Source organism: Micromonospora sp. AMSO31t (assembly GCF_008868175.1).
In the GTDB taxonomy this organism is placed as follows: Bacteria; Actinomycetota; Actinomycetes; order Mycobacteriales; family Micromonosporaceae; genus Micromonospora.
Map to the genome: position 1 here is coordinate 1 of NZ_WBKT01000009.1, position 56,693 is coordinate 56,693.

The 56,693-nt window shown below is 73.9% G+C and carries 55 protein-coding genes (1 of these 55 running past the window's edge); 19 read left to right on the forward strand and 36 right to left on the reverse strand.

The genetic code is table 11. The features are described from left to right. The first annotated feature begins 20 nt into the window (after positions 1-20). From F8274_RS03680 to F8274_RS03690, 3 genes are all read left to right on the forward strand, one after another. A complete protein-coding gene (locus F8274_RS03680) occupies positions 21-1,067 on the forward strand; it encodes a murein transglycosylase (protein ID WP_225853596.1) in 1,047 nt (348 codons plus the stop codon). Between the two features lie 72 nt (positions 1,068-1,139). Continuing rightward, positions 1,140-2,156: a GNAT family N-acetyltransferase gene (locus F8274_RS03685; protein ID WP_151460916.1), complete on the forward strand. Its 1,017-nt coding sequence runs from the start codon at positions 1,140-1,142 to the stop codon at positions 2,154-2,156. 94 nt (positions 2,157-2,250) lie between these two features. Then, the gene (locus F8274_RS03690; protein WP_151460845.1) at positions 2,251-5,523 is read left to right on the forward strand and encodes a lamin tail domain-containing protein; all 3,273 of its coding nucleotides are present in this window, start codon (positions 2,251-2,253) and stop codon (positions 5,521-5,523) included. A 32-nt stretch (positions 5,524-5,555) separates the two neighbouring features. Here the strand turns inward: F8274_RS03690 and F8274_RS03695 are convergent, their stop codons facing one another. Beyond that, positions 5,556-6,128 carry a helix-turn-helix transcriptional regulator gene (locus tag F8274_RS03695; protein ID WP_151460846.1) on the reverse strand — a complete coding sequence of 191 codons (573 nt, stop codon included), beginning with the start codon at positions 6,126-6,128 and terminating at the stop codon, positions 5,556-5,558. A gap of 507 nt (positions 6,129-6,635) precedes the next feature. On the opposite strand from F8274_RS03695, the gene F8274_RS03700 reads away from it, so the two are divergent. Continuing rightward, positions 6,636-7,169: an RNA polymerase sigma factor gene (locus F8274_RS03700; protein ID WP_151460847.1), complete on the forward strand. Its 534-nt coding sequence runs from the start codon at positions 6,636-6,638 to the stop codon at positions 7,167-7,169. 2 nt (positions 7,170-7,171) lie between these two features. After that, entirely contained in the window at positions 7,172-8,332 is a 1,161-nt protein-coding gene (locus tag F8274_RS03705) for a hypothetical protein (RefSeq protein WP_151460848.1), read from the forward strand. On the opposite strand, the gene hemB is transcribed toward F8274_RS03705, so the two are convergent. Genes hemB through F8274_RS03730 form a run of 5 tightly spaced genes read right to left on the reverse strand, consistent with a single transcriptional unit; the run spans position 8,326 to position 13,960 of the window. Further along, positions 8,326-9,309 (reverse strand): porphobilinogen synthase, encoded by a 984-nt coding sequence (hemB, locus tag F8274_RS03710; RefSeq protein ID WP_151460849.1) that lies wholly within the window; start codon positions 9,307-9,309, stop codon positions 8,326-8,328. The two genes, F8274_RS03705 and hemB, sit on opposite strands and share 7 nt — an antisense overlap. A 13-nt stretch (positions 9,310-9,322) precedes the next feature. Then, entirely contained in the window at positions 9,323-10,903 is a 1,581-nt protein-coding gene (locus F8274_RS03715; RefSeq protein ID WP_151460850.1) for a uroporphyrinogen-III synthase, read from the reverse strand. Next, complete coding sequence (hemC, locus tag F8274_RS03720; protein WP_151460851.1) at positions 10,900-11,868, reverse strand: hydroxymethylbilane synthase; 969 nt, start codon at positions 11,866-11,868, stop codon at positions 10,900-10,902. Before hemC ends, F8274_RS03715 begins: the two co-directional genes overlap by 4 nt. Beyond that, a complete protein-coding gene (locus F8274_RS03725) occupies positions 11,865-13,226 on the reverse strand; it encodes a glutamyl-tRNA reductase (protein WP_151460852.1) in 1,362 nt (453 codons plus the stop codon). Before F8274_RS03725 ends, hemC begins: the two co-directional genes overlap by 4 nt. Beyond that, positions 13,223-13,960 (reverse strand): redox-sensing transcriptional repressor Rex, encoded by a 738-nt coding sequence (locus F8274_RS03730; RefSeq protein WP_151460853.1) that lies wholly within the window; start codon positions 13,958-13,960, stop codon positions 13,223-13,225. Before F8274_RS03730 ends, F8274_RS03725 begins: the two co-directional genes overlap by 4 nt. 391 nt (positions 13,961-14,351) lie before the next feature. On the opposite strand from F8274_RS03730, the gene F8274_RS03735 reads away from it, so the two are divergent. Further along, positions 14,352-15,656: a sensor histidine kinase gene (locus F8274_RS03735; protein WP_151460854.1), complete on the forward strand. Its 1,305-nt coding sequence runs from the start codon at positions 14,352-14,354 to the stop codon at positions 15,654-15,656. A gap of 89 nt (positions 15,657-15,745) precedes the next feature. Continuing rightward, positions 15,746-16,408 carry a response regulator transcription factor gene (locus F8274_RS03740; RefSeq protein WP_151460855.1) on the forward strand — a complete coding sequence of 221 codons (663 nt, stop codon included), beginning with the start codon at positions 15,746-15,748 and terminating at the stop codon, positions 16,406-16,408. Positions 16,409-16,423: 15 nt separating this feature from the next. Here F8274_RS03740 and F8274_RS03745 read toward each other — a convergent pair whose 3' ends face one another. From F8274_RS03745 to F8274_RS03755, 3 genes are read right to left on the reverse strand one after another with little or no spacing between them, the layout of a single operon-like run. Beyond that, positions 16,424-17,071 carry an HAD family hydrolase gene (locus F8274_RS03745; protein WP_151460856.1) on the reverse strand — a complete coding sequence of 216 codons (648 nt, stop codon included), beginning with the start codon at positions 17,069-17,071 and terminating at the stop codon, positions 16,424-16,426. 21 nt (positions 17,072-17,092) lie between these two features. Further along, positions 17,093-17,347 carry a glutaredoxin family protein gene (locus F8274_RS03750; RefSeq protein WP_151460857.1) on the reverse strand — a complete coding sequence of 85 codons (255 nt, stop codon included), beginning with the start codon at positions 17,345-17,347 and terminating at the stop codon, positions 17,093-17,095. Further along, the gene (locus F8274_RS03755; RefSeq protein WP_192579693.1) at positions 17,337-18,968 is read right to left on the reverse strand and encodes an AMP-binding protein; all 1,632 of its coding nucleotides are present in this window, start codon (positions 18,966-18,968) and stop codon (positions 17,337-17,339) included. The genes F8274_RS03750 and F8274_RS03755 overlap by 11 nt, the downstream gene beginning before the upstream one ends. Before the next feature lie 614 nt (positions 18,969-19,582). On the opposite strand from F8274_RS03755, the gene F8274_RS03760 reads away from it, so the two are divergent. The 3 genes from F8274_RS03760 (at position 19,583) to F8274_RS03770 (ending at position 22,704) form a co-directional block, all read left to right on the forward strand. Then, positions 19,583-20,563 (forward strand): ECF subfamily RNA polymerase sigma factor, BldN family, encoded by a 981-nt coding sequence (locus F8274_RS03760; protein ID WP_151460859.1) that lies wholly within the window; start codon positions 19,583-19,585, stop codon positions 20,561-20,563. Positions 20,564-20,853: 290 nt separating this feature from the next. Beyond that, complete coding sequence (locus tag F8274_RS03765) at positions 20,854-21,714, forward strand: DUF5667 domain-containing protein (RefSeq protein WP_151460860.1); 861 nt, start codon at positions 20,854-20,856, stop codon at positions 21,712-21,714. A 57-nt stretch (positions 21,715-21,771) separates the two neighbouring features. Then, positions 21,772-22,704, forward strand: coding sequence for an HAD-IB family hydrolase (locus F8274_RS03770; RefSeq protein WP_192579695.1), 933 nt, complete (start codon positions 21,772-21,774; stop codon positions 22,702-22,704). A gap of 21 nt (positions 22,705-22,725) precedes the next feature. Here F8274_RS03770 and F8274_RS03775 read toward each other — a convergent pair whose 3' ends face one another. The 12 genes from F8274_RS03775 to F8274_RS03830 all read right to left on the reverse strand — a co-directional run bounded on the left by F8274_RS03775 (position 22,726) and on the right by F8274_RS03830 (position 33,859). Further along, a complete protein-coding gene (locus tag F8274_RS03775; protein WP_370518191.1) occupies positions 22,726-23,808 on the reverse strand; it encodes a lysophospholipid acyltransferase family protein in 1,083 nt (360 codons plus the stop codon). A 122-nt stretch (positions 23,809-23,930) separates the two neighbouring features. After that, on the reverse strand, positions 23,931-25,004 hold the full coding sequence (locus F8274_RS03780) for an NAD-dependent epimerase/dehydratase family protein (protein ID WP_151460862.1): 1,074 nt from the start codon (positions 25,002-25,004) through the stop codon (positions 23,931-23,933). Between the two features lie 120 nt (positions 25,005-25,124). Further along, positions 25,125-25,226 (reverse strand): 30S ribosomal protein bS22, encoded by a 102-nt coding sequence (locus F8274_RS03785; RefSeq protein WP_007465623.1) that lies wholly within the window; start codon positions 25,224-25,226, stop codon positions 25,125-25,127. A gap of 219 nt (positions 25,227-25,445) precedes the next feature. Beyond that, on the reverse strand, positions 25,446-25,655 hold the full coding sequence (locus F8274_RS03790) for a helix-turn-helix domain-containing protein (RefSeq protein ID WP_046564428.1): 210 nt from the start codon (positions 25,653-25,655) through the stop codon (positions 25,446-25,448). A 198-nt stretch (positions 25,656-25,853) separates the two neighbouring features. Beyond that, positions 25,854-27,038, reverse strand: a complete 1,185-nt coding sequence (locus F8274_RS03795) for an ABC transporter permease (RefSeq protein WP_151460863.1) — start codon at positions 27,036-27,038, stop codon at positions 25,854-25,856. Further along, complete coding sequence (locus tag F8274_RS03800; RefSeq protein WP_151460864.1) at positions 27,035-27,913, reverse strand: ABC transporter ATP-binding protein; 879 nt, start codon at positions 27,911-27,913, stop codon at positions 27,035-27,037. Before F8274_RS03800 ends, F8274_RS03795 begins: the two co-directional genes overlap by 4 nt. After that, the gene (locus F8274_RS03805; protein ID WP_151460865.1) at positions 27,910-29,304 is read right to left on the reverse strand and encodes an efflux RND transporter periplasmic adaptor subunit; all 1,395 of its coding nucleotides are present in this window, start codon (positions 29,302-29,304) and stop codon (positions 27,910-27,912) included. The genes F8274_RS03800 and F8274_RS03805 overlap by 4 nt, the downstream gene beginning before the upstream one ends. A 29-nt stretch (positions 29,305-29,333) precedes the next feature. Then, complete coding sequence (locus tag F8274_RS03810) at positions 29,334-30,797, reverse strand: hypothetical protein (RefSeq protein ID WP_151460866.1); 1,464 nt, start codon at positions 30,795-30,797, stop codon at positions 29,334-29,336. Positions 30,798-31,154: 357 nt separating this feature from the next. After that, positions 31,155-31,490 (reverse strand): YrdB family protein, encoded by a 336-nt coding sequence (locus F8274_RS03815; protein ID WP_151460867.1) that lies wholly within the window; start codon positions 31,488-31,490, stop codon positions 31,155-31,157. Continuing rightward, positions 31,487-32,056: a TetR-like C-terminal domain-containing protein gene (locus tag F8274_RS03820; protein WP_151460868.1), complete on the reverse strand. Its 570-nt coding sequence runs from the start codon at positions 32,054-32,056 to the stop codon at positions 31,487-31,489. The genes F8274_RS03815 and F8274_RS03820 overlap by 4 nt, the downstream gene beginning before the upstream one ends. Beyond that, positions 32,049-32,843, reverse strand: a complete 795-nt coding sequence (locus tag F8274_RS03825; RefSeq protein WP_151460869.1) for an alpha/beta fold hydrolase — start codon at positions 32,841-32,843, stop codon at positions 32,049-32,051. Before F8274_RS03825 ends, F8274_RS03820 begins: the two co-directional genes overlap by 8 nt. Before the next feature lie 95 nt (positions 32,844-32,938). After that, the gene (locus F8274_RS03830) at positions 32,939-33,859 is read right to left on the reverse strand and encodes a proline dehydrogenase family protein (protein ID WP_151460870.1); all 921 of its coding nucleotides are present in this window, start codon (positions 33,857-33,859) and stop codon (positions 32,939-32,941) included. A gap of 118 nt (positions 33,860-33,977) precedes the next feature. On the opposite strand from F8274_RS03830, the gene F8274_RS03835 reads away from it, so the two are divergent. The 3 genes from F8274_RS03835 to F8274_RS03845 are packed head-to-tail and all read left to right on the forward strand — an operon-like array spanning position 33,978 to position 36,016. Beyond that, positions 33,978-34,253, forward strand: coding sequence for a hypothetical protein (locus tag F8274_RS03835; protein WP_225853590.1), 276 nt, complete (start codon positions 33,978-33,980; stop codon positions 34,251-34,253). Between the two features lies 1 nt (position 34,254). Continuing rightward, the gene (locus F8274_RS03840) at positions 34,255-35,421 is read left to right on the forward strand and encodes a glutathionylspermidine synthase family protein (RefSeq protein ID WP_151460871.1); all 1,167 of its coding nucleotides are present in this window, start codon (positions 34,255-34,257) and stop codon (positions 35,419-35,421) included. A 19-nt stretch (positions 35,422-35,440) separates the two neighbouring features. After that, complete coding sequence (locus F8274_RS03845; RefSeq protein WP_151460872.1) at positions 35,441-36,016, forward strand: CGNR zinc finger domain-containing protein; 576 nt, start codon at positions 35,441-35,443, stop codon at positions 36,014-36,016. 17 nt (positions 36,017-36,033) lie between these two features. On the opposite strand, the gene F8274_RS03850 is transcribed toward F8274_RS03845, so the two are convergent. Both F8274_RS03850 and F8274_RS03855 read right to left on the reverse strand, forming a co-directional pair. Further along, positions 36,034-36,840 (reverse strand): sugar phosphate isomerase/epimerase, encoded by an 807-nt coding sequence (locus F8274_RS03850; RefSeq protein WP_192579694.1) that lies wholly within the window; start codon positions 36,838-36,840, stop codon positions 36,034-36,036. A gap of 76 nt (positions 36,841-36,916) precedes the next feature. Next, on the reverse strand, positions 36,917-37,861 hold the full coding sequence (locus F8274_RS03855; RefSeq protein ID WP_151460873.1) for a Ppx/GppA phosphatase family protein: 945 nt from the start codon (positions 37,859-37,861) through the stop codon (positions 36,917-36,919). Between the two features lie 74 nt (positions 37,862-37,935). Between F8274_RS03855 and F8274_RS03860 the strand changes: the two genes are divergently transcribed. Next, a complete protein-coding gene (locus tag F8274_RS03860; RefSeq protein WP_151460874.1) occupies positions 37,936-38,745 on the forward strand; it encodes a hypothetical protein in 810 nt (269 codons plus the stop codon). Here the strand turns inward: F8274_RS03860 and rraA are convergent. From rraA to F8274_RS03890, 6 genes are all read right to left on the reverse strand, one after another. Next, complete coding sequence (rraA, locus tag F8274_RS03865; protein WP_151460875.1) at positions 38,742-39,227, reverse strand: ribonuclease E activity regulator RraA; 486 nt, start codon at positions 39,225-39,227, stop codon at positions 38,742-38,744. The two genes, F8274_RS03860 and rraA, sit on opposite strands and share 4 nt — an antisense overlap. 20 nt (positions 39,228-39,247) lie before the next feature. Beyond that, positions 39,248-40,378 (reverse strand): MFS transporter, encoded by a 1,131-nt coding sequence (locus F8274_RS03870; protein WP_225853591.1) that lies wholly within the window; start codon positions 40,376-40,378, stop codon positions 39,248-39,250. Positions 40,379-40,447: 69 nt separating this feature from the next. Next, complete coding sequence (locus F8274_RS03875; RefSeq protein WP_151460876.1) at positions 40,448-40,840, reverse strand: universal stress protein; 393 nt, start codon at positions 40,838-40,840, stop codon at positions 40,448-40,450. Next, a complete protein-coding gene (locus F8274_RS03880) occupies positions 40,837-42,339 on the reverse strand; it encodes a tripartite tricarboxylate transporter permease (RefSeq protein WP_151460877.1) in 1,503 nt (500 codons plus the stop codon). The genes F8274_RS03875 and F8274_RS03880 overlap by 4 nt, the downstream gene beginning before the upstream one ends. After that, a complete protein-coding gene (locus F8274_RS03885; RefSeq protein WP_151460878.1) occupies positions 42,340-42,948 on the reverse strand; it encodes a tripartite tricarboxylate transporter TctB family protein in 609 nt (202 codons plus the stop codon). Next, positions 42,945-43,952: a tripartite tricarboxylate transporter substrate binding protein gene (locus tag F8274_RS03890; RefSeq protein ID WP_225853592.1), complete on the reverse strand. Its 1,008-nt coding sequence runs from the start codon at positions 43,950-43,952 to the stop codon at positions 42,945-42,947. Before F8274_RS03890 ends, F8274_RS03885 begins: the two co-directional genes overlap by 4 nt. A 99-nt stretch (positions 43,953-44,051) precedes the next feature. Between F8274_RS03890 and F8274_RS03895 the strand changes: the two genes are divergently transcribed. Further along, on the forward strand, positions 44,052-45,671 hold the full coding sequence (locus F8274_RS03895; RefSeq protein ID WP_151460880.1) for an ATP-binding protein: 1,620 nt from the start codon (positions 44,052-44,054) through the stop codon (positions 45,669-45,671). Positions 45,672-45,693: 22 nt separating this feature from the next. After that, on the forward strand, positions 45,694-46,368 hold the full coding sequence (locus F8274_RS03900) for a response regulator (RefSeq protein ID WP_151460881.1): 675 nt from the start codon (positions 45,694-45,696) through the stop codon (positions 46,366-46,368). Positions 46,369-46,571: 203 nt separating this feature from the next. Here the strand turns inward: F8274_RS03900 and F8274_RS03905 are convergent, their stop codons facing one another. The 3 genes from F8274_RS03905 to F8274_RS03915 all read right to left on the reverse strand — a co-directional run bounded on the left by F8274_RS03905 (position 46,572) and on the right by F8274_RS03915 (position 49,785). Continuing rightward, entirely contained in the window at positions 46,572-47,114 is a 543-nt protein-coding gene (locus F8274_RS03905) for a hypothetical protein (RefSeq protein ID WP_151460882.1), read from the reverse strand. Between the two features lie 684 nt (positions 47,115-47,798). Further along, the gene (locus F8274_RS03910) at positions 47,799-48,482 is read right to left on the reverse strand and encodes a response regulator transcription factor (RefSeq protein WP_151460883.1); all 684 of its coding nucleotides are present in this window, start codon (positions 48,480-48,482) and stop codon (positions 47,799-47,801) included. 22 nt (positions 48,483-48,504) lie between these two features. Beyond that, positions 48,505-49,785 carry a cell wall metabolism sensor histidine kinase WalK gene (locus F8274_RS03915; RefSeq protein ID WP_151460921.1) on the reverse strand — a complete coding sequence of 427 codons (1,281 nt, stop codon included), beginning with the start codon at positions 49,783-49,785 and terminating at the stop codon, positions 48,505-48,507. A 222-nt stretch (positions 49,786-50,007) separates the two neighbouring features. On the opposite strand from F8274_RS03915, the gene phoU reads away from it, so the two are divergent. Then, positions 50,008-50,661 (forward strand): phosphate signaling complex protein PhoU, encoded by a 654-nt coding sequence (phoU, locus tag F8274_RS03920; protein WP_151460884.1) that lies wholly within the window; start codon positions 50,008-50,010, stop codon positions 50,659-50,661. Positions 50,662-50,710: 49 nt separating this feature from the next. Here phoU and F8274_RS03925 read toward each other — a convergent pair whose 3' ends face one another. Beyond that, positions 50,711-51,478 carry a phosphoglyceromutase gene (locus F8274_RS03925; protein ID WP_151460885.1) on the reverse strand — a complete coding sequence of 256 codons (768 nt, stop codon included), beginning with the start codon at positions 51,476-51,478 and terminating at the stop codon, positions 50,711-50,713. A 150-nt stretch (positions 51,479-51,628) separates the two neighbouring features. Between F8274_RS03925 and F8274_RS03930 the strand changes: the two genes are divergently transcribed. After that, complete coding sequence (locus F8274_RS03930; RefSeq protein ID WP_151460886.1) at positions 51,629-52,954, forward strand: MFS transporter; 1,326 nt, start codon at positions 51,629-51,631, stop codon at positions 52,952-52,954. Positions 52,955-53,058: 104 nt separating this feature from the next. Further along, on the forward strand, positions 53,059-54,315 hold the full coding sequence (locus F8274_RS03935) for an MFS transporter (protein WP_151460887.1): 1,257 nt from the start codon (positions 53,059-53,061) through the stop codon (positions 54,313-54,315). 378 nt (positions 54,316-54,693) lie between these two features. Here F8274_RS03935 and F8274_RS32535 read toward each other — a convergent pair whose 3' ends face one another. The 3 genes from F8274_RS32535 to mshA all read right to left on the reverse strand — a co-directional run. Then, entirely contained in the window at positions 54,694-55,773 is a 1,080-nt protein-coding gene (locus tag F8274_RS32535; protein ID WP_151460888.1) for a hypothetical protein, read from the reverse strand. Between the two features lie 76 nt (positions 55,774-55,849). After that, positions 55,850-56,383 carry a YbjN domain-containing protein gene (locus F8274_RS03945; protein WP_151460889.1) on the reverse strand — a complete coding sequence of 178 codons (534 nt, stop codon included), beginning with the start codon at positions 56,381-56,383 and terminating at the stop codon, positions 55,850-55,852. 47 nt (positions 56,384-56,430) lie between these two features. Then, positions 56,431-56,693: the 3' portion of a D-inositol-3-phosphate glycosyltransferase gene (gene mshA, locus F8274_RS03950; protein ID WP_151460890.1), read on the reverse strand. 1,099 nt of this gene lie beyond the right edge of the window; only the last 263 of its 1,362 coding nucleotides appear in the window; its start codon lies beyond the right edge, outside the window; its stop codon occupies positions 56,431-56,433.

The window sequence follows — 56,693 nt, forward strand, 5'->3', positions numbered from 1 at the left end:
CGGGCCCGGTCGACTCGACGGTGGACGACAAGGCAGAGCCTGGCGACCCGGAGGCGAAGCCGGTCGGCGCGGAGGCCGGTCCGGCGGGTGAGCCGGCGGCTGGTCGGCGGCGGCGGGTGCCGTTCGCGCACGCCGTCCGGATGCCGCCGCCCCGGCAGCTCGCCGCCGGCGCGGCCCGGGCCACCCGCGCCTGGTCGCGCCGTCCCAGCGGGCGCACGACCCTGCCCGGCCTCTTCCTGCTCGCCCTGGTCGCGGCGACCGCCACGGCCGGCGCGGTGCTGGTGCCCACGGCGGTCCGCAAGCCGCAGCCGGTGGCCGTCGACGCCACCACGAACGCGCCGGTCCAGGGCGTGCCCCAGGCCGGCGTGGTGCCCGGGGCGACCGGCGTGCCGGTGGGCCCCGGCGCGACCGGGCTGCCGGGCACGGTCGGCCCGACCGGCACGGCCGTCCCCGGCGGCACACCGACCGGTCCGGTGGGCCCGCCGCTCCCCGGCCGCCCGGCCGACGCGCTGGCCGGCTGGGCGCAGCAGGTCAGCGCGACCACCCGCATCCCACCGGTCGCCGTGCAGGCGTACGGCTACGCCGAGCTGGTGCTCGCCCAGACCAACCGCAGCTGCCAGTTGAGCTGGACCACGCTGGCCGCGATCGGCTACGTCGAGTCCCGCCACGGGGCGGCCAACAAGGCCACCCTCCGGCCCGACGGGGTCGCCGCACCGGAGATCGTCGGCGCCCCGCTCGACGGGCAGGGCGGCCGCTCCCGGATCCTCGACACCGACCGGGGGCAGCTCGACCACGACCCGGTCTACGACAAGGCGCTCGGCCCCATGCAGTTCATCCCCGGCACCTGGCAGGAGATCGGCGCGGACGCCGACAACGACGGCGTCAAGAACCCGCACGACATCGACGACGCGGCCCTGGCCGCCGGCCGTTACCTGTGCACGGGCGGCCGGAACATGACCATCCCGGGCGACTGGTGGGGCGCCATCCTGTCCTACAACGATGTGCGCCGCTACGCCCAGGATGTCTTCAACAAGGCCGACGAGTACGGACGGCTGAGCGGTACGTGACGTGACCGGTTGCATACATTCGCGGACTGAACCCTTCCCCCGGGCTGCCGTTGACGGCAAGCTAGACGGGTGATGGTGCGCGAGTGGGACCCTCGGACCGCGTCGTCCGCCGAGATCGCGTCGCTCCTGGACACGCTGAACGCGGTGCTGGCGACCGACCTGCCGCAGGATCCGCCCTGGCGGGAGAGTTCCATGCGGGAATACCTCTCCGAGGTGATGCCGGGTGAACGGCGGATCTCCTGGGTCCACCAGGCCGATCCGGCCCCCGACGGCACGCCGGGCGCGATCCTGGGCCACGTGCACGTGCTGCTGCTCGGCGGCATCGGCGTGCTGGAGGTGCTGGTGCACCCGGCGCTGCGGCGCAGCGGGCTCGGCCGTGAGCTGGTGCGGGTGGCCGCCCGCCGGGTCTGGGACGAGGGCTTCCAGTCGATCGGCGTGGAGGTCGTCGGCGACACCCCGGCCGTGGCGTTCTACGAGGCGCTCGGCTTCACCAGGGAATACGTCGAGACCCGCAGCGTGCTCGACCTGGGCGCGGTGGAGTGGCCGGTGCTGGCCGAGATGGCCACCGAGGTGGGCGCCGGCTACCACGTCGAGTTCTGCCCGGGCGGGCCGCCGGACGACCTCATCGAGGCGTACGCGCGGGCCAAGGCCGAGGTGCGCGACGTGGACGACGGCGAGCTGCGGCCCAGCTCCTACGACCCCCAGCGGCTGCGGGACAGCCTCGACACGCTGCACCGGCGGGGCATGAAGCCCTACATCGTGCTGGCCCTGCACGAGCAGACCGGCGAGGTGGCCGGGCTCACCGAGGTGGTGGTGCCGGCGCAGCACCCCACCCGGGCCGACCAGTACGACACGATCGTGGTCCGCGACCACCGGGGCTACGGCATCGACCGCGCGATCAAGGCCCGGATGCTGCTGGAGCTGCGTTCCGCGGAGCCCGAGCTGGCCGAGGTGCAGACCTGGAACGCGCAAGCCAACGAGGCGATGTTGAAGGTCAACGCAGAGCTGGGCTACCGCCCCGACCGGGACTGGTGCGAATACAGCGTGGACGTGGCCGAGCTGGTGCATCGGCTCGACAGCCAGCGCTGACGGATATTCATCAAACGGCTGCCCGGGGGATGGACGGCGGACCGGAACGGCCCTTAACGTGCGTTAGTTCCTGTCCACCCATCGTGGAGGCTCCATGCGCCCGCGCCGCACCTTAGCCGCGCTCGCGACCACCGCCGCCGTCTCCGTCACGGCCATCGGGATCGCACCCCCCGCGGCCAGCGCCGCGCCCACCGACCTGTTCATCTCCGAGTACGTCGAGGGCTCGTCCAACAACAAGGCCGTCGAGCTCTACAACGGCACCGGCGCGCCGATCGACCTGGCCGCCGCCGGCTACCAGCTCCAGCTCTTCTTCAACGGCGCCACCACCTCGACCAACGTGCCGCTGACCGGCACGGTCGCCGCCGGCGACGTCTTCGTCTTCGCCGCCTCGGCGGCCGCGCCGGCGATCCTCGCCCAGGCCGACCAGACCTACGGCGGCTCGCTCTACAACGGCGACGACGCGATCGTGCTGCGCAAGGGCACCACGGTGGTCGACTCGATCGGCCAGGTCGGCGTCGACCCGGGCAGCGAGTGGGGCACCGGGCTCACCAGCACCGCCGACAACACGCTGCGCCGGCTCCCCACGGTGAGCACCGGCGACACCGACCCGTCCAACGCGTTCGACCCGGCCGTGCAGTGGGAGGGCTTCGCCACCGACACCGTCGACGGGCTGGGCAGCCACCGCATCGACGACGGCGGCCCGGTCGACCAGGCACCCACGCTGACCTGCGGCGGCACGCTGATCGTGGAGGCGGGCGCCACGGCGACCCGCCAGGTCACCGCCACCGACGCCGACGACACCGTCACCGACCTCGCGGTCACCACGGTCGACCCGGCGCCGTCGGCCGGCTCGATCAGCCGTACCGCGTTCACGCCGGCCGCCGCGGCCGGCGGCACGGCCACGGCCACGCTGACCGCCACCGGCCTCCCGGCCGGCGCCTACTCGGTCACCGTGACCTCGACGGACGCCGAGGGCGGCACCGCGACCTGCACGCTGACCGTGCAGGCCACCGCCGTGCTGTCGGTGGGCGAGGTGCAGGGCCGCACCGGTGACGACGAGGACGGCCGCGCCGACCGGTCGCCGCTCGCCCCGGCCAGCGGCAACGGCACCAGCTCCCTGCTCTACGACGTCCGCGGCGTCATCACCCAGAAGTCGCTGACCCGCACCTCCGCCGGGGCCGACCAGTGGGGCTTCTACCTGCAGAGCCGCACCGGCACCGAGGACGGCGACGCGCTCACCTCGGACGGCATCTTCGTCTTCATGGGCTCGTTCACCACGCTGATCGGCGGCTACGCCCCGACCGTCGGCGACGAGGTGGTGCTGCGCGGGCGGGTCTCCGAGTACTTCAACCAGACCCAGCTCTCCAGCGCCTCGCTGGTGCGCAAGCTCGACTCGGGGCTGGACGTGGACACCGCCGTACGGGTGACGGACGCCCGGCCGCCGGCCGACGCGGCCGCCGCCGGCCTGTTCTGGGAGCGGCACGAGGGCGAGCGGATGCGGGTCCGTTCCGGCAGCGGGGTCTCCGCCCCGCGGCACATCTTCGCGTCCACCCTGGACTCGGAGATCTACGTGCTCGACCGCGAGGACCCGATCATGAAGCGGTCCGACCCGTACGCCCGCCGGGTGTTCCGGGACGCGCACCCGCTGGACGACATCCCGGGCACGCTCTTCGACAACGGCAACAACCAGCGGATCCTGCTGGGCGCCGGCGGCGTGAAGGCGACCGCCGGGGAGTCGACCGCGCTGCTGCCCGAGGCGCGCACCTACGACACGCTGACCGAGGACGCCTACGGCGCCGTCTCGTACGCGTTCAGCAAGTACAGCGTGCAGCCCGAGCAGCTCACGCTGACCGGCGGCGCGGACCCGGCGGAGAACAACCCGCCGCGGCCGGCCGACCGGGGCAGCGAGGTCGCGGTCGCCACCTACAACGTGGAGAACCTGTACGACTACCGGGACGACCCGTTCGACGGCTGCGACTTCGCCGGCAACCCGGGCTGCACCGGGGTCAACCCGCCGTTCGACTACGTGCCGGCCAGCGAGGCGGCCTACACCGAGAAGCTGGGCGTGCAGGCGCGGCAGATCACCGGCGCCCTGCACAGCCCGGACCTGGTGCTCGTGCAGGAGGCCGAGGACCAGGACATCTGCACGGTGGCCGACGGCAAGCTGGTCTGCGGCGGCACGAACAACGCCGACGGCGCGCCGGACACCGTCCAGGAGTTGGCGCTGGCCATCGCGGCCAACGGCGGCCCCGCCTACGCGGCGGCGTACGACCGCACGGGCGCGGACGCCCGGGGCATCGCCTCGGCGTTCCTCTACCGCACCGACCGGCTGACGCTCGCCCAGGCGAGCGCCACCGACCCGCTGCTGGGCTCGGCGCCGACCGTCCAGTACCGCTCGGCGGCCCTGCCGTCGAACGCCGACGTGCAGAACCCGAAGGGGTTCAACGCCGTGCTGCCGGCCGACGTCGACCGCACGACCGGCGTGGACGGCAGCAACGTCTACACCCGGGCCGTCCAGCTGGCCAGGTTCACCGTGGCGGCGGCGCCCGGCTCGGCGGAGCACTTCACGCTCTGGGCGGCCACCAACCACTTCTCGTCCGGCCCGGACAGCCGGGTCGGGCAGCGGCGGGAGCAGGCCGCGTACGGTGCGGCGCTGGTGCAGGCCGTCGAGGCGGCCGACCCGAACGCACGGGTGATCTACGGCGGTGACCTCAACGTCTTCCCCCGCCCCGACGACCCGATCGCCACGGGGGCGAATCCGACCCCGTCGGACCAGCTCGCCCCGCTGTACCAGGCCGGCCTGCACAACCTCTGGGACGACCTGGTGGCGGACGTGCCGGCGTCGGCGTACTCGTACACCTTCGACGGGCAGGCCCAGACGCTGGACAACCTCTTCGTCAACGGCCCGCTGCACGAGGACCTCGTCCAGGTCCGCACGGCCCACATCAACGCCGACTACCCCACCGACGCCGAGGGCCTGGGTGACCGGGGGGCCAGCGACCACGACCCGCAGGTGGCCCGGTTCCGCTCCCGCGCGTCGCTGCGCGTCTCTGACGCGGCGGTGGTGGAGGGCGACAAGGGAGCCAGCACCATGACGTTCACGGTGACCGTCTCCCGCCCGCTCTCGGCGGCGGCCCTGATCTGCGCCACCACCTACGGCACCACGGCGCAGGCCGGGTCGGACTACGACCCGTACGTGGGCTGTAAGACCCTGGCCGCCGGCCAGACGTCGCTGACCTTCCCGGTGACCGTCCGCGGTGACCGGAAGCGCGAGGCGGACGAGCAGCTCAAGCTGTACGTGGCGGGCGTGCCGGGCCTCCGGCTCGCCGACGTGAGCGGCATCGGCACCATTCGCAACGACGACTGACAGCGGTACCGCGAAGCGGCCCGTCGCCCGGCTCACCAGCTGGGCGGCGGGCCGTTGCGGTAGCCGCACCGCTGCGGGTCGCGCGGCGGCGGCACGCCCCGGTACTTGGCCACCCGTACCTCCCACTGGCTGCGCCGGCGGAGGGCGTCGCGGTGTGCCCGGTCCCGGTAGAAGGTCTCCGGCGGGCGGGCCAGCCCGTAAAGGTCGGCCCACCACTCCCCCGGCTCCGGGTCGGCGATCACGTCCAGGTGGGACGGGTATCGGCGCTCGGCGCCGTCGCGCAGGTCGTCGCGGTCCCGCATCGGACTGAGCACACGGCCGAACTCGTCGACCACGGCGAGACGGAACCCGGCCACGCCGATGATCCGACGCAGCATGGCGATGCTCGGGGTGAGGGTGCCAGCCTCGATCCGGCCGATCGTCGTCGCATGGACCCGGGCAACTCGGGCGAGTTCCCGCTGGCTGACGTCGGCTCGGCGGCGGACCGCCCGAACGATGCCCGGGGCGGGCCACGGGATGTCGAAGGGGTCGGTGAGCATCGTGGGCGGCTCGCCGGCTTCATCGGTCGTGGCCGCCGGCTCGTCGGGGGTGGGTCGGTCGCTCATCCGGCCACACTCTTCGCCCGCCGACGACGCGGCGACCCCGACCGGTCCGCCTGTGGACAACCACGGCGCCTGTGGACAGGCCGCGGCCCCGCCGGCGGTGTGCGTCGTCGCCTGTCGCCGGCTTCGAGACGGTGACCGAGCGTCAAGAAGGCGGGTGTCACTCAACGCGACCATACCTGGCGGCCGGTGAGAGCCCTTCGGGCTGAGGAAAGGCCCAATATGGACAAAGGAGCCCCGTTCCTCGTGGGTAGCCGTACCCCTCCACCCCGCTTTGCCCTGCAGCCACATACGCACCGGACACGCAGGGTTGCCGCTGCGCCGGTGGCTGCAGAGCAAAGCGGGCGTGGGTAGGGGTCTGGGTCGCGGATGTTCGGTACGCAGGGTGACGGTGTGCGTCCGCGTGTCCCGCACCGGTGCATCGAGCCAGCCGGCACGAATGCCGCTACCGCCCGTTCGAAACCCACGACGGCCCGGGAACGAAACAGGTACCCGGCGCGTGTACCGGACATGGGAAGCCAGGCCTCGGCACCGCCCGGTCCGCCGGACGTGCTGCCGCGCGACCGCGACACGTCCCCGCCCCTGCCGTTCGAGCAGTTCTACCGGGACCACGTGGACCGGATCCACCGCGCGCTCGCGCTGGCCGTCGGGGACACCGCGGTCGCCCGGGAGGCGACCGACGAGGCGATGGCCCGGGCGTACGCCCGGTGGGACCGGGTGCGCCGGCTGGACAACCCGGGGGGCTGGGTCTTCCGGGTCGGGCTGAACTGGGCCACCTCCTGGTGGCGGAAGGTGCGCCGGGAACGGCCGCCGGCCGAGGACCGGCATCCCGCGACGGCCGCCCCGGATCCCGCGGGGCTGGCCGCCCGGTCGGCCCTGGAGCGGCTGCCCGCGGGCCAGCGCACCGTGATCGTCTGCCGGGTGCTCCTGGACCTCTCCACCGCCGAGACCGCCGCCGTGCTGGACCTGACCGAGGGCACCGTCCGCAGCCGCCTCTCCCGGGGGCTGGCCGAGCTGCGAACCGTGCTGGCCGAGGAGGAGTGACCATGGACGTCGTACCCGAGGACCTGGCCGAGCTGGTCCACCGCGCCGCCCGCGCGACCGGGCCGCACCCGGCGGACCTGGCGACCATCCGGCGGCGAGCCCGCGCCCGGCGTCGGAGCCGAAGCGTGACCGGCGTGGCCGGCCTGGCGGCGCTGATCGCCCTCACCGGCGGCGCCGTGCCGCTGCTCGTTCGCGAGCACCGGCCCGCCGCACCGGTGGCCGCGCCGTCGACGTCTCCGACCGCTCCCGACTCGCCGCCGCCGACCCCCGCGCCGGCCCAGCGCCTGATGCTGAGTGGTGAGGGCGGCACGGTGCGACCGCACCGGGCCGGCCCGGAGATCGGTCTGGTCGGCGGCATCGCGGACGAGCTGCGCAGCGACGGCTCGATGGTCCGGCACCGGGTGCCCGCCGGTTGGCAGGAGAGCGCCGCGCTGTCCGACGGACGGCTGGTCGGCCTCAAGCTCACCGACCTCATGCCCGGTACGCGGCGGAGCGACGGCCCGGACGTGTCGGGCCTCTCGATCCGGCTCCTGGTGCTGGGCGCGGACGATCGGGTCGACATCAGCCGGGAGGTCCGGGTCAAGGGGCAGGGCCTGAAGCTGGCCGGCGCCGACGTGCGGTACGCCTACCTGGTCCGAGGCGGTGTGGGCCTGGTGGCCCACGAGCTGACCACCGGCCGGGAGAGGACACTGATCCCCGTTGCGGGCAGCGCCGGCGACGAGCTGCCGTTCCGTGACGCGGCGCTGGCGGCGGGCCTGGTGGTGTCGGTCACCGGCCCGGCCGACATGACCCGCTGCCAGCTCGACGTGCGCCGGCTGACCGGTGGAAACCGGCTGTCCCGCCTCACCGTGGACGGCGAGTGCGCGCCGTCGATCCGGCTCTCTCCGGACGGCACGATGGTCGCGGTCCCCTACCGCCGACCGGTCGGGCGGAACCTGGAATACCGGCTGGCGATTCTGGACACCGCCACCGGGCACCGCCGCGCCGACCAGCCGCTCGCGACGGCCGGCGCGACCTACGGCCTGATGGACGGCGGGACATGGGGTGCCGCCTGGGTCGACGGCACCACCGTCCGCGTGGTGTGGGCGCAGCTACCGGACCCGCCCCGGAAGGTCTATTCCGTCGCGGAGCTGGCCCGGGTGCTGACCGTCAGGGTTCAGTAGCGCTGGCGGAGCAGCTGGGCGGCCTCGACGGCCCAGTAGGTGAGGATGATCTGCGCGCCCGCCCGGCGGATCGAGGTGAGCGTCTCCAGGATGGTCCGCTCGCGGTCGATCCACCCGTTCGCGGCGGCCGCCTCGACCATCGCGTACTCGCCGGAGACCTGGTAGGCGGCGACCGGGACGTCGACCGCGGCCCGGACGGCCGCCACCACGTCGAGGTAGGGCAGGGCCGGCTTGACCATCACCATGTCGGCGCCCTCGGCGACGTCCAGCTCGACCTCGCGCAGCGACTCCCGCAGGTTCGCCGGGTCCTGCTGGTAGGTGCGCCGGTCCCCGTCGAGCGCCGACTCGACGGCGTCGCGGAACGGGCCGTAGAAGGCGGAGGCATACTTGACGGCGTACGCGAGCACCGACACGTCCTGGTGCCCGGCGGCGTCCAGGGCCCGGCGGACCACGCCGACCTGGCCGTCCATCATCCCGGACGGCCCGACCACGTGGACCCCGGCGTCGGCCTGGGCGACCGCCATCCGGGCGTACTCGGTGAGTGTGGCGTCGTTGTCCACGGCGCCGTCGGGGGTGAGCAGGCCGCAGTGCCCGTGCGAGGTGAACTCGTCCAGGCAGAGGTCGCTCATCACCACGGTGGCGTCACCGACCTCGGCGATCACGTCCCGGATGGCCACGTTGAGGATGCCGTCCGGATCGATGCCGCCCGAGCCGGTCTCGTCCCGTGTCGCCGGCACCCCGAAGAGCATGATTCCGCCGACCCCGGCCTGGACCGCCTCGACGGCGGCCTTGCGCAGCGAGTCCCGGGAGTGCTGGAGCACCCCCGGGAGCGACGCCACGGCACGCGGCTCGGTCAGCCCCTCCTTGACGAACATCGGCACGACCAGCTCGGCCGGGTCGACGCGGGTCTCGGAGACCAGCCGCCGCACGGCCGCGTTGCGGCGCAGCCGGCGGGGCCGGATCTCGGGGTATGACATGAGGGACCTCCTGTCAGCGGAACCTCAGGGCGGTCGGGCCCTGCACCTTCGAGCCGCGGCGCTGCTTGGCCGGCATGGCGGCGAGCTTCTCGCGCAGCTCGACGGCGTAGGCGGCGAGCGCCTCCACCAGGTCGGGCACCGAGGCGTGCGGCGGCTGCACGTCGACCCGCAGGCCGAACTCCGTCGCGGTCTCCGCCGTCTTGGGCCCGATAACGGCAACAACCGTACGCGCGTGCGGCTTCCCGGCGATGCCGACCAGGTTCCGGACGGTCGAGGACGAGGTGAAGAGCACCGCGTCGAACCCGCCCGACTTGATCGCGTCGCGGATCTCGGCGGGCGGCGGCGCGGCCCGCACGGTCCGGTACGCGGTCACGTCGTCGACCTCCCAGCCCCGCTCGGTGAGCCCGGCGGCCAGGGTCTCGGTGGCGATGTCGGCGCGCGGCAGCAGCACCCGGCCGACCGGGTCGAGGATCTCGTCGTGCGGCGAGAACTCGGCCAGCAGGCCCTCGGAGGACTGCTCCCCGGAGGGGATCAGCTCCGGCTGGATGCCGAAGGCGCGGACCGCCTCGGCGGTGGCCTCGCCGATGCAGGCGATCTTGACGCCGCCGAAGTGGCGGGCGTCCAGGCCGTGCTCGGCGAACTTCTCCCAGACCGCGCGGACCGCGTTCACCGAGGTGAAGATCACCCAGGCGTACCGGCCGTCGACCAGGCCCTTGACGGCCCGCTCCATCTGGGCCGGGGTGCGCGGCGGCTCGACCGCGATGGTCGGCACCTCGCACGGGATCGCCCCGTACGCGCGCAGCCGCGCGCTCATGGCGCCGGCCTGCTCCTTGGTGCGGGGGACGAGCACCTTCCAGCCGTACAGCGGCCGGTTCTCCCACCAGCTCAGCTTGTCCCGCTCGGTGACGCCCGCGCCGACGGTGAGCACGACCCGGCCGGTGAAGCCGAGCGCCGCCGCGACGAAGGAGTCGACGGTCGACGTGGTGGTGTACTGCGTCTCTCCGGTGCCGTCACCGGTCACCGCGACGGCGGTGGTGCCCTCCACCCCGGCGGCCAGCAGGCCGTCCCGGATGGCGGCCAGGTCACCGGCGTCCACGGCGACGGCCAGGGAGCCCCGGGCCACGGCGGCGGCCAGCGCGTCGAAGTCCAGCGTGGTGACGTCCTCGACGTCGGCGGCGGTGCGCACGCCGGCCAGCGGCACACCGGCGTAGGTGGCCACACCCTCGGCCTGGCCGACGCCCGGCACCACCTCGAAGTGCGCGGCGGTGCGCGCCACCGCCTGCACCTCCTTGACCACCGAGTCGTGGCCGAACGGGTCACCGGCGACCAGGTGCACGGCGTTCTGGCCGGACCGGGCCGCGGAGATCAGCACCTTCGCCACGTCCCCCGGCACACCCTCGGCGGGGCTGAACTCGGCATCGGGCCTGGCCTGGGCGCGGACGTGCTCCAGCAGCGACTCGGGGACTCCCCGGTCGTACACCACCTGGTCGGCGTCGACCAGGGCGTCCAGCGCCCGGCGGGTCAGCAGGCCCGGGTCGCCGGGACCGGCCCCGACGAACGCGATCCGGCCTACGGGCTTACGGGTGCGGGTCATTCTGTGCTCCCAAATTGCTGGGTCCCCGGGCCGGTGTGTCCTTCTTGGCCGAGGATCGAGTCGGCGCCGAGTTCGAGGAGTTCGGCGGCGAGTGCCTTGCCGATCTCCGCCGCGTCGGCGGGCGTTCCGGTGCGGGACAGCCGGAGATCACGGGTGCCGTCCGGGCTGATCACCGCCCCGCGCAGGTAGATCTCCTCACCGGCGTCACCCTCGGCGAGTTCGCCGTAGGCGGCGACGGGTGCGCTGCACCCGGCCTCCAGGGTGGCCAGCAGTGCCCGCTCCGCGACGACCGCGGCACGGGACGGTGCGTGGTCGAGCATGCCGAGCAGCTCGACCAGGTCCTGATCGTCGATCCGGCACTCCACGGCCAGCGCGCCCTGGGCGGGCGCGGGCAGCATGAGCATCGGGTCGAGCGTCTCGGTGATCACGTCGGCGCGGCCGAGCCGGGTGAGCCCGGCCCGGGCCAGCACGACGGCGTCGAGGTCGGCGTCCGGGCCGAGCACCCGGCCGAGCCGGGTGTCGACGTTGCCCCGGATCGGGGTGACCTCCAGTTGCAGGCCGAGGGCGTGCAACTGGGCCATGCGGCGCAGCGCGCCGGTGCCGACCCGCGCGCCGGGCGGCAGCTCGGCGAGGGTGCGGCCGTCCCGGGCGATCAACGCGTCCCGCGGGTCCTGCCGGGGCGGCACGGCGGCGATGTGCAGGCCGGGCGCCGCCGCGGTGGGCAGGTCCTTGTACGAGTGGACGGCGAAGTCGATCTCCCGGGCGGTCAGCGCGTCCCGCAGCGCGGAGACGAAGACGCCGACGCCGAGCCGGTGCACCGGGGCCGTGGAGCGGTCACCGGCGGTCACCACCTGGACCAGTTCGACCGGGCGGCCGGTGGCCGCGGTGAGCGCCTCGGCGACGTGGCCGGACTGGGCCATCGCCAGGGCGCTGCCCCGGGTGCCGAGGCGCAGGGGGGCGGTCATCGCGCACCTCCGGTGGGCGGGGTGGTGTCGGCCGGCATGACGATCTCCGCCTCCACCACGTCGGGGACGGTGTCGACCGGGGAGGTCTGGGGCACCTGAAGGTCGAACAGCTCGCGCAGCAGGGCGGCGTACTGGTCGCCGCCCGGCTCGGCCGCGAGCTGGCGGACCCGGACGGTGGGCTGGTGCAGCAGCCGCTGCACCACCCGGTGCACGGTGCGGGCGACCTCGGCGCGCTGGTCGTCGGTGAGGTCCGGGCGGCGCTGGGCCAGCCGGCGCAGCTCGGCGGTGACCACGTCGTCGGCGCGCCCGCGCAGGGCCGCCACGGTGGGGGCCACGTCGGCGCCGCGCAGCCAGCTCAGGAACGCCTCGACCTCGCCGGCCACGATCCGGGCCACCTCGGCGGCGTCGGCGGTGGCCGGGCCGTCGGCGAGGATCCCCGCCATCCGGTCGATGTCGATCACCTCGACGCCGGGCAGCGCGGCGACGCCCTCCTCGACGTCGCGCGGGACGGCCAGGTCGAGCAGGACCAGCGGGCCGCGGGCGGCGTCCCGGCGGGCCAGCGCCCGGGTCACCACGTCGCGGGTGAGGACCGGCTCGGTGGCCGCGGTGGCGGCCACCACGATGTCCACTGTGCTGAGGGCCTCGACCAGCCCGGTCATCGGCACGGCGGTCGCCCCGTAGGACTCGGCCAGCCGGACGGCCCGCTCGGCGCCCCGGTTGGTGACGGTGAGCGGGCCGGCGCCCAGCCGGGAGAGCGTGGCCACGCCCAGCGAGCCCATCGCCCCGGCGCCGACCACCATGGCGGGCCGGCCGGTCAGGTCGCCGTCGAGCAGGCCGGCGGCCAGGTCGAGGGCGGCGGTGACCACGCTCTGCCCGGCCCGGTCGATGTTGGTCTCGGCGTGCGCGCGCTTGCCCACGCGCAGCGCCTGCTGCATGAGCTCGTGCAGGAGCCGGCCGGCGGAGTCGGCGCCGCTGGCCGAGTGGTAGGCGTCGCGGAGCTGGCCGAGGATCTGCGCCTCGCCGACCACCATCGAGTCCAGCCCGGTGGCCACCCGGAAGACGTGGTCGACGGCGGCGGCGTCGTAGTGCACGTAGAGGTGGGCGGCGAGCGCCGCCGGCGGGGCGCCGGCCTGCTCGGCCAGGACCGCGCAGATGTCACCGAGGCCGCCGTGGAAGCCGGTGACGGCCGCGTACACCTCGACGCGGTTGCAGGTGGAGACCAGGACGGCCTCGGCGACGTACGGCTGGGCGACCAGGCGGTCCAGGGTGCGGGTGAGGTCCGCGGGCGGGACCGCCAGCTGCTCCAGCGTGGCGACCGGGGCGGTGCGGTAGGACGCGCCGACGACGAGCAGTTTCACGTGCCGATCGCCTCCTGGGTGTCGGTGGCCGCGAGCCCGCCGGGGAGCGCGGTCAGCGACGCCTTGCGGTGTTCGTGGAAGGACAGGATCTGCAGCTCGATCGCGAGGTCGACCTTGCGCACGTCGACTCCCTCCGGAACCGAGAGTACGCAGGGTGCGAAGTTGAGGATGCTCGTCACGCCGACCGCGACGAGCTGATCGGCGACCGCCTGCGCGGCCGGCGCCGGGGTGGCGATCACGCCGATCGAGATCGACTCCTCGACGGCGACCCGCGCCAGCTCGTCGACGTGCCGGACGACCAGCCCGTTGATCTCCTCACCGACCCGGGAGGGGTCGGCGTCGAAGAGCGCGGCGATCCGGAAGCCGCGGCTGGCGAAGCCGTCGTAGCCGGCCAGGGCGTGACCGAGGTTACCCACGCCGACCAGCGCGACCGAGCGGCACTGGGTGAGGCCGAGCACCGACTCGATCTGCTCGATCAGCAGCGTGACGTCGTAGCCGACGCCCCGGGTGCCGTACGAGCCGAGGTGGGAGAGGTCCTTGCGGAGCTTCGCCGAGTTGACCCCGGCGGCGTTGGCCAGCCCCTCGCTGGAGACCGTCTCGTGGCCGGTGTCGGCGAGCGCGTGCAGCGCGCGGAGGTATTCCGGAAGCCGCGCGACGGTGGCCTCGGGCAGGTCCGGGAGCGCCGGTACGGCACCGGCGCGGCCGGGCGCGCCTGGGTGACGGTGCTGACTCATGAGACTCCGTGCGGTGCGATCCTCGACCAGCGACGGTGACCGGTCGTTCCGGGACTCCCGCTGGCGACCGATGTTGCCGGCTGTGCTAGCAGGGCGCGTCGGAACTACAGAGTAGGCGCTTGTGAAGAGGTGCACAAATCGCGATCTTGCTAGCTCGCGACGCGCCTCCACCTGCCACTCCATTCCTACAAGATCGATAGACGGAGCTCCCTCGGCACCGCGTGGCGATTATTGCTCAATCCCGACTTCTCTGACCAATCGCGCGCGCCCGGTAGCGCTGTGTCATCGTCGGGGAGAGGCGCGGGTCACTCCGGCAGGTAGGGAGAACCCCACCCCGGAGAGGCCCGCGCACGGGATGGGTCGGGCCGCCCCGGGCCCATAGCCTCAAAACATGACCGCCGTACCGCTGGGCGCCGCGCCCACCCCCACCACACCCGTCCGGGGCCTCGTCCGCCAACTCCTGAGCGACTCCGGCTACGTGCTCTTCAGCCTCCCGCTGGCGCTGGTCGGCTTCGTGCTCGCCGTGGCGGGGATCTCGCTCACCGCCGGGCTGCTGGTCACCACGCTCGGCCTGCCGGTCCTCGCCGGCACCCTGTACGTGGCCCGGGGGCTGGCCGACCTGGAGCGGTTGCGCCTGCCCGCAGTGCTCCGCAAGCCCCGGGTCCGCCCGATCTACCTGGCGCCCCAGCGGGGTTCCGGCTACTGGCGGCGCGTCCTGACCCCGATGCGCGACCCGCAGTCCTGGCTCGACCTGCTGCACGCCTTCGTGCGGCTGGTGGTGACCCTGCCCACCTTCGTGGTGGTGGTGGTCTGGTGGGCGCTGGCCCTGACCGGCACGCTCTACGGCGCGTACGACTGGGCCATCCCGCGCGGCCCCGGCGACCAGGACCTCAGCCAGCTCCTCGGGATGGGCGACGGGACCGGGGCACGGATCGCCCTGAACTCCGCGATCGGGGTGTTCGCCCTGTTCACCCTGCCCCTGGTGGCCCGGGCCTGCGCCAAGATCCAGGGCGGCCTGGCCTACTCGCTGCTGACCGGGGTGGCCGAGATGCGGCAGCGGATCACCACGCTGGAGGAGCAGAAGCGTGCCGCCGTGTCCGCCGAGGCGTCCGCCCTACGCCGGCTGGAGCGGGACATCCACGACGGCCCGCAGCAGCGCCTGGTCCGCCTCGCCATGGACCTCAGCCGGGCCCGCCAGCAGCTCGCCGCCGACCCGGAGGCGGCCCGGCGGACCCTCGACGAGGCGGTCACCCAGACCCGGGACACCCTCGACGAGCTGCGCGCCCTCTCCCGGGGCATCGCCCCGCCGATCCTGGTCGACCGGGGCCTGCCCAGCGCCCTGGCCGCGCTGGCCGCCCGCGCCCTGGTCCCCACCGAACTGGTGGTCGACGACGAGCTGGGCACCGCCGGCGGGCGGCTCGACCCGGCGCTGGAGAGCACCGCCTACTTCGTGGTGGCCGAGGCGTTGACGAACGTCGCGAAGCACAGCCGGGCGGACGCCTGCCGGGTCGAGGTGACCCGGAAGGTCGGCCGGCTGGAGATCACCGTGGCCGACGACGGGATCGGCGGCGCCCACCTGGCCAAGGGGCACGGGCTGAACGGCATCGCCGACCGGGTCCGGGCCGCCGGCGGGACCCTGGAGGTGGCCAGCCCGAGCGGCGGACCGACCCGGATCCACGCGGAACTTCCCCGGTGACAGCCGACGCCCGTGATTCGGCCTCCGGCGGCGCTCCGGACCGGATGAGGGCCGCACTGTGGGTCCTGGACGTGGTAGACACCGGACCCATGCGGGTGGTGATCGCGGACGACGCCGTACTGCTCCGGGAGGGGCTGGTGCGGCTGCTGACCGAGTCGGGACACGAGGTGGTGGCCGCCGTCGGTGACGGGGACGCCCTGGTCGAGGCGGTGGTGGCGCACCGGCCGGACGTCTCGGTGGTGGACGTGCGGATGCCGCCGTCGCACACGGACGAGGGGTTGCGGGCCGCCGTGGAGGCCCGCCGGCGGGTGCCGCGTACGCCGGTGCTGGTGCTCTCCCAGTACGTCGAGGTGTCGTACGCCGACGACCTGCTGGCGACCACGGGCGGCGGGGCCGGCGGGGGCGGGATCGGCTACCTGCTCAAGGACCGGGTGGCCGCGATCGACGAGTTCCTGGACGCGCTGGCCCGGGTGGCCGCCGGCGGCACGGTGCTGGACCCGGAGGTGATCAGCCAGCTCCTGGTGCGGCGCCGCCGCAACGACCCGCTGGCCGAGCTGACCCCCCGCGAACGGGAGGTGCTGGCCCTGATGGCCGAGGGCCGCTCGAACACCGCCATCGCCCGCGCGCTCGTGGTCAGCGACGGCGCCGTCGAGAAGCACGTCCGCAACATCTTCACCAAGCTGGACCTGCCTCCGGACGCCACCAACCACCACCGCCGGGTCCTCGCGGTCCTCACCCACCTCCGCGCCTGAGGCGGGCGGCGCCGGTCAGCACGCCTGGGCGAGGGTGACCGCCTCGGTGAGCGTGTCGGCCACCGGGTGGCCGGAGGTGCGCAGGCGGGCCGGGTCGGACAGGCCGCCGGTGTAGAGGACGCAGCGGGCACCCACGGAGAGGGCGGCGTCGGCGTCGTCGAGGGAGTCGCCGATGAGCACGACGTGCCGGCCGTCGAGGCCCAGCTCGGCGAGGTGCTTCTCCAGCCATTCCGCCTTCGGGCCGCCGCCGATCGCGGCCCGCAGCCCGTCCACCCGGGTGAAGTGCGGGGTCAGCCCGTACGTGTGCACGGTGGGGACCAGCTCGTCGTGGAACCACATGGACAGCAGCGACTGGCTGCCCGGCCAGGCGGCGATCGCGGCGGTCGCGTCGGCGGCCAGCGCGCAGCTCGTCAACCCGGCCCGGTACGCCTCGTGGAAGACCCGGTCGAGCCGGCCGAACGCCTCGTCGTCGATGGCCTGGCCGAGCATCTCCGCGTAGTAGTCGGCGATCGGGCGGCGGAACCGGACGCGGTGCTCGTCGGCGGTGACCGCCGGGCCCCCGGCGCTGGCGAAGGCGACGTTGGTGGCCCGCACCACCAGGTCGAGGTCGTCGAGGAGGGTTCCGTTCCAGTCCCACACCAGGTGGCGGCGCGCAGCGGTCATCGGTGCACTGTAAGGGGCAGGTCAGAGCTGCGGGGTGGTCAGGTCCCGCAGCAGCCGCTCCTCCTCGACCCGCCAGTAGCCGTGCTCCTTGCCGTCGAGCAGCACCACCGGCAGCCGGTCGCCGTAGTCGCGCTCCAGGTCGAGGTCGCCCGTCACGTCCTTCTCGACCCAGCGGTCCCCGGTGACCGCCACCACCCGGTCGAGCGCCGCCTTCGCGTCCTCGCAGAGGTGGCAGCCGGGCCGGGTGATGAGGGTGAGCCGGGCGTCACTGGACATCGGGAACCTCCGTGCGGATCTCGGTCGGCGGCGCGGGCGCGGGCACCCGGTGCGCCGCCGGGCGGAGCTCGGTCTTGCGTACCTTGCCGATCGCCGAGTGGGGCAGGTCGTCGACGAACTCGACGGCGGTCGGGCACTTGAACCGGGCCAGGTTACGCGCGCAGTGCCCGAGCAGTTCCTCCGCCGTCACCGTCGAGCCGGCCGCCCGCACCACGTACGCCCCGACAGTCTCGCCGGTCCGCGGGTGCGGCACCCCCAGGACGGCCGACTCGGCCACACCGGGATGCGCCTGGAGCACCTGCTCCACCTCGTGCGGGTAGACGTTGAAGCCGTTGACGAGGATCAGCTCGCCGAGCCGGTCGACGAGGAACAGGTCGCCGTCGCCGTCGGCGTACGCCACGTCGCCGGTGGGCCACCAGCCGGCCGGGTCCGGGCCGCCCCGCCCGTCGGGCCAGTAGCCGTCGAACAGGTTGGCGCCGCGCACCACGATCTGCCCCGGGTCGGTGCCGGTCGGGTCGTCGGAGAGGTCCAGCTCGTCGTCGTCCTCCTCGACCGTGGGCACCCCGTCGCGCCACAGCTCGGCGCCGTCGGCCCCGATCAGGCGCAGCTCGACGCCGGGCAGCGGGCGGCCGATGGAGCCCGGCTTCGGCTCGCCGCCGACCAGGGTGGAGGTGAGCACTGGGGCGGTCTCGGTGAGCCCGTACCCGACGTGCACCGGGTGCCCGGTCACCTCGGTGAAGCGGCCCCCGACGGCCGGCGGCAGCGGCGCCGCCCCGCACACGGCGACCCGCACCGAGTCCAGCGCCGCGGGCCGGTCACCCGCCGCGTCGGCCCAGGCCAGGAACATCGACGGTACGCCCACCAGCACGCTGACCCGGTGCCGGGCGATCTCGTCGAGCGCCCCGGTCGGGCCCGGCTCGTCGACCAGCACCCCGGTCGCGCCGTGGTGCACGACGGCCCCGAGCCCGGAGTTCAGCCCGTACGCGTGGAACAGCGGCAGGGCGAGCAGCACGGTGTCGTCGGGCCCGACGACCGGCGGGTCGATCCGGTCGACCTGGGCGTGGTTGGCGGCCAGGGCCCGGTGCGACAGCATGGCGCCCTTGGGGCGGCCCTCGGTGCCGGAGGTGTAGAGCAGGACGGCGAGGTCGTCGCCGCCCCGGGCCGGGAACCCGGCCGCCCCGTCACCGTCGGTGACCGGCGGGGTGGTGTGGACGGCGCGGAGCGCGGGCAGGTCGCCGGCGGACACCCGGCCGGCCACCTCGGCCGCGGCGACCAGCACGGCGGCCCCGGAGTCGGTGAGCACGTGCCGCAGCTCCCGGGCGGTGAAGCCGGGGTTGACCGGCACCGCCACGAGGCCGGCCCGGAGCACGGCCAGGTACGTGACCACGAAGTCCGGGGTGTTGCCGAAGGCGATCGCCACCCGGGCGGGCCGGCCGTCCGGGGCGGACGGCGGCGCCTCCGCGGCCAGCGCGCGGGCGGTCGCAGTGACCGAGGTGTCCAGGGCCGACCAGGTCAGCGTCCGGTCGCGCCAGTGCAGCGCGGGACGGTCACCGTGGGCGGCGGCCGCCCGGCGGAGCCGGTCGGCGAGGTTCGGCGCGGAGCTGTCGGCTGCGTCCTGCACGGTGGCTGAGTCTGGCACAGCGGCGTCCCCCCGGCCATGCCCGAACGCCGGGCCGCGCCCCGTGGCGGCGCGCCCGTTCACCGGACACGCCGGACCGGCGTCCCCTGCACGGGACTGTCCACCCCGCCATGCGGGATTCTCGAATGTGGGACGGGTCCTCCACCGGTCGGCGGACGCGGTCCCCCGGGCAGCCGGAACCGGCCCGGCCGGGCCGCCGCCACGACACGCCGAGGATGCAAGAAAGTTGGCTCCGACCAGGACTTTCCACTCCGGACCAGGTGACGGCGCGAAAGTCAACCACACACGACGGACAAGGCGTCCGCCAATTGTGCGACGGGACCGGAAATACTTCCGCTCTGTGTAACGGACTTGCCACGCGCGGGTGACGTTGGCCCTATCATCACTCGGGTCGGCTCACCCCATTTGCCGTGAGTCGACACCCCTCAGCCCGAGGAGGCCCCCGTGCCTGTGAGCGCATTGGACCAGCACCTCAAGCGGACGTGCCGCCCGTCGGCCCGTCCCGAAACCGCCGCGCCCGGCCGGGGCGTACCCGGTCCCGCCGCGACGCCGCGGCGCCCGGTGCGGCCCTGCCCCGCCTGGATCGGGGAGGCGCGGTGACCACCTTCGGTTACGCGGACCGGCCGGCCGGGGTGACCGGCCCCGCCCAGCGAACACCCATGAACGAGCGCCTGGAGCCCGCTCCACGGGCCGCCGCCGACGGAACACGCGGCCTCGCGGTCCGCGGTGAGGGGCGGCGCGTCCGCAACCGCACACACCACAACGAGGCGCCGGCTCGCCCGGCGGTGCCCGGCGGCAACGCGAAACCCGCCGCGGGCCGGCTCGGCGCCCCGTCCCGGCCGACCATGCCGGCCCAGGGCCGGCGTGGCGAGGCCGCGGCGAACAGCGAGCCCTCGGCCGCCGAGACCGCCGTGCTGCCCGCGGTGGCCGCCGGCGACACGGCCGTGCTGCCGGCCGTTCCGGCCGCCGTCGTCCCGGCCACCGGCTTCCCGAGCCGCCCCGACCCGTCCGACCCGGCCACCGAGGTCTGGGCGCTGGTCGAGCGGGCGCAGGCCGGCGAGGCCGAGGCGTTCGGCCTGATCTACGACCGCTACGTCGACACGGTGTTCCGGTTCGTCTACTTCCGGGTCGGCAACCGCCAGCTCGCCGAGGACCTCACCTCGGACACGTTCCTCCGGGCGCTCAAGCGCATCGGCAGCTTCACCTGGCAGGGCCGCGACCTGGGCGCCTGGCTGGTCACCATCGCCCGCAACCTGGTCGCCGACCACTTCAAGTCCGGCCGCTACCGGCTGGAGGTGACCACCGGCGACGTGCTCGACGCCGACCGGGAGGACCGGGGGCCCGAGGGCAGCCCGGAGGCCGCGGTGGTCGAGCACATCACCAACGTCGCCCTGCTCACCGCCGTGAAGCAGCTCAACCCGGAGCAGCAGGAGTGCATCGTGCTCCGCTTCCTCCAGGGCTTCTCCGTGGCCGAGACGGCCCGCGCCATGGGCAAGAACGAGGGCGCCATCAAGGCCCTCCAGTACCGGGCGGTCCGGGCCCTGGCCCGGCTGCTGCCCGACGGCTTCCAGCCCTGACCCGACCCGCTCCAGCCGCCCGGCGACCCACCCGGGCGCGGGCGAACGTACCCTCCGCAGCTCGTGACCGCGATCACTCTTGGTGATTTCGCCACCGACCGGGCCGTAACCGGCGACCGCCGCGAACCGTTTCTCCGGGTGCGACCAGTGGTTGTCCCGGCGTCCCCCGGGCCACCCGGTCCGGCGGGTCAGGTCGGCCGTCCCGGTCGACCCTCGGCCTCACGCTGCCACCGGTCGCTGGTGACGACGACGGCCAACGCGGCCGTGACCAGCGAGAGGGGGTGCCTGCGGTGGACAGCGACCTCTTCTCCCGTCGGCGTGCCGAGCGCTTCGCGCAGCTCCTCGACGAGGCCAACGGCGGCCGGCGGCACCACGTCCGTTCCCGGGCCGACGACGAACTCACCGCGCTCGTCGCGGTGAGCCGGCGACTCACCGCCGACCGGCCCGACGTCGAGGTGGACGCCGAATTCCGCACCGGGCTGCGGGCGATGCTCGTCGCCACCGTCGAGCGCGAGGGCGTCGGCGCCCCGGCGAAAACCGGCACCGCCACCGGCGTTCGCGGCTCGCTGCTGCCGGCCATGACCGGGCGACGGGCCCGGGCCCGGGGCGCGATCCTGGTCGGCGTGGCCGCCGGCGCGATCGCCCTCTCCGGCATCTCCGCCGCCAGCGAGAACGCCCTGCCCGGCGACGCCCTCTACGGCATGAAGCGCTCGACCGAGCGCGCCCAGCTCGCCCTGGCCAGCTCCGACATCAGCCGGGGGCAGCTCTTCCTCGACTTCGCCCGCACCCGGCTCGACGAGGCCGCCACGGTCCGCGACGACCGGCTGGGCTTCAGCGCCGTGCTCGACGACATGGACGCCGACACCCGGCAGGGCGTCCGCCTGCTGACCACGGTGGCCGCGCAGCGCTCCGACCCGGCCGCGCTGGACGCCGTCGACACGTTCCTCGGCGGCCAGCGCCGGGTGGTCAGCGGGCTGCTCGACCGGTCCGACCACGCCGACCGGGACCGCACCCGCCGCTCGCTCGCCCTGCTGGACGCGGCCGGCCAGCGCGCCGACGCGCTCCGCGAGGCGATCGCCTGCGGGCTGCCGGCCCCGGCGGCCAGCGACGCGCTCGGGCCCGCCCCGGCCGCCTGCCCCGGCGACCGCTGACCGCGGCCCGGACAGCCGTCCACGCCACACTTCTCCCGCCGGACACCCGTCCGTCACATCCCGCCGGATAGGCTCGGAAGTGGCGTACGCGGTCGTCGAGGGGAGGTCGTCGTGACCCGGAGCCGGAAGGTGACGGTCAGCACCGACGTCCACGGCCACACCGCCGGCTGGGCGGAGACCCCAGAGGCGCCCCCGGTCACCGCCACGCCCGACCCGACGGCCGCCGCGTTCTTCGACGTGGACAACACGATGATGCAGGGCGCGTCGATCTACTGGTTCGCCCGCGGCCTGGCCGCCCGGAAGTACTTCACCACCGGTGACCTGGCCCGGTTCGCCTGGCAGCAGGCCAAGTTCCGGTTGTTCGCCACCGAGCACGCCGGGGACATGTCGCAGGCCAAGGAGGCCGCGCTCGCCTTCGTCCAGGGCTGGCGGGTGGACGACGTCGAACGCCTCGCCGAGGAGATCTTCGACGAGCTGATGGCCCCGCGCATCTGGGCCGGCACCCGCAAGCTGGCCCAGCGCCACCTCGACGCGGGCGAGCGGGTCTGGCTGGTCAGCGCCGCCCCGGTGGAGATCGGCCGGGTCATCGCCACCCGGCTCGGCCTGACCGGGGCGATCGGCACGGTGGCCGAGGTGGTCGACGGCGCCTACACCGGCCGGCTGGTCGGTGAGCTGATGCACGGGCCGGCCAAGGCCGAGGCGATCACCCAGCTCGCCGCGGTGGAGGGGCTGGAGCTGGGCCGCTGCGCGGCCTACAGCGACTCCGCCAACGACCTGCCGATGCTCTCCACCGTGGGGCGTCCGGTGGCGGTCAACCCGGATCCGGCGCTGCTCCGGCGGGCCCGCGAGCGGGGCTGGGACGTCCGGGACTTCCGCACCGGGCGGCGGGCCGTGAAGATCGCGGTGCCGTCCACGGCCGCCGCGGGGGTGCTCGCCGGCGCGGTCACCGCCGGGCTGGCCCTGCACCGCCGCCGCCAGCGCGTCGACTGACGCCGGGCCCCGGCTCGCGGGTCAGGGGCCGAACGGGTCCGGCCGGCGTTCGAGCAGCCGGTGCAGGGTCTGCTGGATGGTCTCCCGCACCTGGTCGGCGAGGTTGAACACGACCAGTGGGTCGTCGGCCGAGTCGCGCAGGTGCGCGGTGGGGATCGGCGGGCAGAACTCGATCAGCCACTTGCTCGGCAGCGGCACCATGCCCAGCGGCCCCAGCCAGGGGAAGGTCGGCGTCACCGGGAAGTAGGGCAGCTTCAGCAGCCGGGCCAGCGGCTTGATGTCGGCGAGCATCGGATAGATCTCCTCGCCGCCGACGATCGCCACCGGCACGATCGGCGTGCCGGTGCGCAGCGCCGCCGAGACGAAACCGCCCCGCCCGAAGCGCTGGAGCTTGTAGCGGTCGGCGTAGAGCTTGCCGACGCCCTTGAAGCCCTCCGGGAAGACGCCGACCAGCTCGCCGTTGCCGAGCAGCCGTTCCGCGTCCGGGTTGCAGGCCACCGTGCCACCGGTCTTGCGGGCGATCTCGGAGACCACCGGCATCCGGAAGACCAGGTCGGCGCCGAGCAGCCGCAGGTAGCGGCGCTCCGGGTGCCGGTCGTGCAGCGCCGTGGCGAGCACCAGCGCGTCCAGCGCCACCGTGCCGGAGTGGTTGCCGACCACCAGACCGGCCCCCTCGGCGGGCACGTGCTCGACGCCGCTCACCTCGGTGCGGAACCAGTCGCGGTAGAGCAGCCGGACCAGCGGGTGGAACACGGCGTCGGTCAGGTCGGGGTCGAAGCCGAACTCGTCCACCTCGTAGTCGCCGGCCAGCCGCCGCCGCAGGAAGGCGAGCCCCTTGGCGACCTTCCGGTCCCAGTGGTCCCCCGGCCGGTCCGCCACCGCCGGTCCGGGCGGGGTCAGGTCGCCCGCCCCGCGTTCCGCCGGCCCGTCCGCCGGCTTCCCGGCGACGGCCTTCCTGGCGACGGCCTTCTTGGCGACGGCCTTCTTGGCCATGGCCTTCTTCGCGACGGGCTTGTTCGGGACGGCGTCGCCCGTCCTGGGGGCCGGCGCGGGCTCGTCGGCGGAGGTGTCCGGCTCGTCGGAGGCCGCCGGCGCGGCCTTCATCGTCGGCTCGGCGGCGGCCGCCGCGGCCCGCCGGTGCCCGTTGCGCCGCGCCGGCTCCGCGTCCGGTCCGGGCACGGTCAGCGGTACGTCGTAGCGCGCGTCGCCCCGCTCCTCGGCCGCGCTCACGGGCGCTCCCGCACGGCCGCCCGGACCTGCCGGATGCCCTCCAGCACCAACTGCTCGGCCGTGGCGAGCTGGTCGCGGGTCACCACCACCCCGCCGTGGTGCGCGCGGATGAAGTCGTCGAAGGCGGCCGCGGTCGAGCGGGGTGTGAAGCCGTACTCGCGCTCCAGTCTCGTGGTGTCCACCACCCGACCGTGCACGAAGAGGTCGACCTGGTCCAGCCCGTAGCGGCCGAAGCCCATGCTGCGGGCGATCGCGGCCACCCCGGCGAGACCCGGCTCGAGCACCGGCATGGCGACCCGTCCGGCCCGGCGGATGGCCTGGGACAGCGAGAGCACCCCCGGCCCGGCGACGTTGTAGGTGCCGGCGTGGTCCTCGGCGACCGACCGGTGCAGCACCTCCAGGGCGTCGTCGAAGTGGACGAACTGCAGCCGCGGGTCCCGGCCGAAGACGGTGGGCACCACCGGCTGGGCGAAGTATCGGGTGAGCGTCGTGTCGGCCGTTGAGCCGATGAACGGCGCGAAGCGCAGCACGGTCGCGGTGACGTCGGGCCGGCGGCGGCGGAACCCGCGGACGTACCCCTCGATGTCGAGGATGTCGCGGCCGAAACCGCCGCGCGGCACCTCGCGCGGCTCGGTCTCCTCGGTGAAGACGGCCGGGTCCCGGAACGACACCCCGTACGCGGCGGTCGACGAACGGACCACGAGCTTGCGCAGCCGGGGCGCCCGCTGGCAGGCGGCGAGGAGCTGCATGGTGCCGATGACGTTCTGTTCCTTCATGGCCGCCCGGCCGCCCTGTTGCGGGTCGGGGGCGGTGACCAGCGCCAGGTGCACCACGGCGTCGACGTCGAGGTCGACCAGGAGGCCGCCGAGCGAATCGAGGTCGAGGCGGACCCGCTCGACGCCGGACAGCAGGTCGGCCAGCTCGGGATTGGGGCTGGCCGGGTCGACCCCGATGACGCGGTCGATGCGCGGGTCGGCGGCGAGCCGGGCGGCGACGTGCGCGCCGAGGTAGCGGCCGACCCCGGTCACGACAACGACCCCCGGAGCACCTGGGGTGCCACCGGGGGTCATGCCGTGCGCCTTGCCCGGCAGGCGGGATCGAGCCGGGATGTCCGCGGCCTGATCACCTGAGCCTCCGGGGGTCGACAGATGGCAAGTGGTGCCGGGTGCCGGGCGGAAGCCCGGCCCGGGTCACTTGCCGAGACGGCGACGCTGGACGCGGGTCTTGCGCAGCAGCTTGCGGTGCTTCTTCTTAGCCATGCGCTTGCGGCGCTTCTTGACCACCGAGCCCATACGACAGCCTTTCGATGCAACGTGCGGGGCGGACCGGCAGACACCAAGGGGGTGGTGTCGGTGACCGCTTGCGGACAACGGACCGGACCAGCGTGGTGGGCAGGGCACACCAGGATGCGGTCACGGTCGGGGTCCAGGGTAGCCGGAGTGCGTCAGCAGGACCAACGCGGCCCCGTCGATGCCCGTTACGTCGCACTCGCCGGCCTGGCCGGCGACGTGTCAGGCGGTCTCCTGGAAGGCGCCCCGGAGGTATTCGTGCACGGCGTGCTCGGGCACCCGGAACGACCGGCCGACCCGCACGGCGGTCAGCTCACCGCTGTGCACGAGACGGTAGACCGTCATCTTCGACACCCGCATGACCGTCGCCACCTCGGCGACGGTCAGGAACCTGACATCCGACAGTCGAGCGTCGGACTGCGACCCGGCCATGGCTCACCGACCCATTCCCATGCCCGGCGCGTGCCGCCGGACAGGTTGCTCCCGCCACGACGAGCGACGCGCGTGTTACCAGTACGGTAGCGGGACGGCTGTGACCGGCGCGATCCCTTCCTTCCTTTGATCATGGACGGGTCACCTTCTCCCCCGGTTGAGCTGGTGTTTTTCGCCCGGACGGGTGGAGCGTCCCGTTCACTCGGCGCGCAGGGCCACGACGGGATCGAGCCGGCCGGCGCGCTGGGCGGGCACCACCCCGAAGACGATGCCGACGGCCGCCGACACCCCGAAGGCGAGCGCCAGCGACCACCAGGTGATGGCCGCCGGGATCGGTGAGACCGCGTCCACCAGCAGCGCGGTGCCGACCCCGAGCGCCATCCCGGTCAGCCCGCCGATCGACGTGAGCAGCACGGCCTCCAGCAGGAACTGCACGCCGATGTCCCGGGGCCGCGCGCCGACCGCCTTGCGCAGGCCGATCTCGCGGGTCCGCTCGCGCACCGAGACCAGCATGATGTTGGAGACGCCGACGCCGCCGACCAGCAGCGAGATGCCGGCGATGGCGGCCAGCACCCCGGTGAGCACGCCGAGGATGTCGCCGAGCACACCGAGGATCTGCTGCTGGGTGACCGCGCTGAACTCGGTGTCCGGGTGCCGGCGGGACAGCTCGGCGACGATCCGATCGCCGAGCTGGTCGATCCGCTCCCGGTCGGGCGCCTTGACGGCGATGCCGTCGATCCGCTGGGTGCCCCAGAGCCGCTGCGCGGCGGTCACCGGGATGTGCACCTCGTCGTCCCGGTCCACGCCGAGACTCTGGCCCAGCGGGGTGAAGACGCCGATCACCCGGAACCGGACCCCGGCCAGGGTGACCTGCTGGCCGAGCGGGTCCCGGTCGGGGAAGAGCGCCCGGGCCACGGACGCGCCGAGCACCGCCACCCGGCGGCTGGTGTCCACGTCCGCGCCGGTCAGGTAGCGGCCGCGGGCCAGCGATCGGGTGAAGACCGCCGGCGTGGTCTCCAGCACACCCTGGACGGTCGTGAAGTCGGACCGGGTGCCGGCCCGGGCGGTCGCGCCGGAGGCGATGGTGACGGCCACGCGCCCGGGGTCGCCGACCACCCGGGAGACGGCGTCCACGTCCTTGAGGTCCAGCGGCGAGACCACCGGCGCGGTGCCGACGTCGAGCTTGCCCGGCACCACGAGGAGCAGGTTCGAGCCGAGCCCCTCCACCTGCTGTTCGACCTTCTGCTTGGTGCCTGTGCCGATGGCCACCAAAAGCACCACCGAGGCGACCCCGATGATCACGCCGAGCATGGTGAGCGCGCTGCGCAAGCGGTTGGCCCGCAGCGCGTCCAGCGCCACCCGCCAGGCCTCGGCCACCCTCACCCGGCACCCCCGGGCCCGCCCGGGCCACCGGTCCCACCAGCACGCGGAAGGCGTCCGGTGGCTCCGGTGGCGCCACCGGAGCCACCGGACGGGTGCCCCGGGCCGCTTCCGGACGCGGACCGGGGCTCCGCGCTGGGAGCGGCGTCCAGTGTCTCAGGTCGACCGTCGCCGCCCGACAGCGGTCGATCATGAACGGTGTCGGAGCGGATCAGCCCGTCCCGGACGGCGACCCGCCGGCGGGCCCGGGCCGCCACCTCCGGGTCGTGGGTCACCATCACGAGGGCCACACCGGACTCGACGTTGAGCCGCTCCAGCAGCTCCAGCACCGCCTCGCCGGTGGCGCTGTCCAGGTTGCCGGTGGGCTCGTCGGCGAGCAGCACCGCCGGGTCGGTGACCAGGGCGCGGGCGATGGCCACCCGCTGCTGCTCGCCGCCGGAGAGCTGGTTGGGGCGGTGGCCCAGCCGGTGCCCCAACCCGACCCGGCCGAGCATCGCGGCCGCGCGTTCCCGCCGCTGCCGCGCCCCGACACCCCGGTAGACCAGGGGCAGCGCCACGTTGTCCACGGCGGACGTCCGGGGCAGCAGGTGGAACGCCTGGAACACGAAGCCGATGGTCTCGTTGCGCAGTGTCGCCAGCTCCGGCGCGGTCAGCGTGGCCACGTCCCGCCCACCGATCACCAGCCGGCCGCCGGTCGGCCGGTCCAGCCCGCCGAGCAGGTGCATGAGCGTGGACTTGCCCGAGCCGGACGGCCCGATCACGGCCACGTACTCGCCCTGCCCGATGGTGAGCGACACCCCCCGCAGCGCGGGCACCGACACCCCGTCCAGCTCGTACGTGCGGGACACGTCGACCGCCTCGATCGCGGCGACGGTCACCGGAGTTCCTGGCCGTCGTGGACCTGGTCGGCGCCGCGCACCACGATCCGGTCGCCGGCGCGCACCCCGCTGACGATCTGCACCAGGTCCTGCCCCTGCACGCCCACGGTGACCGGCACCCGGTCGGCCTTCCCGTCCCGCAGCAGCCAGATCGAGTCCCGCCCGTCGGCGGAGAAGACCGCCGAGGCGGGCACGGCCACCGCGTCGGCCGCCTCGCGGACGCGGAGGTGGACCACGGCGTTCATGCCGGGGCGGGGCGCCGGGGCGGCCTCCCCCTCGCCGAGCCGCCCGGCGCCGAGGCCGAGGCGCACCCGGTAGGTGACCCCGCCCCGGGCCGAACTGGTCGGCAGCACGTCCACCGAGCGGACCGTGGCGTCGTACGTCGCGCCGGTCACCGCGTCCAGCTCCACCGACGCGGCCAGCCCGGCCCGGACCAGCAGCACGTCGGTCTCGTCCACCTCGGCGAGCAGGCCCAGCTGCCCGGTGTCCACCACGGTCAGCACCGGCGTGCCGGCGGTCACCCGGCCACCGGCCGGCACCGCGTCGTCCACCCCGGCCGGCGGGCCGCCCTGCCCGGCCGCGCCGAGGGCCGACGGGTCGAGACCGGGCACCCCGCCTCCGGCCGCCCCGAGCAGCCCGCTGAGGTCGGTGGGGGTGGCCGCCCGGGTCCCGCCCGGCTGCACCACCCCGGCGACCGGGGCGCGCAGGGTCAGCGCGTCGACCGTCGCCTTCGCCAGGTCGTACGCCTGCTGGGCCTGGAGGCGCTGCGCGGTCGACAGCGCGCCGACGGCGCTGTTCAGCCCGGCGACGCCGCGCTGCACGGCGTTGACCGCCCGGTCGGCGGCGCGGGCGGCCGACGCGTACTGCTGCTGCGCCGACTCGACCTGGAGCAGCAGCGCGGACCGCAGCTGGGGATCGCCGACCTTCCCGGCCGCCTTGCGGGCGGCGGCGAACGCCTCATCGGCGGCCCGGTCGGTGTTCCGCCGGCTCCCACCGAGGTCGCCGGCGCCGACTCCCGGTCCGGCCCGCTTCGCGGCGCGCAGCGCCGCGCGGGCCTGCGTCAACCGGGCCCGCGCGGACGGCGAGTCGAGCACGGCGAGCACCTGCCCGCGGGCGACCCGCTGTCCGGGCTGGACGCGCAGGCTGGCCAGGGTGCCGTCGGCCGGGGCGGTGAGGGTGGCGGCGGCCCGGGCGGTCACCGCGGCCGGCGCGTCGATCACCTCGGCCACCGGAGAGCGGCCCACCTCGGCCACGGTGACCGCGGGCGGGTCGTCGCCACACGAGGCGGCGGTGGTGCCGGTCAGTGCGACGACGGCGAGCAGGGCGACGAGGAGGCGCGGGCGGCGGGCCGCGGGCAGCCGCGGCGAGGGGGTGCGGGCCACCCGGCCCATGCTACGACCCGTCGACCAGCGTCGACGTCTCAGCCGACGGCCGCGCGGACGTAGGCGACGCAGTCGTCGTGCAGCCCCGGCCAGGGGTCGCCGAACACCTCGTCGGCGGCCTCGGCCACCGACCGCTGGTCGTGCACCACGGCCCGGAAGAAGGCCAGCACCCGCTGCTCCCCGTACCGGTCGACCAGGTGGCGCACCGCCAGGTAGCCGGTGCCGTAGGCGCCGCCCACCCGGTCGTCGGCCGCGTTGTCGGCCGGGGCGAGCGCGTCGAGCCGGCCGTTCCACCCGCCGCGGACGAGCTTGCGCACCTCGGCCAGGCCCTCGTAGCGGTCCACCGGCTGGCCGTCCGCGCCCGCGTACTCGGCCAGGCCCTCCACGAGCCACCAGCTCGACCGGTCCGCGTAGCCCCGGTCCGGCAGCGACGCGGCATGGGTCAGCTCGTGCCGGAGCAGGTCGTCGACGCCCGTCGGGGTGAGGCTCTGCGCGTTCAGCACGACGTCGTGGTGCCCGCCGCCGACGCCGACCGCGTAGCCGGCGGTCCACTTCGGCCGCCCGCCCCCGTACCAGCGCTGCCACTCGGCCCGGCCGGCGTAGTAGACGAGATAGCGGTCGGGCGGCGCGCCGGCCACCGCGTACAGGTCGGCGACCTTCGCGGCCGCCTCGGCCTGAGCCAGCAGGCCGGGCAGCTTGGCCCGCAGCGCCGGGGTGGTGGCGACCACGGCCCGCTTGCCGACCGCCACGGCCAGGTCGCTGACCTCCCAGGGCCGCGCGCCGGCCGGGGCCGCCCGGGACTCCTCGACCGCGGTCAGCCGGGGCTCCCCGTCGCCCGTCACCCGCCACCGGGTGCCCAGCTCGACACTGCTCGGCGTGCAGCCCGGCACCACGAAGCAGTAGCCGACGGTCACCGCCAGCCGCCACTCCCCCGGCTGCCGCTCGACCGCCGCCGGCACCCCGTCGGCCGCCGGCCGCCAGGCGGTGACCCGGAGCGCGCGCAGCGCGGTGTACCGCCGGATGAGCGCCGGTCGGGCGGCGGGCTCGGCGACGGCGAGGAAACCGGCGCGGTCACCGTCGAGCAGCGCGGCGGCCTGCCGGTCGAGCTGGGCCGCCATCCGCTCGCGGAGACGCCGCTCGGCCGGCGTGCCCCGGTCGTCCCGCTCCGCCGCCGGCCGTCCGGCCGCGCCGGGCACCAGCCCGAGCAGGAGTACGCCGGGAACACCGCACGCCAGCAGCACGAGTACGAGCCCGACGGCGGCCCAGAGCCGCCACCGCCGCCGGGTGGCCGGAAGCTGCGGGCCCTCGGCTCGTTGAGTGCCCCCGGTTCGGTCGTCGCCGTCGGCTGGCCGGGTGCCGTTCGGCGCGGCCGTTCCGGCCGGGACGTTGTCGACGGCGGGGGCCGGGTGGCCGGGTGGACCGTCGCCGTCCCGTGGCGCGGTGGCCGGCGGCTCGTCGCCGCTCGACGCCGCGCCGGCGGGCTGCTGGTCACCGTCGGTCACCGGCGAAGGGTACGACCAATCGGGCGTTCCGGGAAGACTCCCCGCGCGTCCCCGGAGCCAACTCTCTGTCGCGGCGCCTGTCGAGCTGATGTCACGGACGACTCAACCGCGAGGCGACCCCCGGCGGCCGGCAGCGACCTCCCCGCCGCCGCACGCGACTGGTCACGGCCCCCGGCGAGATCTTGGTAGGAAGCGGCCCCTATAGGGGCCATAATCGTCCAAGATCCAGGATGGTGAGGCGGCGGACGAGCGCCTGGGTGCTCGTGGACGTTCGGCGGGTTCGGCGTGAGTATTTTGCGACGTCAGCTCGACAGGCGGGCGACCAGAGGCGCCGCCCGGCCGCCGGGTCGGCTCGGGTCAGACCTTTTCGCCGGAGACGGTGAGCAGGGTCTTGTCGAGGGCCCACAGGGCCACCAGGATCGCGCCGGGCAGCGGCCGGCCGGCCAGGGCGAGCAGCACCCCGCCGGTGACGAAGCAGGCCGCCTGCACGCCCAGCTTGGCCGGCGCGGGCAGCGTCACGCCGGCCCGGGGCGAGCAGAACAGCCCCCAGACCACGGCGATCACCAGCGGCGCGCCGAGCCCGGCGAGCAGCCGCACCGGCCAGCCGGCGTCGAGGGTGAACCCCCACCAGCCGGCCGCCGCGAGCAGGGCCAGCTCCAGCAGGAAGATGAGCGTGAGCAGGGCGGCCTTCACCGGGACCTCCAGTTGCGGTACGCGGTGTCCAGCGCGGCCACCATCTCGTCGAAGGACCGGTCGATGTCGCGGGGCAGCCCGAACCCGCCGGCCGCCTCGAGGGTGATGAAGCCGTGCACGGCGGCCCGGAACATCCGGGTGGCGTCGACCGCCGCGTCGCCGCTGAGGTCGTACCCGCGCAGGATCGCGTAGATGGCGCCCACGGCCCGTTCCGCGGCGGCGAGATGCTCGGGGTCGTCGGGGGCCGGCGCCCGCTGGGTGGCCGGGTAGCGGCCGGGGTGCCGGCGGGCGTACTCCCGTAGGGCGCTGGCGGCGGCGCGCAGCGCGTCGCCGCCGGCCCGGCCCGCGGCGGCGCTGGTCAGCTCGGTGGCGACCTCGGTGGTGGCCAGTACGGCCAGCTTCTGGTGCAGCGCGTCGACGCCCCGGACGTGCTTGTAGAGGCTGGGCAGCGCCACACCGAGCCGGGCGGCGAGCGCGGCCAGGGTGAGCCGGTCGTGGCCGACCTCGTCGGCGAGCACGGCCGCCTCACGGACCACGGTCTGCGGGGTCAGGCCGGCCCTAGGCACGGGTGGTCACCGCCAGGAACTCCAGCAGGTCGGCGGCGGTGGCGTCGGGCTGGTCGGCGTGCGGGTAGTGACCGGAGTCGGCGATCATACGCGCCTCGGCGGTGGCGAAGTGCCGGCGGGCGGCCCGCGCCTCGGCGCCGGGGTCCGGGAAGTCCGGGTCCTTCGTGCCCATGAGCACCAGCACCGGCTGCCGCACCTCCCGGGCCCGCGCGGTCCAGTGCGGGTCGACCGGCGCCACCACGCCGCGCACGGCGGCCATCCGGCCGCGCAGCTTGGCGACCAGCTCCTTCCGGTACGCGGCGTCGTCGGCCGGCCGCCCGCACGGGAACAGGGTGCGGTGGAACATCCCGAACAGCCGTGGGCTGCGCAGCACGACCGCCTGGGTGGCCCGCAGCAGCGGGTTCGGCTTGGGCGGGGCGACGAACGGGCTGACCTGCACGATGCCGGTGACCAGCGCGGGGGCGTCGGCGGCGGCGAAGACCACGGCGGCGGCGCTGGACGAGCTGCCGACCAGGGTGGCCGGGCCGCCGCCGAGCGCGCGGACCACGGCGAGCAGGTCGACGCCCACCTCGGCGGGGGCGTAGCTGGGCCAGCGCGGGCTGGAGTCACCGTGCCCGCGCACGTCGACCGAGGCGACCCGGTAGCCGGCCGACACCAGCCGGGGCACCAGGTGCCGGAAGGACGCCCGGTTCTCCCCCATGCCGTGCGAGAGGACCACGAGCGGCCCCTCCCCGTGCACCTCGTATGCGATGGTTCCGCCGTCCCGCGCCATCTGGCTAACTGTCATAGCCATAAAGCTAATGCCATTAGCTTTCGGCGTCAAGGCCCCGGAACGCGGAACGGGCCGGCAGGACGACGTCCCACCGGCCCGTTCCGTTCAGCTCACTTCTTCGACATCAGGGCGCGGCCGAAGAACATCATGTTCGCCGGGCGCTCGGCCAGGCGGCGCATGAGGTAGCCGTACCACTGGTCGCCGTAGGGGACGTAGGTGCGCACGGTGTAGCCGTCACCCACGAGACGCTTCTGCTCCTCCGGGCGGATGCCGAAGAGCATCTGGAACTCGAACCGCTCCGGGCCGCGGTCGAACCAGCGGGCCCGGTCCTCGCCGATGGCGATCAGGCGCGGGTCGTGGGTGGCCAGCATCGGGTAGCCGTCCCCGGACATCAGCACGTTCAGGCAGCGCACGTACGACTTGTCGACCTCGCGGGCGGACTGGTAAGCCACCGACTCGGGCTCCTTGTACGCGCCCTTGCAGAGCCGCACCCGGGAACCGGCGCCGGACAGCTCGCGGCAGTCCGACTCGGTCCGCCGCAGGTACGCCTGGAGCACCGCACCCGTCGACGGGTAGTCCTTGCGCAGCTTCGCCAGGATGTCCAGGGTCGAGTCGGTGGTGGTGTGGTCCTCCATGTCCAGGGTGACCGTGCTGCCGGCCGCGTCGGCCGCCGCGCAGATCGCCCGCGCGTTGTCGTACGCGAGCTGCTCGTCGAACAACTGCCCGAGCGCGGAGAGCTTCACGCTCACCTCTGCGGCCGGGGTGAGCCCGGCGGCGCCCAGCAGTCGCAGCAGCCTGAGGTATTCGTCCCGGGTGGCGTTCGCCTGCTCCGGGGTGACGGTGTCCTCACCGAGGAAGTCGAGGGTGACCGCTTGGCCGTCGGCGACGAGTACGCGGGTCGCGCGCAGCGCGTCGTCGGTGCCGGCGCCGGCGACGAACCGGCGGACGACGTCCCGGGTGAACGGGGCCGTCGCGACGAGCCGCTCGACCTGGGATGACCGGGAGGCGGCGAGGATGACGGAACGGAGCATGAGCCGAGCGTAACGCCCGGCGGTGGGCCCGCGCCGGGGGGCGGCGGGCAACGTCACGCAGCGTTCCGGCGGGCACCGCGGGGCGGCCCCGCTGGCGGGGATCCGCTACAACCATCACGTGGAACGACGCCCCCGACGCCGGCTCCGGTCGGCCACCGTGCAGCTCGGCGCCCTGACCGCCCTGGCCCTCGCCCTGTCCGGCTGCAACAACGGATACGACGACGACGATGACGACTGCGCCCTCGGTCCGGCGGGCGGGGGCGGCGACACGGTCGCCCTGGCCCTGCGGGTCCCCGCGCCGGCCGCCGCCGCCCGGGACACCCCGGCGCCGGTCGCCGCGCCCCTGCCCGAGCGCGGCGGCTTCGGCACCCACCTCGCCTCCTGCGGGGGCTGACGTGCGGCGCGAGGCCAGCACGCCGCGCCCGGACTGGGACGCCACGGTCCGGGCCCAGGGCCTGGTGTACGTCGACACCGAGCTGCCTGACGGCGGCGTCATGTCGTACTGGGACGAGACCGCCGCGTACGCCTTCGAGCTGGACGAGGTGCTCCGGCTGGAGGAGGCCACCGAGGAGCTGCACCGGATGTCGGTGGCCGCGGCCGAGCACGTGGTGGCCCGCAACCGGTACGCCGAGTTCGGCATCCCGGAGTGGGCCGCCGAGGCGGTCGCCCGGTCGCTGCGGGAGGGGCCGCCGACCCTCTACGGCCGCTTCGACCTCTGGTACGACGGCAGCTGGCCGCCGAAGCTGCTGGAGTACAACGCCGACACCCCGACCGCGCTGGTCGAGGCGAGCATCGTGCAGTGGTACTGGCTGGAGCACACCCGGCCGGACGCCGACCAGTGGAACAGCCTGCACGAGCGGCTGGTCGGCGCCTGGGCGAAGATCGGCGCCGGCCTGCACGACCCGCGGGTGCACGTGGTCTGGTCCGCGGAGGAGGAGTCCGGCGAGGACCAGATCACCGCCGGCTACCTGGCCGAGACCGCCCGCCAGGCGGGGCTCGACGTCACGCTCCTGCCGATCCAGCGGGTCGGCTGGGACGGCCGGCGCTTCGTCGACGCCGCCGACCGCCCCGTCACCACCTGCTTCAAGCTCTACCCCTGGGAGTGGATGCTGGCCGAGCCGTACGGGCCGCCGGCGCTGGAGCCGGGCACCCCCACCACCTGGATCGAGCCCGCCTGGAAGCTGCTGCTCTCGAACAAGGCGCTGCTGGCGGTGCTCTGGGAGCTCTACCCCGGCCACGACTACCTGCTCCCCGCCTACCTCGACTCGCCGCGCGGGATGACCGGGTACGTGGCCAAGCCGCTGCTCGGCCGGGAGGGCGGCTCGGTGCGCATCGTCACCGGTGGCACCGAGATCACCAATCCGGGGATCTACGGCGACGAGGGCTTCTGCTATCAGGAGTTCCGGGCGCTGCCCGAATTCGGGGGCAGCCGGATGGTGCTGGGCAGCTGGATCGTGGACGGCGAATCGGCCGGCGCGGGCCTCCGGGAGAGCGATAGCCTCATCACGGACGGTTACGCGCGGTTCCTGCCCCACTACATCGACGCGCCGCGTACCCCGTGAGTCGTCTACCGTTGGGGTCGTGAACTTCGACGCGTACGCCCGGACCGGTGTTGATCTCGTCAACGCCCGTCTGGACGACCTCGACGACCTGCGGGCCATCTTCCCGGACGACAACGCGTGGATGCGCGACGAGGTCGCCGACCGGGACCTGGCGATCTTCCGGCGGGCGCAGAAGCGCCTGCGCGACGTCTTCGAGTACGGCACCTCGGGCCGGGACGCCGAGGCGGTGACGGAGCTGAACACGCTGCTGGAGGCGTTCCCCGTCCAGCCGCGCATCTCCGGTCACGACTCCTCCGACTGGCACATGCACGTGACCAGCCGGGGCGCCTCGGTCAGCTCCGAATACCTGGCCGGCGCCGTCTGGGGCCTGTCGGTCTGGCTCTGCGAGTACGGCAGCGCCCGGTTCGGGGTCTGCGCCGACGAGCGCTGCGGCAACGTCTACCTGGACACCTCGTCGAACTGCTGCCGGCGGTTCTGCTCGGAGCGCTGCGCCACCCGCTCGCACGTGGCCGCGCACCGGGCCCGCAAGCGCGCCGCCGTGGGCGACCAGGTGACCGTCCCGACCCAGCCCGAACCGCTCACCCCGGTCAGCTGACCGGCACTTCCCCGGCGTCAGGCGTCGACCGGGGAGGGGGCGGTCAGGTGGGCCCGGGCGAACTCGAGGGACTCGCGCAGGTCCGCCTCGCGGACCGCGCGGCTCTTCGCGCCCCGGGTGGTCACCTCGACCGCCACCGAGCCGGCGAAGCCCCGCCCGGCCAGCGAGCGGAGCAGCTCCGCGCAGGGCTGGCCGCCGCGCCCGGGCACCAGGTGCTCGTCGCGCCCCTCGCCGGTGCCGTCACCCAGGTGCACGTGGGCCAGAGCGGACCCCATCCGGTCGGCCATGGCCAGGGCGTCGGTGTGCGAGGCCGCGCAGTGCGACAGGTCCAGCGTGTACGCGGCGTAGCCGGTGTCGGTCGGGTCCCAGCCCGGCACGTACGGGACGAACTGCCGGCCGGCCATCCGGACCGGGTACATGTTCTCCACGGCGAAGCGCAGCCCGTCGAAGCGGCCGGCGATCCGGTCGAGGCCGTCGGCGAAGTTGCGGGCGTAGTCACGCTGCCAGGTGAACGGCGGGTGCACCACGACGGTGGGCGCCTCCAGCGTCTCGGCCAGCTCGGCGGCCCTGCGCAGCCGCTCCCACGGGTCGGGGCTCCACACCCGCTGGGTGACCAGCAGGCAGGGCGCGTGCACCGAGAGGACCGGGACGCCGTAGTGGTCGGCGAGGCCGCGCAGCGCGCCCGGGTCCTGGCTGACCGGGTCGGTCCAGACCATCACCTCGATGCCGTCGTAACCGAGCGTCGAGGCCAGCTGGAACGCCGCCGCGGTCCGCTCAGGGAAGACCGAGGACGTGGACAGGAGCACCGGAACGCGGGAAGTCACGCCCCTCAGGGTAGCCGCACCCGCCACCGCGCATCGGGACGAGCATCCGCAAAATACGTAGAACGGCAGGCCAGGATCACATCGGCGCCAGCTGATCCAGCCGGCGCAGGATGACCCCCTCGCGCAGCGCCCAGGGGCAGATGTCCAGGCTGTCCACGTCGAGCCGGCGCATCACCGCCTCGGCCACCACCGCCCCGGCGAGGAGCTGGTGGGCCCGCTGCGCGCTGACCCCCTCCAGCTCGGGCAGCTGGGCCGGCGGGATGTGCCGGATGAACCCGAGCACCTGCCGCAGCCCGGTGCGGGTCAGGCTGCGCCGCGCCCAGAGCCCCGCCCCGGAGGGCGCCGCGCCGGCCAGCCGGGCCAGCGTCCGGAACGTCTTCGAGGTGGCCACCGGACGCTCCCAGCCGACCTCGGTGAGCTGCTCGACCACCGGGTCGAGCTGAGCGTCGACGTACTCCCGCAGCTCCTCGACGGCCTCGGCCGGCGGGGGAACGATGCCGGCCGCGTCGACCTTCAGCCGCTCGCGGCTCAGCCGCCCCGCACCCAGCGGCAGCGAGACCGCCACGTCCGGGCCCTCGTCGATGCCGGCCGCCAGCTCCAGCGAGCCGCCCCCGATGTCCATCACGAGCAGCCGGCCGGCGGACCACCCGAACCAGCGCCGCACCGCCAGGAAGGTCATCCGCGCCTCGTCCGCGCCGGAGAGCACCTCCAGGCGTACGCCGGACTCGTCCCGGACCCGGGCCAGCACCTCGCCGGCGTTGGTGGCGTCACGGACCGCGCTGGTCGCGAAGGCCAGCAGGTCGTCGGCCTCCAGCCCGTCCGCCGCGGCCCGGGCCATGCTGACGGCCTTGACCAGCCCGTCCGCGCCCACATCGGTCAGCGCGCCGTCCGGGCCGATCTGCTCGGCCAGCCGGAGCACCACCTTCTCGGAGTGCGCCGGCCACGGGTGGGCGCCGTGATGGGCGTCGACCACCAGCAGGTGCACCGTGTTGGAACCGACGTCGAGGACACCCAGTCGCATGCTGACGACCCTAGGGCCAACACGTTTCGCCGGCTCGCCAGCCGGGTGGGGTCACCCCGCGTACGCTGGTCCGGGTGACTGGGCAGATCGAGCTTCACGTGCTGGTGGACGACCCTGACGACCCGCGCAGCCGGGAGGTCGGGCTGGACTTCCCCCGGGAGTGGATCGAGTTCGTCGACCCGGCCGACGCCAAGCACCTGGTGCGGGCCGACCTGACGTGGCTGCTCTCCCGCTGGACGTGCATCTTCGGCCGGGGCTGCCACGGCATCGTCGCGGGTCGCGCCGCGGACGGCTGCTGCTCGCACGGCGCGTTCTTCACCGACGGCGACGACGAGAAGCGGGTCCGGGCGGCGGTCAAGCGGCTCACCCCGGAGACCTGGCAGCACTTCCGCCGGGGCTTCAAGAACTGGACCGAGAACGACACGATCGACGGGAAGAACCCCGCCCGGCGGACGGCCACCCGCGCCGTCGACGCGCCCTGCGTCTTCCTCAACGACGCCGACTTCCCGGGTGGGGGCGGCTGCGCGCTGCACGCCCAGGCGCTGCGCGACGGGGTGCACCCGCTGGAATACAAGCCGGACGTCTGCTGGCAGTTGCCGATCCGCCGCGACCAGGACTGGCACAAGCGGCCGGACAACACGAAGGTGCTGATCTCCACGCTCGCCGAGTTCGACCGGCGCGGCTGGGGCGCGGGCGGTCACGACCTCGACTGGTGGTGCACCTCCTCCACCGACGCGCACGTCGGCGCCGAGCCGATGTACATCTCCTACGGCCCGGAGCTGACCGCCCTGATTGGCGCCCCCGCGTACGCGAAGCTGGCCGAACTCTGCGCGGCCCGGCTCCGCCAGGGCCAGGTCGCCCCGCACCCGGCCACCGAGGGCTAGTCCCGCCCGGCGACCGGCAGCACGACGACGCCGTCGTCGTCACTGTGCACCTCGGCTCCGGGCGGGAAGACGCAGTTGCCGAACGACACCGGCACGTCCCGCTCGCCGGCACCGGTCTTGGCGCTCTTGCGCGGGTTCGTGCCGAGCGCCTTGATGCCGATCGGCAGGGCACCGAGGGCGACGACGTCGCGGACCGCGCCGTTGATCACCACGCCGGCCCAGCCGTTCTCCGCGGCGGTGCCGGCGATGAGGTCACCCATGAGGGCGGTGTGCAGTGAGCCGCCGCCGTCCACCACCAGCACCCGTCCCTCCCCGGGTTCGGCCACGATCGACTTGACCAGGGCGTTGTCCTGGAAGCAGCGCACCGTGACGGCCCGGCCGGCGAAGGCCCGGACACCGCCGAACTGGCGTAGTTGGGTGTCGCACGAGCCGAGGGCGTCGCCGTGCCGGTCGTAGAGGTCGGCGGTCGTGGGGGTCTCCATGGTCGTACCTTCTCTCTCATTCAGGGGTTCGGGTCCGCGGGCGGTGACCGGTGCAGGCGGGTGGCGGCGACGGCCGCGCCGGCCAGGCCGGCCGCGGTGCAGCCGAGGACGCCGGCCGCGCCGGTGCCGGCGGCGAGCGCGCCGGCCGCGCTGGGGATGAGAACCTGACCGAGCCGGTTGCCGGTGAGCCGCAGCGACATCGCCCGGCCGCGCAGCCCGGGCGGGGCCACCTCGGCCAGGAACGACATGGTCAGCGGCTGGCCCGCACCCAGCCCGAGCCCGGCCACCGCGACCACGACCACCAGGACCGCGAACGGCAGCGGTGGCAGCAGCAGGGCCAGCCCGACGGCGGAGAGCACCACGGTGCCGACCAGCACGACCCGCCGGCCGAGGGCCGCCACCAGCCGGCCGAGCAGGAGCCGGGACGCCATCGAGGCGACCGCCCGGACCCCGAGCAGGATGCCGATGGCACCGGCGGCGATGCAGCGTTCCGCGCCGAGCGCGGGCAGGTAGACCAGGGTGATGTCGACCGCCGCCAGGACGACGCAGCTCACCGTGAGGGCACGGGCCAGGCCGGGCTCGCGGAGCAGGTCGCGCAGCCCACCGGCGCCGGGACCGTCGACGGCCTGCCGGTGGTGCCCGGACGGGCGCAGGAACAGCGCGACGACCAGCAGCGGCAGCGCCACCACCGTGGCGCCGAGGAAGATGGCCCGGGTGTCGGGGATCGTGCGGTCCCCGCCGAAGAGCACGATCAGGCCAGGGCCGAGCGCCTGCCCCAGCGAGGCCGCGAAGGTGTAGTAGCCGAACGCGGCGTCGTACCGGTCGGCCGGGGTGCGGTTGGCGACCAGCGCCTGCTGGGCGACCACCGCGCAGAGGTGCGCGGTGCCGAGCGCCATGCTGGCCAGGACCAGGCCGGCCACCGAGCCGGCGAGCAGCACGAAGCCGAGGCCGGCGGCGACCAGCAGGGCCGACCCGGCGAGCGCGACGCGGCGCTCGCCGAGCCGGTCCACGGCGTGCCCGGAGGGCACTGCCAGCACCAGGGGTACGACGGCGAAGCTGGCCCCGAGCACGCCCAGCCACGCCCCCGGCACGTCCAGCTCCAACGCCCGGTACGCGGACGCCGGCCGGAGCATGAAGGTGACCGCCTGCACCGCGACGGTGTGCGTGAGCAGAAGGCCGGTCTGGGCGCGCCCAGGGACCCGGGAGCCCCCGGGCGCCACTCAGTCGGCCTTCACGGCGAGCACCGGGCAGGGCACCCGGAGCAGGATCTCCTGCGCGGTCGAACCCATGATCAGCTTGCCGACCGGGGTGCGGTGCCGGATGCCGATCACGACCAGCGACACGTTTTCCCGCTCGGCGATCTCGGCGATCTCCTCCGCCGCGTCCCGCCCCCGCATGAGCTGCCGGACGTTGTGCGGCACCCCGGCGGCGACCAGCTCGCGGACCACCCGGTCCAGGTCCGGCTCCTGAGCGAGCCGCGGATCGACGTACGCGTCGCCGCGCGACGTGTTCACCACCAGCACCGGCTCGTCGCGGAACCGGGCCTGCTCGATCGCGGCCCGCAGGGCCGCCTCGCCCAGCGGCGAGGGGACGTACCCCACCAGCACCGTCATGCCGTCACCGACCTTCCGCGCAGCGGACGGACCACGAACCGGCCGATCAGCGGCCAGAGGAGCACCACCGCGACCGTGGCGTAGATCAGCCAGGACACCCAGCCACCGATCAGCCCGTGCAGCTCACCGCCGGAGAGCTGCAACGCGCGCCGGCCCTGCAGCTCGGCCCGCGGGCCGAGGATGGTGCCGACGATCAGCGGCAGGATCGGCAGCCCGAAGCGGCGCATGCCGAAGCCGAGCAGGCCGAGGGCGAGCAGCAGGAACAGGTCGAACGGCTGCGCGTTGACCGCGTACGCGCCCATCGAGGCGAAGAAGAGGATCCCGGCGTAGAGATAGGGGCGCGGGATCCGCAGCAGCCGCGCCCAGGCCGGGGCGAGCGGCAGGTTGAGCACCAGCAGCAGCAGGTTGCCCACGAAGAGGCTGGCGATCAGCGTCCAGACCAGGCTGGACTCCCGTGTGAAAAGCAGCGGGCCGGGCTGGATGCCGTACCCCTCGAAGGCGGCCAGCATCACCGCGGCGGTGGCGTTGGTCGGCAGGCCGATCGCCAGCATCGGCACGAGCGTGCCGGCGGCCGAGGCGTTGTTCGCGGCCTCCGGCCCGGCGACGCCCTCGATCGCCCCCCGGCCGAACTCCTCCGGGTGCTTCGTCAGCTTCTTCTCGGTCACGTACGACAGGAAGGTGGGGATCTCCGCCCCGCCCGCCGGCACCGCGCCGAACGGGAACCCGAACGCCGTGCCGCGCAGCCACGGCTTCCAGGACCGCTTCCAGTCCTGCTTCCCCATCCACGGCTGACCGACGGGGATCACCTCGCCGGACTTGCGGCGCAGGTGCGCGGCGATCCAGAGCGCCTCGCCCACGGCGAAGATGCCGACCGCCACCACGACCACGTCGATGCCGTCGGCGAGCTGCGGCAGCCCGAAGGTGAGCCGCTGCTGGCCGGACTGGTCGATGCCGATCACGCCGATCACGAGGCCGAGCAGCAGCGAGGCGAAGCCGCGTACCCGGGACGCGCCGAGCACCGCGGTGACGGATACGAACGCCAGCAGCATCAGCGCGAAGTAGTCGGGTGCGCCGAGGCTGATCGCGAACTGCACCACCGGCGGGGTGACCACCACCAGCAGCACGGTGGCGATGGTGCCGGCGACGAACGAGCCGATCGCGGCGGTGGCCAGCGCCTGTGCGGCCCGACCTGCCTTCGCCATCTTGTTGCCCTCGATCGCGGTCACCACCGACGAGGACTCGCCGGGGGTGTTCAGCAGGATCGAGGTGGTCGAGCCGCCGTACATGCCGCCGTAGAAGATGCCGGCGAACATGATGAAGGCCTGGGCCGGCTCCATGCCGTAGGTGACCGGCAGGAGCAGCGCCACGGTCATGGCCGGGCCGATGCCGGGCAGCACGCCGACGGCGGTGCCGATGGTCACCCCGATCAGCGCGAACAGCAGGTTCATCGGGGTCAGCACGTTGGCGAACCCGTCGAGCAGATTGGCGAAGTTGTCCATCTACAGGATCCCTTGCAAAACGCCGGCGGGCAGATCGACGCCGAGCCCGATGGCGAAGGTGTAGAACGTGATCAACGACAGCGCGACGGCGATCAGCAGGTTGCGCACGTAGTGCCGGTTGCCGAGGGCATAGGCCGAACCCCAGAAGAGGATCGTCCCGCTGATCACCCAGCCGAGCCGGTCGATGAGCACGGCGTTGACCAGGAACGAGCCGATCAGCAGCAGCACGGTGCGCCAGTCGATGGGAAGGCTCAGATCGACGTCCTCGCCGGCCTCCGGCTCGCCGGCGCCGCCGCGGGCCACGTCCACCGCGTAGACCGCCGCGATGACGAGCAGCAGCACGCCGAGCAGGATCGGCACCGGCTTGGGGCCGATCGGGTCGGCCGTGTTGATCGCGCTCCCGATCCGGGTCGTGGCGTCGACGATCACCAGCGCGCCGACCAGGGCGAGAAACGCACAGACGCCGTACTGCGCCCGGTCGGGCCGCGGTGCCGGCTCCGGTCCGTCCGCGGCGGCCTCCGGGCCCGGCTGCGCCGGGATGTCCGGTACGGCCGGGGGCCGGGACGGCAGGTCGCCGTCCCGGTCCGGTCGCGTCGTCAGGTCGCTCATGCCAACCCGAGCTGCTTGAGTACGTCGGCCACGGCCTTGTCCTGTGCGGTGAGGAAGCTGCCGAACTCGTCGCCGGTGACGAACGCGTCGGTCCAGCCGCGCTTCTTGAGCTCGGCCTTCCACTCCTCCGACTCGTGCATCTCGGTCAGCACGTCGATCCAGACCTTCTTGTCGGCGTCGCTGATGCCGGGCGGCGCGACGATGCCCCGCCAGTTCGTGAAGACGAGGTCGATGCCGGCGGACTTCAGGGTCGGCACGTCCTTGAGCGCCTCGATCGGCGCCTCGCTGGTGACCGCGAGGACCCGGATCTGGCCGGCCTCGACCTGGTCGAGGAACTCGCCGAACCCGCTGGCGGCGAAGGCCACCTTGCCACCGAGGACGGCGGGCAGCAGTTCGCCGCCGCCGTCGTACGAGACGAAGTTGACCTGGCGGGGGTCGATACCGACGGTCTTGGCGAGCTGCATGGGCAGCAGGTGGTCCGGGCCGCCGGGCGAGGAGCCGCCGCCGACCGCGATGCCCTTCGGGTTGGCCTTCCACGCCGCGACCAGGTCGTTGATGGTCTTGTACGGGGAGTTCTTCGGCACCACGATGGCGCCGGCCTCCTCGATCAGCTTGGCCAGCGGGGTGGTCTGGGTCAGCGTCGCCGACGACTTGGAGGTGTACGAGGCACCAACCACGCCCAGGCCCATCTGCATGGCCAGCTTGCCGTTGCCCTTCTCGTTCACGGTCCGCTGGAGGCCGACCGTGCCGCCCGCGCCGGGCAGGTTGAACACCTGCACGCCGGTAGCGATCTTGGCGTCCTCCATGACCTTCGCGGCGGTCCGGGCGGTGGTGTCGTATCCGCCACCCGGGGTGTTCGGGACCATGATCCGCAGTCCGCTGACCGGCTTGCCGTCGCTTCCGGAGCCGGCCTCGTCCTTGTCGGCCGTGGCACCACAGGCTCCCAGGGCGAGCGCCGTCGCGGCGGCCACGCCCATGACCAGCAGGTTTCTCCTAGTTGCCATCATGTTTCTCTTCCGTTTCGAATGAGTCCGGCGGCAAGATGATGGCCTTCGGGCGGGTCGCCCGTCTGCGTTGTGTCACCAGCGGAAGTTGAGGTCTTTGTGGTCGCGGTCACGTCCCGGCGGCGTACGCTCGCCGGGCAGTTGCTCGTCCTCCAGCTGGCGATCATCGTCGTGGTGCTGGTGGCGGTGGCCGCCGTCTCGCTGGCGCAGTCGGCGGCGACCTTCGACCGGGTCGAGGGGCGCCGCGTCGCCGCCCTGGGCGAACGGCTCGGCGGCAGCCCCCTGCTCCGCGACCAACTCGACCAGCCCGCACCCGGCGAGGCGATCGCCCCGCTGGTGCAGACCATCCCCGACCAGTACGGCGTCACGTCGGTGACCGTCGCGAACGCCCGGGGCCGGGTGGTCGCCTCGACGAACCCGACGCTGGTGGGCAGCCGGATCAAGCTCGGCGACCCCGAGGTGGCGGAGGGCCGGAGCTGGTTCGGCGAGCTGGAGATCGACGGTTCGCGGGAACTGGTGGCCCAGGTGCCGGTGCTCGGCGACGACCCGAAGACGAAGAAGAACCTCGGCCGGTACCTCGGCGTGGTGGTGGTCGGCGAGGCCTCGCCGACCTGGTCGGAGCGGCTGGTCGGTGCGTCGTCGTACCTGCTCACCTACCTGGGCATCGCCTGCGGCCTCGGGGTGGTCGGGTCGTGGCTGCTGGCTCGCCGGATCAAACGGCAGACCCTCGGCCTGGAGCCCCGCGAGATCGCCGGGCTGGCCGAGCACCGGGAGGCGCTGCTGCACGGCATCGCCGAGGGGGTGATCGCGCTGGACCCGCAGCACCGGATCACCCTGGTCAACGCGGTCGGCCGGCGGTTGCTCGACCTGCCCGAACAGAGCCTCGGCCGCAGCCTCGCCGAGCTGCGGATCAACGGCCGGCTGCGGGATGTGCTGGCCGGCGCGGGCAGCGGACCGGAGGCCCGGGACCAGGTGGTGGTCCGGGGCGGCCGGGTGCTCGTGATGAACCGGATGACGGTCCGCAAGGACGGTCGCCGGCTCGGCTCCGTCACCACCTTGCGGGACCGGACCGAGCTGGCCCGGCTGGAGCAGGAGATCGGCGGGTTCCGCAGCACCACCGAGCTGCTCCGGGCGCAGACTCACGAGTTCGCCAACCAGTTGCACACCATCTCCGGGCTCATCCAGATCGGCGAGCACGACGAGGTGGTCCGGTACGTCGACGCGCTGAGCCGCCACCGCGCCTCGCTCGACCTCACGGTGACCAGCCGGATCCACGACACGGCCGTGGCGGCGCTGCTCATGGCCAAGTCGGCGGTCGCCGCCGAACGCCGGGTGGAGCTGCGGGTCTCCGAACGGACCGGGCTGGACCGGCTGCCGCCGGAGCTGGCCGCGGACGTGGCCACCGTGCTCGGCAACCTGCTGGACAACGCCGTCGAGGCGGTGGGTGGCGACCTGTCCGACCGCCCCGCCTGGGTCGAGGTCGAGCTGCGCCAGGACGCCGCCTCGGTCGAGATCGTGGTCCGCGACTCCGGACCGGGGGTGGCACCGGAACTGGCCCAGGAGGTCTTCACCCACGGTTTCACCACCAAGGCGGCCGAGGGCGGCGAGCGCGGCATCGGCCTGGCGCTCACCCGGCTGGTCTGCCACCGTCGCGGGGGCGAGGTCGCGGTGACCAACACCGACGAGGGCGCGATGTTCACCGCCCGGATGTCGGGCTGAGCAGCATGCCGGAGGGAGCGCGATGATCGACGTACTCGTCGTCGACGACGACTTCATGGTGGCCCGGATCCACCGCGGCTTCGTGGAGCGGATCGCCGGCTTCCAGGTGGTGGGCACGGCCAGCACCGGCGAGGAGGCGGTCGCCGCCGTCGACCGGCTGCGCCCCGACCTGGTTCTGCTCGACCTCTACCTGCCGGACATGTTCGGCCTCGACGTGGTGACCCGGCTCCGGGCCGCCCGGCACGACTGCGACGTGCTCGTGATCAGCGCCGCCAGGGAGGCGGAGGCGGTCCGCCGGGCGGTCCGCTACGGCGCGGTCAACTACCTGCTCAAGCCGTTCGGCTTCGACGAGCTGCGCACCCGGCTGGAGCAGTACGCCGTCCGCCGTACCGCGCTGCGCGCGGCGGTCGTCGCCGACCAGGCCGACGTCGACCGGGTGCTGTCCCGCAGCGGCTCTCCGGCCGCCATCGCGAGCCTGCCCCGGGGCCTCAGCCCGGAGACCGCCGAGCTGGTGGAACGCGCCCTGCGCGAGCACTCGGGGACGCTCTCGGCCAGGGAGTGTGCCGACCGGGTCGGCATCTCCCGGGTCAGCGCCCGCCGCTACCTGGAGCACTTCTCCGCCGCCGGGCGGGCCGAGGTCACCCTGAAGTACGGGGCGGCCGGCCGCCCCGAACGCCGCTACACCTGGCTGGCCTGATTCTGTACGGCCGGCTCGGCACCGCCCTCTTGCACATCACGATCGTCAGCTCGCCCCGTTGATCATGAAGTTATTGCCCGATGGAAGCGCTATCCCAGGCAATATCTTCATGATCAACGGGCTGGGGTCGGTTCGGGCTGGGCTGAGACGCCGCTGGCCGGCACCCCGGTTGTCGGGGTGCCGGCCAGCGGTCGTTGTTTGGGTCAGCTGTTCCAGTGCTGGGCGACGATGTCGGTGGCCTGCTGCTCCCACTGGGCGTAGGCGTCCGGGTAGGCCGAGACCTGCACGGTCTGCGCGGCCTCGGTCAGCGGCATGCTCTCCCAGCCGTCGACCTGCTTGAGGCCCTTGAGGAAGGCGAGGGTGGAGTACTCGGGGTTGGTGATCTGCTCCGGGGTGCCCCAACCACTGGTCGGGCGCTGCTGGAACAGGCCCAGCGAGTCGTGGTCATTGGCGTCGCCGAGGTGGCCGAGGTTCTCCAGCTTCGACTCCTGCAGGCTCGTGGCGATGGAGATGACCGCGGCCCGCTCGGGCAGGCCGGCCTTCTTCGTCGCCGCGATGATCGCCTTGGCGTTGGCGGTCTGCTCGTCGTTCAGGTCGATGTGCGACTGGGCGCCCTGCACACTCACCGCCACCGGCCTGGTGTCCACCGGCTCAGCAGCGTGGGCGGCGATCGGACCGGCGAAGACACCACCGGTGAAAGCCAGACCAGCAATACCCAGCACACTCTTACGCAGCATCGTGTTCATGGGGATGGCTCCATTCGGGGGTTGGCGCACACACGCCGATGGGGGTCGGCTGTGTGTGCGCAAGCACCGTCAGGCGCTCAAGAAAGTCTTAGGGGGATCATCCGGCGCGCGGGGCGGGGCCTCTTCGTCGCGCCGGGACCATGTACAACGACCGGCGGCCCGCCATCATTCCGGGCCCGGCACACCCACCTCACCGGTGGGCGGCCCACCCCGTCGCGCAGGGCCTGGTCCTCGGCCGTTCACGGGGATACAACGACCCCCACCCGCCGGCCATTCCACCGCCGGGATGCCACCGGTCACACGGCGAAACGGACATCCCGCCCAGGCCGACACGGTCGGTGGAACGGTATGGAGGTATCCCGGCACCGGAGACACACATAGCGTTCCACTCAGTGGGGCGGGGGCGGCGCGAGAGCGGACATTCGATCCCAAGCCGAGCCGGCCCCGGGCTGGGGCAGTCGGGCTGAATCGGCCGCCGGTAGCCGGGCGAAGCCCGGTGGGGTCCGCGGTTCGCGTACCCCTTGGGGTTACCGGGCGTGGAACCCCGGCCGGCGGGCGAAGGCCGCGGCCCGGGCGTGGCGCCCCGGCCGGCGGGCGAAGGCGGCGGCCCGGGCGAGCGGCGGCCGACTCACTCCCGTTCGCGGCGCCGGCGGCAACCACGCCCTGCCGGACCCCGCGAACCCGTCACGGCTCGAACTTGTAGCCCAGGCCCCGGACCGTGACGATGTAGCGCGGGGCGGACGGCTCCGGCTCGACCTTGGAGCGCAGCCGCTTCACGTGCACGTCCAGCGTCTTGGTGTCGCCCACGTAGTCGGCACCCCAGACCCGGTCGATGAGCTGCCCGCGGGTGAGCACCCGGCCGGCGTTGCGGAGCAGCAGCTCCAGCAGCTCGAACTCCTTGAGCGGGAGCTGCACGGCGCCGCCGTCGACGGTCACCACGTGCCGCTCGATGTCCATCCGGACCGGCCCGGCCGCCAGGGTCGGCGCACCCGACTCGGTCGCGTCGGCGGTCTGCCGGCGCAGGACGGCCCGGATCCGGGCGACCAGCTCACGCGGCGAGTACGGCTTGGTGACGTAGTCGTCGGCCCCGATCTCCAGGCCGACCACCTTGTCGATCTCACTGTCCCGGGCGGTGACCATGATGATCGGCACGTGGGACCGCTGCCGGAGCTGGCGGCAGACCTCGGTGCCCGACATCTCCGGCAGCATCAGGTCGAGCAGCACGATGTCGGCGCCGGTCCGGTCGAACTCGGTGAGGGCGGAGGGACCCGTCGCGGCGACGGAGACCTCGAAGCCCTCCTTGCGGAGCATGTAGGACAGGGCGTCGGAGAACGATTCCTCGTCCTCCACCACCAGTACGCGGCTCAACGGGTGTTTCCTTTCCTGTCGGTCAGACCTGCCGGAGCTCGGCCGGGCCGGCCTCGATCTCAGCGGAGGAGAGTGTCGCCTCCAGGTCGTCCGGGGGACGGGTGGGCAGCCGGAGGGTGAACGTCGACCCCCCACCAAGAGTGCTCGACACATCCACCCGGCCGCCATGGTTGCTGGCGATGTGTTTGACGATGGCCAGGCCCAGGCCGGTGCCCCCGGTTGCCCGGGAGCGGGCCTGGTCGGCCCGGTAGAACCGCTCGAAGATCCGGTCGACCTCATTCGGGGCGATGCCGATGCCCTGGTCGGCGACGGCGATCTCGACGTGCTCGTCGGTGGCCCGGGCGGTCACCCGGACCGTGGTGTCCTCGCCCGAGTAGTTGACGGCGTTCTCCACGAGGTTCGCCACGGCGGTGGCGAGCTGGCTGTCGCTCCCGTACGCGGTGAGCCCGCGCTGCCCGTCCACGACGATGTCCACGTGCCGGGCGCTGGCCGCCGTGCGGGTCCGGTCGATCACCTCGGCGATCACCCAGTCCAGCGAGACGGGCTCGGGGGCGGGCTGCGGCTCGGCGCCCTGGAGCCGGGTCAGCTCCAGCAACTCCTGCACCAGCCGGCCGAGCCGGGTCGACTCGTGCTGGATCCGCTCGGCGAACCGCCGGGCGGCGACCATGTCCTCGGACAGCTCGGCCGGCCCGTCGCCCGCCGGTTCGGTGGCGTCCACCAGCGCCTCGGCGAGCAGTTGGAGGGCGCCGATCGGGGTCTTCAGCTCGTGGCTCACGTTGGCCACGAAGTCGCGCCGTACCCGGGCCAGCCGGTGCGACTCGGTGACGTCGGCCGCCTCGATCGAGATGTAGCCGGCGCCCAGCCCCATGGCGCGCAGGTGCACGCCGAGCGGGTTGTCGCCCGCGCTGTCGCGACCGCGGGGCAGGTCCAGCTCGATCTCGCGGCGCACGCCCGTGCGGCGGACCTGCCCGGCGAGGGTACGGATCAGGGGGTGCGCGGCGATGGAGCCGGGTGTCGCCCCGGTGCGGAGCAGGCCCATCGCCCGAGCGGCGGGGTTCACCAGCACCGGCATGTCGTCCGCGTCGAGCACCACCACGCCGGCGCGCAGGGCGTCGACGGTCTTGCGGCCGAGCCCGGTGAGCCCGCCCTGCTGGTCGTCGGGAATCGCGAGCCTCCCTGAACTGCGGCGGGAGGTCCTGCCTCCCGGCGACGCCGACCGGCGTCGCCATTCCTGAACGGGTCCGGACAGCAGCAGGCCGGCGACCAGTCCGGTCACCAGCGCCACGGCCACCGCGACCGCCACCGCCCGTTCCACCCGGCGATCGTAGGGTCATTGTTAACCCGGCGATCGGGCAGAACGGGACGAACCACTCTCACTTTCGGGAATGTTCACTCGCGGGTCCCGCGTCGTTCACCCGCGTTCATCTTGACGCCGGTTCCCCGGGCCTACCGTGGGTCGCGCACCTGCTCACGCCGTTTCCGGCCATCCGGTCGGTGCGGCGAACACCGACCCCAGGAAGTGACGATGCGCGACGAGTTCCGGGCCGACCTGCAGATTGTCAGCCAGCTGCTGGTGGACATGGCCGAGGGGGTGCGGGCGGCCATGCGGCAGGCCACCCGGGGCCTGCTCACCGCGGACCGCTCCGCGTCCGAGACGGTGATCGCGCGGGACGCCGAGATCGACGAGCTGTACCGGCACGTGGAGGAGCGGGTCTGCGACCTGCTGGCCCGGCAGGCGCCGGTCGCCTCCGACCTGCGCGCCATGATCACCGCCCTGCACGTGGCCGCCGACCTCGAGCGGATGGGCGACCTCGCCGACCACGTCGCCAAGACGGCGCTGCGCCGGCACCCCTCGCCGGCCGTGCCGGCCGAGCTGCGCCCGGTCTTCACCGACATGGCGGCCATCGCCGACCGGATGGCCGAGAAGATCGCCTCGGTGCTGGCGAAGCCCGACGCCGACCTGGCCGCCGAGCTGGACCGCGACGACGACACCATGGACGACCTGCACAAGAGCCTCTTCGGCGTGCTGCTCGGCGACGACTGGCCGTACGGGGTGGAGACCGCGATCGACGCGACCCTGCTGGGCCGCTTCTACGAGCGCTTCGCCGACCACGCGGTGAACGCCGGCGAGCACGTGGTCTACCTGATCACCGGCGAGACGGCGTCCTCGGCGGGCTGAGCCGGACACGACGAAGGCCCCCGGTCACCCGGGGGCCTTCGTCGTCGGGTCAGCGGCCCTGGTTGGCGACCGCGGCGGCGGCTTCCTTGGCCGCGGCCGGGTCCAGGTAGGTCCCGCCGAGGACCTGCGGGCGCAGGTTCGTGTCCAGGTCGTAGCGCAGCGGGATGCCGGTGGGGATGTTCAGCTTGGCGATCGCCTCGTCGGAGATCTCGTCGAGGTGCTTGACCAGGGCGCGCAGCGAGTTGCCGTGCGCCGCCACCAGCACGGTCCGGCCGGCCAGGATGTCCGGCACGATCGAGTCGTACCAGTAGGGCAGCATCCGGTCGACGACGTCCTTGAGGCACTCCGTGCGCGGCATCAGCTCGGTGGGCAGCAGCGCGTAGCGGGGGTCGCCGACCTGCGACCACTCGTCGGCGTCGTCGATCGGCGGCGGCGGGGTGTCGTAGGACCGGCGCCAGAGCATGAACTGCTCCTCGCCGTACTCGTCCAGGGTCTGCTTCTTGTTCTTGCCCTGCAGGGCGCCGTAGTGGCGCTCGTTGAGCCGCCACGACCGGCGCACCGCGATCCAGTGCCGGTCGGCGGCGTTCAGCGCCAGCTCGGCGGTGCGGATCGCGCGGCGCATGACGCTCGTATGCACCACGTCGGGCAGCAGGTTGTGCTCGCGGAGCAGCTCACCGCCGCGCCGCGCCTCGGTCTCGCCCTTGGCCGTCAGGTCGACGTCGACCCAGCCGGTGAAGAGGTTCTTGGCGTTCCAGTCGCTCTCGCCGTGCCGCAGCAGGACCAGCGTCCCGACGGTGGGCCCCTCGCTCGCAGTCATGCGGATCATCCTGCCGTACCGCGTCGGCGGACACGCGGGGACGGGTCGTGACGACCGCCACGTGGAAAAGCTGATGACCGGCGTTCCGGGGCGGCACTAGGTTGTAAGGCGCTGAGGATAGCTCGGTCATTACCAATCGGGGGCGCGGGGATGCGGACGGTGCGGGGCTGGTTCCGGGACACGACAGGCGGGCTGCCGAGGACCTTCTGGTACCTCTGGACCGGCACCCTCATCAACCGGCTCGGCTCGTTCGTCCTGGTCTTCCTGGCCATCTACCTCACCCAGGAGCGCGACTTCTCCGCCTCGCAGGCCGGCCTGGTCATCGGGCTGTGGGGCGTCGGCGGCGCGGTCGGCACCACGATCGGCGGCACCCTGACCGACCGGTGGGGACGCCGGCCCACCCTGCTCACGGCGCACCTCGGCGCGGCCACCATGATGGTGGCGCTCGGCCTGGCCCGGCCGCTCTGGGCGGTGGCGCTGGGCGCGCTGCTGCTCGGCACCTTCGCCGAGGCCGCCCGTCCCGCGTTCGGCGCCATGATGGTCGACGTGGTGCCGGAGAAGGACCGGCTGCGCGCCTTCTCGCTGAACTACTGGGCCATCAACCTGGGCTTCGCCTGCGCCGCGGTGCTGGCCGGCGTCGCCGCCCAGTCCGGCTACCTGCTGCTCTTCCTGGTCGACGCGGCGACCACGCTGGTCACCGCGCTGATCATCTTCACCCGGGTCGGTGAGACCCGGTCGGCGCACACCGGCCCGGTGAGCAAGGGTGCGGCCGCCCCCGCGGGCGCCCTGCGGACCATCCTCGGCGACCGGGTCTTCCTGGGCTTCGTGGCGCTCAACCTGTTCGGCGCGCTGGTCTTCCTCCAGCACATCTCGATGCTGCCGATCGCCATGGGCGACTCCGGGTTGAGCCCCGCGACCTACGGCTCGGTGATCGCGCTCAACGGGGTGCTGATCGTGGTCGGTCAGCTCTTCGTGCCCAAGCTGATCAGGGGCCGGAGCCGCTCGCACGTGCTGGCGCTCGCCGCGCTGGTCATGGGCGCCGGGTTCGGGCTCACCGCGTGGGCCGACACCGCCTGGCTCTACGGCCTGACCGTGCTGATCTGGACGGTCGGCGAGATGCTCAACTCGCCGTCCAACGCGACCCTCATCGCCGAACTGTCCCCCGCCGCGTTGCGCGGCCGCTACCAGGGGGCCTTCTCACTCTCCTGGCAGCTCGCTGGCGCGACCGCGCCGGTCCTCGGCGGCGTGGTGCGGGAGCACGCCGGCAACACGACACTCTGGCTCGGCTGCGCCGTGATCGGCGCCGTGATGGCGGTGGCCCACCTGGTGTCCGGCCCCGCCCGGGAGCGGCGCGCGGCCCGGCTGCGCACCGCGGGCACCCCCGTCACGCCGGTCACCGTGGTCCGGAACCCGGTCCCGGGGGCGGCCGAGGCCGCCGCCACCGCACCGGCCGAACCGGTCCGCGCCGGCTCCTGAGGTACGCCATCCGGCGGTCGTGACCAGCGCCACCAGGCGAACGCCGGGACGGGCCACTACGGTCAGCAGGGCGGATCGGTTAACAAACTTTCCCAGGAGGACGGGTGCGCGGCCTGCGGCGCTGGTGGGACGACACAGCCGGCGGGCTCCCCGCCGCCTTCTGGTACCTCTGGTCCGGGCTGCTCATCAACCGGGCCGGCGCCTTCGCCATGCTCTTCCTGTCGCTCTACCTGACGGCCGCGCGGGGCGCCTCGGCGTCGCTCGCCGGCCTGGTGGTCGGGGCGTACGGGGCCGGCGGCGCGGCCGGCACGCTGCTCGGCGGGGTGCTGGCCGACCGGTGGGGCCGGCGGTCCACCCTGCTCGCCGCCCACCTGGGCGCGGCCGGGCTGATGGTGGCGCTGGCGTTCAGCCGGCACCTGGCCGTCATCGCCGTGCTGGCCGCGCTGGTCGGGGTGGTGCACTCGATGCCCAGCCCGGCGTTCGTGGCCGCCATCGTGGACGTGGTGCCGGAGGCCCGCCGCTCCCGCGCGTTCAACCTGCAGTTCTGGGCGTTCAACCTGGGGATGGCGGTGGCCTCGCTGCTGGCCGGGGTGCTCGCCGAGGCGAGCTTCGTGGCGCTGTTCCTGGTCGACGCCGCGGCGACGCTGGCGGCCGCCGTGGTCATCGCGCTGAAGGTCCCGGAGACCCTCACCCGCCGCCCGGCGGTCACGGTGCGCGCGGTGGCGGGCCGGAGGCCCGGGCTGCACACCGCGCTGACCGACCGCACCTTCCTGACCTTCGTCGGGCTGACCTTCCTGCTGGCCGTGCTCACCATGCAGACCTCGACGATCATGCCGCTCGCGATGCGGGCCGACGGCCTGCGTCCCTCGGCGTACGGGCTCGTGGTGGCGCTCGGCGGTGCGCTGATCGTGGCCGGGCAGCTCTTCGTGCCCCGGCTCATCGAGCCCTTCCGGAAGTCGACAGTGCTGGCGGTCTCCACCGGGCTCATGGCGCTCGGCTTCGGGGCGCTGACCGTCGCCGACGGCCTGCCGCTCTACCTGGGCGCGGCGGTGGTGTGGACGGTGGGTCAGATGCTCGCCGCGCCGCCGAACGCGCAGATCAACGCGGATCTCGCGCCGCCCGAGCTGCGCGCCCGCTACCAGTCGGTGTTCTACCTGACCTTCCCGGCCGCGTCCTTCGTGGCGCCGGCGCTGGGCGGGCTCAGCCTCCAGCATCTGAATGAGCGGCACTGGCTGGTGGTGGGCGCCCTGGGCCTGGTCGCGGCGGCCGGTCATCTGCTGGCGGGGCCGCCCCGGGAACGCCGGGTCGCCGCGCTGCGGGCGGCGGCGGAACGGTCGGAGACGGTGTCGGCGGGGCGCTGACCCTCCCCGGAAACGGCTCGAGCGCCCACCACGACCCCCGTCGTGATGGGCGCTCGCACCGTACGCCCGGCGGCGGCGGGCGACCCTCACCCCCGTAAGCGTCGCCCGCTCGCGCCGCCGGTTCCACGGATGGCACCGTCCCCCAACGGTGTGCTCCACCCGATCCTCGCACCTCGCTTGCGCGGATCTGATCGATCCGCCGCTCCCCCGAACGATTCCAAGCGTGGCGCGGTGCAATAAAGTTAGTTCGCCCGGATTCCGGATTCAACCCGGATCGCTGTCTTACCCGTCACAGCATCCGTGTCGGAAACCCGGCTGTCCCTGCTCCGGTCTCTCCCTGGCCAACAAGCGAATCCCCGTCGGCCATTCCCCTAAACCTCAGCCGTCCTCGCGATTCGGGTTCTCGGTCCGGAAGAAGTTGCTCTGCCGGCCGTCCCGCATCTGCTCCTGGTAGATCAGGTTCAGGCCGCGCAGGTCGAACGTCCGGAACCAGTCGTCCCAGCTCACCTCGCGGATTCGGCTGCTCTCCCGGTATCCGGGGATGTTGAACGTCAGCACGCCGGGTCGGTCGCCGCGCTCGGTGCCGGCGATCGTGGCCGGCTTGGCGTTGCGGGCCCGGGCCCAACGCTGGATGACCTCGTGGTTGGTCGTCACCAGGCTCCGCCCCGGACGCTCGGGGCGATCGTCCAGGGACATGATCTGCTGGGACGAACTCACCGACCGGGACGCCGACCGCCCGCTCCGGATCTGGGTGGTCGTTGCGGCCGTACCCCGTGCCAGGGCCGGCCCGGCCGCGGCGGGCGCCTTCTTCGCGGGCGCCGCCCTGGCAGCCGTCTTCCTCGCCGGGGCCGCCTTCGCGCGGGTGCCCGCCGCCTTCCTCGCGGGCGCCGCCTTCGCGCGGGCGCCCGCCGCCTTCTTCGCCGGGGCCGCCTTCGCGCGGGCGCCCGCCGCCTTCTTCGCCGGGGCCGCCTTCGCCCGGGTGCCCGCCGCCTTCCGCGCCGGGGCCGCCTTCGCCCGGGTGCCCGCCGCCTTCCGCGCCGGTGCGGCCTTCGCCCGGGTGCCCGCGGCCTTCCGCGCCGGGGCCGCCTTCGCGCGGGCGCCGGTGGCCTTCACGGCCGGTGTGGCCTTGGCCCGCGACGGCGCGGTCCGGCGCGCCGCGGTCGTCTTCTTGGCCGCGGCCGTCTTCTTCGTCGCGGACGGCCGGCCGGCCGGGCCGGTGCTCTTCCGGGCCGCCCCGCCCTGTTCGGATCGCAGCGTCCGGACCATGGTCTTCACCAGGTCCGGCTTGCGCATGGCGGAGATCCCGGAGACCCCGCGCCGGCGCAGCTGACCGCGGATGTCGTCGACCTTCATCCGGGAGATCTCGGATTCGTTGATGCCCGGGGTGTTCGCGGTCTGGTTGCCGGGCTTGCGTTTGGTCGCAGTCGTGCCGCGACTTGAGCTGTTCCGCTGAGCCATGGGACACGCTCCTCGACAGTCCGTCCTCGGCACGCGGTGGGTCCCAAGTGCCGCACCGCGCGGTGCGGCATACCCGTCAGGACGGGTCCGAACCTCCGGCGGCCGAGCCGGCGGGGGCCGAGGGTTCGAAGAGGTGGGCGAACGCGGCCAGGTTGGCCGTGGACTCGCCCCGCTTGACCCGCCACTCCCACTCCCGGCGGATGGCGGTGCCGAAGCCGATCTCCAGCATGCTGTCGAAGGACTCGTCGGCGTAGGTCAGCACCGCCCCGAGCAGGCGGTCCAGCTCGTCCTCGTCGACCCCGGACAGGTTGACCCGCCCGGTCAGGTAGACGTCGCCGACCGCGTCGATGGAGAAGGACACCCCGTACATCCGGGCGTTGCGCTGGAGCAGCCAGGCCCACAGCTCCTCCCGGCGCTCGTCGGGCTGGCGCATCACGAACGCCTCGACCCGCAGCGCGTGCTCGCCGACGATGAGGTTGCAGATCGTCTTGAGCTTGTGCGTGCCCGGCAGGGTGACCGCGTACGACGTCTCGCCGGTGGACTCCCACTCCAGCTCGCGCTCGGCGCAGACGGCCTCGATCAGCGCGGCGACCTCACTCCTGCGGCTCATCGCACCCACTCTACGGCCGAGCACCGGAGGCCGCCGGCCGGCGGCGCTCACCAGGAACAGGTGAGGGCGGGGTCGCCGAGCCGGCCGGCCAGCCGGACCCGGTGCTCGGCGATCGCCTCGCCGTAGACGGCGAGGAGGCTGGAAGCCGTGCGGTTCCAGGAGAAGTCGCGGGAGTGCCGTTGCGCGCCCCGGGCCAGGGTGGCCCGGCGCAGCCGATCGGGCAGCAGGCGGGCCAGCGTACGGGCCCAGTCGACCGGATCGTGGCCGTCGATGAGGACGCCGCTGACGCCGTCCCGGACGGCGGTGACCA

Coding starts and splice junctions, on each gene's coding strand:
- F8274_RS03685 (WP_151460916.1), top strand. CDS start 1,140: ATGGTGCGCGAGTGGGACCCTCGGACCGCGTCGTCCGCCGAGATCGCG.
- F8274_RS03690 (WP_151460845.1), top strand. CDS start 2,251: ATGCGCCCGCGCCGCACCTTAGCCGCGCTCGCGACCACCGCCGCCGTC.
- F8274_RS03695 (WP_151460846.1), bottom strand. CDS start 6,128: ATGAGCGACCGACCCACCCCCGACGAGCCGGCGGCCACGACCGATGAA.
- F8274_RS03700 (WP_151460847.1), top strand. CDS start 6,636: ATGGGAAGCCAGGCCTCGGCACCGCCCGGTCCGCCGGACGTGCTGCCG.
- F8274_RS03705 (WP_151460848.1), top strand. CDS start 7,172: ATGGACGTCGTACCCGAGGACCTGGCCGAGCTGGTCCACCGCGCCGCC.
- hemB (WP_151460849.1), bottom strand. CDS start 9,309: ATGTCATACCCCGAGATCCGGCCCCGCCGGCTGCGCCGCAACGCGGCC.
- F8274_RS03715 (WP_151460850.1), bottom strand. CDS start 10,903: ATGACCCGCACCCGTAAGCCCGTAGGCCGGATCGCGTTCGTCGGGGCC.
- hemC (WP_151460851.1), bottom strand. CDS start 11,868: ATGACCGCCCCCCTGCGCCTCGGCACCCGGGGCAGCGCCCTGGCGATG.
- F8274_RS03730 (WP_151460853.1), bottom strand. CDS start 13,960: ATGAGTCAGCACCGTCACCCAGGCGCGCCCGGCCGCGCCGGTGCCGTA.
- F8274_RS03735 (WP_151460854.1), top strand. CDS start 14,352: ATGACCGCCGTACCGCTGGGCGCCGCGCCCACCCCCACCACACCCGTC.
- F8274_RS03740 (WP_151460855.1), top strand. CDS start 15,746: ATGCGGGTGGTGATCGCGGACGACGCCGTACTGCTCCGGGAGGGGCTG.
- F8274_RS03745 (WP_151460856.1), bottom strand. CDS start 17,071: ATGACCGCTGCGCGCCGCCACCTGGTGTGGGACTGGAACGGAACCCTC.
- F8274_RS03750 (WP_151460857.1), bottom strand. CDS start 17,347: ATGTCCAGTGACGCCCGGCTCACCCTCATCACCCGGCCCGGCTGCCAC.
- F8274_RS03775 (WP_370518191.1), bottom strand. CDS start 23,808: ATGAAGGCCGCGCCGGCGGCCTCCGACGAGCCGGACACCTCCGCCGAC.
- F8274_RS03780 (WP_151460862.1), bottom strand. CDS start 25,004: ATGACCCCCGGTGGCACCCCAGGTGCTCCGGGGGTCGTTGTCGTGACC.
- F8274_RS03785 (WP_007465623.1), bottom strand. CDS start 25,226: ATGGGCTCGGTGGTCAAGAAGCGCCGCAAGCGCATGGCTAAGAAGAAG.
- F8274_RS03790 (WP_046564428.1), bottom strand. CDS start 25,655: ATGGCCGGGTCGCAGTCCGACGCTCGACTGTCGGATGTCAGGTTCCTG.
- F8274_RS03805 (WP_151460865.1), bottom strand. CDS start 29,304: ATGGGCCGGGTGGCCCGCACCCCCTCGCCGCGGCTGCCCGCGGCCCGC.
- F8274_RS03825 (WP_151460869.1), bottom strand. CDS start 32,843: ATGACAGTTAGCCAGATGGCGCGGGACGGCGGAACCATCGCATACGAG.
- F8274_RS03830 (WP_151460870.1), bottom strand. CDS start 33,859: ATGCTCCGTTCCGTCATCCTCGCCGCCTCCCGGTCATCCCAGGTCGAG.
- F8274_RS03855 (WP_151460873.1), bottom strand. CDS start 37,861: ATGCGACTGGGTGTCCTCGACGTCGGTTCCAACACGGTGCACCTGCTG.
- rraA (WP_151460875.1), bottom strand. CDS start 39,227: ATGGAGACCCCCACGACCGCCGACCTCTACGACCGGCACGGCGACGCC.
- F8274_RS03875 (WP_151460876.1), bottom strand. CDS start 40,840: ATGACGGTGCTGGTGGGGTACGTCCCCTCGCCGCTGGGCGAGGCGGCC.
- F8274_RS03880 (WP_151460877.1), bottom strand. CDS start 42,339: ATGGACAACTTCGCCAATCTGCTCGACGGGTTCGCCAACGTGCTGACC.
- F8274_RS03885 (WP_151460878.1), bottom strand. CDS start 42,948: ATGAGCGACCTGACGACGCGACCGGACCGGGACGGCGACCTGCCGTCC.
- F8274_RS03890 (WP_225853592.1), bottom strand. CDS start 43,952: ATGGCAACTAGGAGAAACCTGCTGGTCATGGGCGTGGCCGCCGCGACG.
- F8274_RS03900 (WP_151460881.1), top strand. CDS start 45,694: ATGATCGACGTACTCGTCGTCGACGACGACTTCATGGTGGCCCGGATC.
- F8274_RS03905 (WP_151460882.1), bottom strand. CDS start 47,114: ATGAACACGATGCTGCGTAAGAGTGTGCTGGGTATTGCTGGTCTGGCT.
- phoU (WP_151460884.1), top strand. CDS start 50,008: ATGCGCGACGAGTTCCGGGCCGACCTGCAGATTGTCAGCCAGCTGCTG.
- F8274_RS03925 (WP_151460885.1), bottom strand. CDS start 51,478: ATGACTGCGAGCGAGGGGCCCACCGTCGGGACGCTGGTCCTGCTGCGG.
- F8274_RS03930 (WP_151460886.1), top strand. CDS start 51,629: ATGCGGACGGTGCGGGGCTGGTTCCGGGACACGACAGGCGGGCTGCCG.
- F8274_RS32535 (WP_151460888.1), bottom strand. CDS start 55,773: ATGGCTCAGCGGAACAGCTCAAGTCGCGGCACGACTGCGACCAAACGC.
- F8274_RS03945 (WP_151460889.1), bottom strand. CDS start 56,383: ATGAGCCGCAGGAGTGAGGTCGCCGCGCTGATCGAGGCCGTCTGCGCC.